This window comes from Candidatus Poribacteria bacterium (assembly GCA_009839745.1).
Lineage (GTDB): Bacteria > Poribacteria > WGA-4E > WGA-4E > WGA-3G > WGA-3G.
Genome location: VXPE01000080.1, coordinates 1 through 46,098, shown reverse-complemented (window position 1 = coordinate 46,098; position 46,098 = coordinate 1). Strand labels below are relative to the sequence as shown.

The following is a 46,098-nucleotide window of genomic DNA, read 5'->3' as shown; positions in this document are numbered from 1 at the left end:
GAACGCAGTCGCAACGAAACCGAAGCCCACGCCTTTAGGCGTTGGGTGCTATCACAAATGCCGTATTATTTTGACGATGGTTGTGAAGGGATTCATCGTTTTTTTTTTTGATGAACCCGTATCCCGGTGAGATAATGAGGAGCAATAGACATGAGAAGGTTCGGTACACAGGGACCCGTGAACCCTGAACAGCACTATGTTGTCGCTCGGACTGAGGAACTCACCGAGTTCATCAAGCGCGTCAAAGAGGGACGTTATATTGTCATCTTCGCGCCGCGGCAGACAGGTAAAACGACTTTTTTCCAACGTGCCGTTGCAGCACTCGCTGCTGAAGACCTAACCTATTTCCCTATTCAACTGAATTTTGAAATATATGTAGACTGCAGCCGTTCCGAATTTTACGACTCTCTCACCAAACAGATTCACAAAGAAATTGAACGCGTTTTCCAAAGTCGCGGAGAGGAACTTGACGAAGCCCTAAAGCGTTTTCTTGACAATGCCCAGATGACCAACCATTTGTCAATGCTGGAGTTTTTTGAACAGGTTCAGCGTTTCTTGAAGGATGGAGAACATTGGCAGAAAGTCGTCCTCATTATAGACGAGTTTGATGGCATCCCCACATCTGCCCTGAAGGGTTTTCTGCACGCCTTTCGACATACTTACGTCACTCATACTACGCTTCAATGTCCCCACAGCCTTGGCATTGTGGGGGTCAAAAGTATCGCGCAACTTGACTATGATCGCTCTGTCTCCCCCTTCAATATCCATGACGATTTTGCTTTGCCCAATTTTACGCTGGCTCAGGTGCAAGAACTCCTTTGGCAATACACCGACGATACCGGGCAAGCCTTCGTCTCAGAAGTGATTGAGTCCGTTCACAGACAGACAGGGGGACAGCCTTTCCTTGTTAATCGGTTCGCACAGATACTTACCGAGGAGATGGACATCGCCAAAACTGAAACGCTGACAATGACCCACTTTGCAGAGGCACACAGTCAACTCTTAGATGAACGGAACACCAACATTGAACATCTCCTGACCAATATCCGCAAAGACCCGCGCTTTCAAACCATACTGATGCGAATCGTTTCTTATGAGAACAGCGTGCCATTTAACCCTGATAATGACATTATCAATGAACTCGCCACGTATGGGGTCATCACGAAAGGCACTGACAGAAAGTGTGAAATTACTAACCCGATTTATCTCTACCGAATCATACAAGCATTCAAGCCGATAGTCAACGGGTTGGAACGCGACTATTTCCCTGAAGATACCGATGGATTTCAGTATCTCACGTCCACTGGGGAGATTCAGATGGAACGGCTCTTAGACAACTTCCGTGACTTTATTGCTCGCGCTGGGTTTAGGATCCTACAAGTCCCCGAAACCCCTCAAGAATTCATCGGACAGCATCTCCTCTTTGCCTACCTTGATCAGTTCGTTAACAGCGTGAACGGGGCGATGTATATGGAAGTCCCAACCGGTCGCGGCAGGATGGACCTGCTCATTCTTCACAACGAAAAAAAATACATCGTTGAAACAAAGATTTGGAGAAGCGAAAGAGGTTATACCGAAGGGAAGCAACAACTCGCGGCGTATCTGTCAACGGAAGATGTAACAGAAGGCTACTACGTGGTGTTCGATCACCGCGAGGTGCCGAAACCGCACACTGAGACAGAGACGATAGATGGATTGACGATTCGGAGTTACGTGATACCTGTGGTGCAAGAACGTCCTTCACGGGAAAATTTTAGATAGGGACCCCTTAAATAGGGGGTCCCGCCTCCGAATTATCAGGTTCAATCCGCACGGCGCAGAATTTTAATTCCGGTTGCTTGGATACCGGATCAAACGCAGGGTTCGTTACATAATTTGAATTGGTTTCTGGGTGGAAGAGATCCCCCCAATGGAACGGCGTGAAAAGCAATCCGCGTCGAATTGTCTCTGTGACACGTGCCTTCGCATAACACCGTCCGCGTCGCCCGACGAGATACACCCATTCACCGTCCTGTACATCGTTCTCTATCGCATCATCTGGATGGATTTCCACAAAGGGGTCCGGGTCTTTGCGCACCAGCTGCGGCACCTTGCCCGTTCGAGTGCGGGTATGCCACTGGCTCTCAACCCGCCCTGTCGTTAAACCGAGGGGGAACTCCTCATCGGTGTTTTCATCGGGAGGTTGATAGACAGGCGTATGGAATTGTGCCTTCTCGGACTCGGTTAAAAACTTCCTACGCGTATACCGGCGGGGGGTCCCAGGGTGTCGCGGGTAAGGACAGGGCCAGCGAAGTGAAGTTTTCGCGAGTCGTTCATTCGTCATCCCCATCTGATCGCACGGTGTGCCTGCTGTCAAAAGCCGATATTCATCCCATACCTCTTCGGGGGTGTAGAAGTCGAAATTCCGCTTAAATCCCATCGCTTTTGCGACTTGCGTGAATATCCACCAATCCGGTTTTGCTTCACCGGGAGGCGTGAGGAACTGCTCACTTCGGACGACAAGCCGTTCACTGTTCGTCATGGTGCCTTGCTTTTCACCCCACTGCGCTGCGGGAAGTATCACATCGGCGTATTCCGATGTCTCTGTGGGGTAATAACAATCCTGAACGATAACCAAATCGGCACGGCGGAGTCCTGCTTGTGACACCTTTGTGTCGGGCATACTCACCGCCGGGTTCGTGCAAGCGATCCAAAGTGCGCGAACTTTACCCTCAGCCGCCGCCTCAAACATCGGGACCGCTGTTAGACCGGGATTCGGGTCGAGGCTGCCGGGTGGAACACGCCATGACCCTTCCAGATACGCACGATGCATCTCGTTCGTGACGACGCGGTAGCCGGGCAGCTGGTGTGATAGATAGCCGACCTCTCTACCCCCCATCGCGTTCGGTTGTCCTGTGAGTGAAAACGGACCGGCACCTCTAATACCGACTTCACCTAACTGGAGGTGTAGGTTGATGATAGCGACATTTTTGTCAACACCGCTTGTGCTTTGATTGGTGCCTTGGCAGTAGAAACTGAGCAAACGGCTCGGTTTAGAGAGGTATTCGACGATCTCATCAATACGTGCTGGGTGAATATCGCAGGCAGTGAGAAGTGCGTCTTCGTCTAAGCTATCCAAATGGTTTTCGTAAGCGCTGAAGTTTTCGGTGCTCCTTCGGACGAACCGTCGATTGACCCGTCCTATCGCGAGGAGGCGCTTGGCGATGAGTTGGAGGAAGGCGACATCGCTTCCGGGAGCGAGCGGCACATGGATGTCTGAAAATTCGGCTGTCTTGCTGCGTCTCGGATCTACAGTAATAATTCGGGTATTCGGTTCAACTGCCCGCCGTTTCCGAATCATCTGGAAGAGGACGGGATGGTTTACCGCCATATTCGCGCCGATAATCAGAAAAACATCGGCATGCTGAATATCGTCGTAACAGGTCGGGGGTCCATCGGAACCGAACGACTGCATGTAACCGACTACCGCCGAAGACATACAGAGCCGACTGTTCGTGTCTACGTTATTTGTCCGGAGGAAGCCTTTGAACAGTTTATTGAAAACGTAGGACGCCTCTGTGTCCAATTGTCCGGAGCCGTAGAGACCGATAGAATCTTTGCCGTGTTCCAATTGGATTTCGTGAAGTCGATTTGCTGTGAAGGCGATGGCTTCGTCCCACGAAACCCGATGTGGCGGTTCATTCCGGCGATCACGAATCATGGGATACGCGAGTCTGCCATCGTGGTGTTGAAAGACTTGTTTGAGGTGGGCACCTTTTGGACAGAGCATTCCGTGGTTCGGCGCGATGTCGTCGTCCGCTGAAATTCTCGTGATTTTGTTATCACGCACGGTTGCGCGGATGACGCAACCGACTCCGCAATACGGACACACCGCTTTTCCTGTTTTAATTTTTCCTTGCGGTTCGGTGAGGTGGGTTTGATACATGAAGTGCCTCTCCGTAGAGTTGCCTGCGCCGTTGTTGCAGGCTACAGTTTCGTTTTTCCAATTATTAAGTTTCTACCCTGCTTTCCATTTCATTACAGGCAGGTTTTCAGTGTATCCTGTATTCCTTTTTAGAGACGAGCATGAATTTTAACAAAAACCCGCTCGCAACGAAGTGGAGAGCGGCCCAGGGACCCATAAATTAAAAAGCTTCCGCTTTCAGGCGTTGTCTCTCAGCAAGTGCGGCATCAAATGCTTTCTTCTCCGCGTTTTGGACTGCGGGTGAGAATCTCACCAACGCTGTCGCAACGGAGGCGACTGCGACCGTTATGCCGAGATATAACAAACCTTGCTGCATCGTGATGCTCTCAGAACGGAACAGGAAACCCGCGGCGACTGCGCCAGCGTTTCCACCCGCACCCACAATACCGGCAACCGCTCCTAACGCCTTTCGATTGATGAAGGGAACGATTCCGTATGTTGCCCCCTCGGACATCTGCACAAAGAGACTGAAAACAATCATCGCTCCGACAGCGAGCACAAGGACTGCCATCTGCGAGAACACCATCAGCATGATCCCTTCGCCTAACAGGACAACGAAGAGGAACATGACGCGTCCGCGAAGTCCCATCTTTTTCGCAAAGAAATCGGAAAAAGCACCACCGACTGTCCGCGCAAAGATGTTCATCAGACCGAACAACCCCGCGATGAGTCCAGCAGTTTTGACATCTAACTGGAACTGGTCGTGATAATAGAGGGCAGCGACGTTGTTGATGGTGAGTTCTATCCCGAAACAGGCAGCGTAAATGACAAAGAGTGCCCAGACGCGATAGTCTTTAATCGCCAGCATGAAAGACTCCATGCCCTTGCCTTTTGCGGGTTCGAGGTCACCTCGGTCACGGAGCTCTTTATAGTTTCCATCGGGTGCGTCTTGGGTAAGAAAGTAATACGCGAAACCCGTGATAAACAGAGCGATCCCAGGAATAATCATTGCCAACCGCCATCCGAGGAATTTGTCCACACCGACACTGAGCACGGCGGTAAAGATGAGAGGCATCACCATCTGCGTAACACCGCCGCCGAGGTTCCCCCAGCCTGCCGTTGTCGCATTCGCTGTCCCGACACAGTTCGGGGCGAACATCGTTGATGTATGATACTGTGTGATGACGAACGCAGCACCGATGGCACCGATCGCCAAGCGGAATAGCAGAAACGTTTCGTAGCTCTGAGCGAGACCGATACCCATGACCGGCAGTGAGCCGAGGATCAACAGCCACGTGTATGCCTTTCGAGAGCCGATCCGGTCGCACAGCGGTCCGATTAAGATTCGCACGATAACTGTGATTGCAACGGAGGCGATAATCGTGTTCCCAATTTCTGCTTTTGTTAGCATCAGGTCTTCACGCACAATCGCCATTAGCGGTGCAATGCCAAACCACCCAAAAAAGGCGAGAAAGAATGCAAACCATGTTGTATGGAACGTGCGCATCTGAACGGTTTTTAAACTGAAAAGTTTTATCTGTGTTGCTTTGTTTTTTATGTCCATTTTTTAAATTTTCCTTTTTTAAATTTTCCTTGCGGTTCGGTCAGGTGGATTGGAGGTTTCTATCTCCTTTCCGTATATCCGCCTGCATGTTTTTGCGAATCAACGCTGGATGTCGTCTGGGAATAGACGACATCCGTTCCTTGTATTACATTTGCGCGTGTGGCATTCAGCAGGGGGCTTTGCTTGGGTATTTCTGTGTATTTCTGCGTATTGTTGCAGGCTACAATTTTGGTTTGAGAAAAGAAATATCAAAATTCACAAATATAGTCGAAACTTGTCAAAAACCTGCGCGTAATGTAATGGAGCGCAGCCCAGGGGCCCATAATTAAAAAGATCTACGTGAAAGGTAAGGAATGAGTCCCTCAAGCACTTGCGGTAGTTCATCGCAAGGCACGTTTTCTAATAACTTCGGCGCGATTTTCGGATTCGCCCCGGCATCTCCTTTAAGAAATACGTCCACTGCATCCGTGACGACCCCGTCAATTTTGGTTTTCTTACCGAGGAGTCCGATGTCTGCAGCGGCGTGGTTGCCGCATCCGTTTGGACATCCTGACCAATGTATCGTAAGCGGTTTCGTATTGCCGAGTTTCGCCTCCAGATGCCGGATCGCTTCCATGGCGCGTTCTTTGGTTTCAATCAGCGAGAAGTGGCAGTAGTCAATGCCTGTGCAACTTACCATGCCGCGCATGACTTCCGAAGGATCATAGCGGAGTTCTTGTAGGAGCGGTTCTGCGGTGAGGTCTCCGATTTTTGCATCTGGCACGTTGGTGATAATTAAATTCTGTCCTTGTGTGAGACGGATGTTGCCGTTGCCGTATTTATCTGCGATCCGTGCGACCTCAAAAAGGGGCGTTGTTGTAATCCGTCCGACTGGGACAACAAGCCCGACGTAGTTGAGCCCCGGCTGTTTCTGTGAGAAGATACCGGTGTGATCCGTCTTTTTCTTACCGCGTGCGTCTTTCCCCGCAGTCAGGAGCGGCTGCTTTCTGTGCCGACGTCTTTCTAATTCTTCTCGGAATTTTCCTGCCCCCCAATCTGCAATCAGAAAAGCAAGGCGGGATTTATTGCGAGCTATCCGAGGTCCGTGCTCTCGAAAAATTAACGTAATATCCGCACACAAAACTGAGGCTTCTTTCGGCGTAATAAACACGTCAAGGGGTTGCGCTGGCGTGTAGCCACCGGAGCCCATCTTTCCACCGACTGCGACATTAAAGCCGTTTGTTTTTTCACCGTCAATCTCTTTGACCGCGGGTGTGAGGGCGATATCCTGTGAGGCGGTATGCGTGCAGTTATCCAAGCAGCCTGTGATACCGACGTTAAACTTCCGCGGAATATCGGTGAATTCCTTATTCCCGACAAAGAGTTTTGTGAATTCCCTGCCGACCTGCGATGCATCAAAGAGTTCGTTCGGTGTCAATCCCGCAACGGGACATCCGATGACACCGCGAATATTATCGAAACCCGTTTGGAGTGAACCTAAACCGACCTCTTCAAGCCGATTCCAGATATGTTGGACATTCTTGATCGTGAAACCTCGAAGTTGGATCTGCTGGCGCGTCGTGAGATCGACAAACCCGGGTCCGTGTGCTTCACTGATTTCAGCAATAGCGCGAAGTTGATCGGAATTGCTGAAACCACTTGACATACGGAGACGCATCATGAATTCGCCGGGGGTTTGCTTTCGGAAAAAGACACCTACCCACTTAAGCCGATCCCGTTCGTTCGGGGGAATAGATTCCCAACCCTCCCGAATGTAGTTGGGAATGTCATTAATGACCTCAAGTCCGTTTTTGTCTCGCTTCAGGGTTTCCGCAGCGTTTATCTTGGACCTTGCTTTTTTGGAAACCCTCTCGCTTTTCAAACTCGGTGCTGAACGCACCCCTCGACTTCTCGAAATCGTTTTCTTTTTCAATTGGTTCACTTTTGAATCTCCTTCAAAACCGATCTTTTAATTTTACCTTGTGGAGGAATAACATGGACTTGACTTTGAAGTGCTTTTTCTTCTATCCGTCCTCCACTTCGTTACGGACTACACTTCAAAAAAGGAAATAATCAATATCAGCAGCCTGCAACAACGGCGCAGGCGGGTATACGGAAAACCACGTGAAGTTGCTAATTCCCCTTACCGAACCGCCAGGTATAATTAAAAATTAAAAAAGGCATCCATCAGCCGTAGGGGCGAGGTCACCTCGTCCGTAAAACTGAATGGACACCTGTGTCCAGACCTAAATTGTGCCGTCGCGGCGCAATTTGTCTTTATTTTATATGCCACCTTCGGTTAGGTTTATCGTTATCATCACAGTAGTGCGGAACACATCGGTCGTATGCTGATGTGAATACTTTGTTCACCTTTGAACAGGCACTACTCTACAATTTGTTCGTCAATACATCCGCGACAGATAGCACGTCTTGTGAAATTTCTGCGAGCCGTTTTCTACGATTCATCGCCATCTTCCGCAAAATTTGATACGCTTGTGATTCGTTGCAGCCACGTTGCTGTGCGACCACTTCCTTTGCACGTTCAATGATTTTACGTTCGGCAAGGTTTATTTTCGTTTTTTCAAGTTCTTCTTGCAATGCCCGATACTCATAGAACCGGGCGACAGCTGCCTCAATAATGGTTTTTACTCGGGCACCCGTAAGTTTCCCGACAGCATACGCGGAAACACCCGCACGCGTTGCCGCTTGAATTGTTTCCGATCGTTCATCACGTGAAAACATGACTGTCGGACACGGATAACTTTCATGGAGGGATGCAACCCAACCGAGAACCGTTTGCCCTGGGAAGTCAACGCCGATCAATATGATGTCTGGTTTTATCCGTGTAACCTGCCCAGTCAAACCTTCCTGTAGACGCACAGGGACAGCGACTTTGTAAAGGCTCGCTTCCAGTATCTGGATTAACGCGTGTGCGCGCTCTGGATTGTTATCAATGATTAAGATTCGTCCCTTTGTAGAGGACGGATTACCCGTCCCGTACGCAGGTGGGGTCCCCGGCGTTGAGGTAGCTGCTTCCATCCTCGACCCTTTCCCAATTTTTTAAATTTACCTTGCGGATAAACGACAGGGTTTGTGCTTTGACGTTTTTCGTGCTCGAGTCGCTTTCCACTTCGTTTCAAGCTTGGGGTTCGCGATCTGCTATGCTGAGACAACGAGGAATATTAACCTCAATACACCATTAGCAAAAACCTTGCCAAAAGATCGGATTCCTGATTTCTTTAGGGTTCATAAGGCTCCTTCAAAACGGAAACTGCACAGAAAGTCCATGGGACGCGAATTTTTGCCTATTTTTTTAGCAGAGGACTCGCCTTTTTTCCTGTTTTTTGGGCAATATGGAAAAAGAAGATTGGAAGGCTGGAAGAAGGGAAGATTGGAAGAGATATTACAAGGACAACGCCATTCATGCGCTCGCGCGTCGGACAGTATAGATAGAAACTTGAGAGGTTTGTCCGTCTAATGTGACAGGGTAGGAGGTTTTTTGATAGACAAAGCCGTTGTCGGTGAGCCGTTTGAAAAAACCGGACGCGTTGCTACGATTCGGTTCAGAAAAGAGGGCGACCCCGTTGTGGGCGAGATACGCTTGGAGTAGCGTCACGATCGGTATCCAATGCGGTTCTTCATAAATGACATCGGCGGCGAGAATGAACAGAAATTTGCGATTGAAACAGGGGGTGTTCCAATCCATTTGGACGAAATCGGCACGTTGGCTCACACCGTTCTGCTCGGCGTTGTGGCATGCGAAGCGGAGTGCCTCTTGTTCCGCATCCGTGAAAATCACGCGCCCCCCCATCTGGCAGGCGACAATTCCTGCCAACCCGAATCCGCATCCGATTTCTAAGATATGTGCATCTTTTAGGCGAGTGCCGATTTTTTCTATATGGCGGGCGAGACCGATCGAAGACTCCCAGAGATAGGTCCAATAGGGGAGGTAGAGCTTGCCTTGGGCGTCCTCTCGACTGAGTTGTTCGAGAAACCAATCGGGGTCCTTTACGATTGTGAGTTGGACCCGACCGGTTTTTAACTTAATGATGCTGCTTGTCAGCGGATAGTCTCGCAATTCGGTGTTCATTGCTTGTATAATACCCTAAAATTAGGTGGTATTCAAGGGACGCGTCATGGTGTTAGAAAACATCACGAAGGGACATATCCATTTGGCCCGTGGTTGGCGTGGATCCTTGCTGAAGAGTCGGTAAGCTTCTCTTGCTTGCTGTCGAATGTCACGCGATAATCTCGAGAGCATCTGACGGAAGCGTTTCGTCGTTTTTGAATTCATAGTCGGTCTGGATCTAATTCCTGTGTTTGACCACTACGATGTTCGCTGAGTGCTTCAGAAGCCAGTTTAGATAATACCTTTTGAGAACTGGCGAATAATTGATCCCATTTTTTTTCAGACCGGAGTTCAGCAAGTACCCAATCTGCCAGGGCATCTTGTTCCTTCGGTGAGAGTTTTGATGCTTCTGTAAAAGCTTGTTCAAGTCGCGTTGTCATTGAAATACCTCCATACAAAGAGTGATTTGTTAAGTTCTATTAAATATAACTATAGTTTGGACAGTTTCTATCGGTTTTGTGTCGTGTTTTCAAAGGTGTTCTGTTTTTCTATGAGTTTTGGATGTCGGAAACCTTGCTCCAGCGGAGCAATATGTCTATAGGAACCAATCATAGCGATCCCGCACTCCAGCGGAGTGCTATGTCTAAAAATTGTCCAAACTATTGTGTAAATAGTCCTGGGTTATCGAGACTTCCGTAAAAACATAGAGTAAAAAACAACAGCCACGAATCCGAGCAGATGGGTGATATCAGCAATAGAGTTTGGATCATGTATCATCAATGTAAGTGCACCGGTACCAAACATCAGTAGTGTTGTCCCTCCTGTCCATATCCTTATGTCCTCTCGAGATTCCTGGGATTCGCCTGTTTTCAGATTTATCAAGTGGGTATTTCATAATTACACCCTTCCCACTATGTTGTCAAAATTGCAAATGTGAAACTTTGTAAGTATCCGTTTGTGCTGTTTAGCATCGCAGGGTTGTTCCAACATTAATCAGGAAATATGATGCGTTCATAGATTTCCTGCAAAGGCAATTCGCATTGGATGGAGGCGAGTGGTAGGCTTTCCTCAATATCTTGGAATTCGGTGAAGATCCACTGTTTTTTTTGGCGGCGGTAATGCTCCACACAAACCTCATCTTGCGCGACGAGGAGATATTCCTGCAACGATGAGAGGTGTCGGTAGTGCGCGAATTTTTCACCGCGGTCATACGCTTTGGTTGAGGGTGAAAGCACTTCTACCAAAAGGATAGGGTTAAGGAGTGTATCGAAAACATCATCTTCAAAGCGGGGTTCTTCACAAACGACAACGACATCTGGATAGAAATAGGATGTTGTCGTAGGCGTGCTCACGCGCATATCGTTCGCGTAGGTCTCACATCTGCTGCCTCTCAAACGGGTATGGAGGGCAGTAGATACATTGATAGTAATGAGATTATGCTCGCGGCTCGCCCCGGACATCGCGATCAACTCACCGTTTAAGTACTCATGCCTGATTATTTCCGAATCTGGAAGGAATTTGCGTTCAAAAGCGATGTATTCTTCAGGGGTGAGGTATGTTTGTGCTGCGGGGGTTGCCATGCTTTATTTCCTCCGGTAATCGGTAATAGACTGATAGTTTGCATTATAGCGTAATTCCGAGGGGATGTCAAGGGGGACAGGAGCATTTTCAGAACTATGCAGTTTTCGATTTTTTGCCGATTCTTGGGAAACCTTGCCGACTCGGAGGTCAATCCTACAGCGAAAAGCCTACTACCTGTAATGTGCGTGGATAGGGATGTGGTGTTTAAGGGGTATTGCTACTAAAAAGTTTGGCGATTTCGTCCGTCTCAAAAATAGGGAGTCGTTGTTGTGTGCCGGTGGCATCTTCCAACCACAATCCGTGCTCAGGTGGCGAAAACTTTCCGATAATGTCCGCGTTGATACCGGCCATACGGAGGGCTTGACAAATTGTTTCGCCTTTTTCAGGTTCCGAGGCGATTAACATGGCACCAGATGAAATGACACCGAGTGGGTTGAGTCCAAACAACTCACACAGTGTCCGTGTTATGTTTCCGTATAGGATGGAGGAGCCGAGCAGTTTATCCGAATAGACGGTCACCCCTAACCCAGCCGCAGTTGCCAATTCATAAACGGCAGTCGTGACACCCCCCTCTGTGACATCGTGCATGGCGTGCACGCCGCCTGTAGCGATTGCAATTTGGGCATCTTTTAGCACTGAAATTCCGGGATCCGTGAGATAGTTCTTCGCCTGCTCCAGGAATTGGGCATCGTATCTTTCACGCAACTGCTCTTCACGCTCGCGTGCGATGATTGCCATCGCTTCAATACCGAGGCCTTTTGTGAGAATCAGGACATCCCCTGCGCGGGCATCCGCCGAAGTGAACAGGGTATTTTTGTCGGTAACCCCCATCATCTGCCCGATGACAACGGGTTGTGTTACGGCTGGTGTGACTTCGGTATGTCCACCGCAGAGCGAGATGTCAAACGCCGCACATGCCCGCGTGATTTGCGACATGATGTCGCGAACCGTTGTCGGTGTCGTTGTATCTTCGGGTAACAACAGGGTTACCAGCAACCATTTCGGCACCGCACCCATCGCAGCGATGTCATTGCTATTGACGCATACCACGTACCATCCAATATCTTCAGTCGCAAAGGTAATCGGATCGCTGGTGGCAACGAGATAGGTGTCCCCTAACGCCATCACTGCAGCATCTTCACCGAGTTGTGGACCGACGACCACGCTTGTATCTCTATCGGGCGTGGGCAGCAGTTCTTTTAAAAAATCGGGTTTCAGTTTCCCGAGGGGTAGGTTCATGTCTTTCGCTCTCAAATAAAAATTTTATAGGTCCGCAAACCGAATGAGGGTCCGATAATTGCCCAGATGCTACCGATGACGTAATCGCCTAAGATGAGTCCTAAAAAGAGCGGTGCGACTTTGCGGTGCAACCGTAAACCCCCGTGCCGTAAAATCATCAACTTCAGGAACCACGCCACGAAGAAGGCGAACCAGAAGTAATCCATTGCGAAACTAATCGCAAGGGCATAGCCCGCGGGGTGGAAGGGCCACCACAAGAAATGCATCCGCATATACATCATCACGAACGTCAGGAGCGCGCCGATGCCCATGAAACCGATGCCGATTACATTCGGTTCTGTCGGATTATGTAACCAGCGTTGCAGTCTACTGAACGATTCTCTACCGACCCATCCTTTGAAACCGCCTGCTTTTGCAACCGCACCGTTACGGAAGGTGATGTCAAGGTTTGCCCAGAAGGTCACCAGAATACCGACGACAATCGCGATTAGCATCGCCATCCACAAACGTCGGTTACCCATTCCCGTTGATTCTGCAAGTTTAAACGCCTCAATCTGATTCGGCATCGGGTGATTGCGGTAGCCGCGATTGAACCAGTAGAAAAGGGACATGATGGTGAGGCTGCTTGTGTCAAACTGCCGAGTGCCGCCGACTGTCGCCAGCATGTCGTGTGGATTGACGTAGTAAATTTCATGAGGGGTCCCGAGTTCTGCGCGCACACGGGTAATCGCAAAGGAGAGCAGAAAATAGATACCAAAGAAGATGCCTGCCACCCATAAAGACATTCCGGCTATAGAGGAAAAGATACCGAGAGCGATGAGCGAGCCGAGTATGCCGAGGAAAGCGGCGCGGTAAGGCATCGGTTCGTCGGAATCATCGAGGCGCGAGTTAAACCCAAACACCTTTTTCATGACCTCAGTCAAGTGACGCCGCGTGACCCAGACAGCGAGTAGGAAAAGCGAGATCCAGGCACCATACGCCTGCTCATTGAGCGCAGGGAAATAGCGGGTGCCGAGTGCGGCACCGATAACAAATTCCGCTAAGCGAACAACAAAGAAAAACCAGCACGAAAACGAGAGATCCAGTGGTAGAAAAAACGCCAATCCTACTGCGAAGGGGTAAACGGAGATTCGAGTGCCGCGAATAACGTTCCATGGACGGTCGGTGAAGATGTCTCGGAAGACGGCTGTCCGTTTGATATAAGGGATCTCTGGGAACTGTGGAAAGAGATAGTGAATCCCGTTAATCACGCCGATGACGACGGCGATGCTGAATCCAATCCACATCATCCGATTTTTGAGGAGGCTGATGCCCCCATCTTCCGAAAGCCCGAGCGGGAGTTGGATAATCGGATACGCCAACTTTTCCTGCTCTGCCCACCGCTTCCGAACGAGTGTGTTGATGCAGAGCATCATGAACATCATAATCAGGAAAAAGAGTCCCCAGAAGAGCAACGGTTTGGTCCAAACGGTAAAGTTGTGGTTTGTATAGAAGGTGGCTTCTCCTTCGTAAAACCCTTGCAAACTTTGCGCGTCGGAAACGGTGAGCCACGCGGGTAGATACCGAAAAAAGAGCGTCTGCCACTCGTTTTCTTCAGTCGCAAATCGAAACGGATGCGCGATGCTGCCGAACATATTTTGCATCGTGTCGTGCCCCGCAAACGTGCAGGAAATCGCGACCATAATGTAGATAGCAAGCAGTTCTCCTTGCTGCAGCATCTGACGCGGTGCGATGCGTTTCAACACAAGGTTGGCGACAACACAGACGAACATGATGAAAACGGGTTGGATAAATAGCGGGAGGCACGAACCGTCGAGGGAGTAATACTTCACCTCCACAAGCGTCATCCAATAGACATTGACTGGGATGAGGAGGACGCCTAAGAGAAGCGAGCGCCCTGTAATGCGTGTTTTGATTTTTCCTTGCGGTTCGGTGAGATGGGTTAGGGGTTTCAAATGTCTCTCCGGGTATCCGCTCTCCAAATGTAAAGCAGAGACAAATCATGCCATTTAAGGAGGACCTAATTTCATTACGAGCTACGGTTTCGGGAACTGTTTAATCTTCAACCCCGTAGGGGGGCATCTCTATAGGTTTTAACGATTTCTGAGATGACCCTGGCTCTATTTTTCCAATTCATGCGAGCAGGCGGGATCAGGTAGATACCGTCGATTGCGGTGTCATCTTGGTTACGGATTTCCTGAACCAATTCTAAGCTCAGTTGCATACCGAGTTCATGTCCAGCGGTGTCTCCGAGGTCTCGGAATTTGTCGACAATAAACTGCGGGATGTAAAGTCCCAAATTGTCGCGTAGATAGGACGCGCTTCGGAAACTCGTGAGAGGTAGGATACCGTAGAGAATCTTTATATCGAGATGTTCCGTTGCCTGCTGCGCGCGGATAATATCCTGGTATGTCCAAACCGGTTGTGTGTAAGCAAACTTCGCCCCTTGTGCGATTTTATTGGCGAGATGCTTGACGTGTGGTTGTAGATTCTCAGCGATTGTGAAGCCGCCGCCGTAGTAGAAACCGCACGGTTTACCGATTGACGAGCCGTCGGCGAGTTCCCCGTGATTGAGTCGGTTGATGAGTCGCATCAATTGAACTGCCCCGCGAACGTCCGGCACGAGACTGGCGGTCTCATAGGGACCGGCTTTCGGATGGTCGCCGGATAAGGCGACAATGCCTCGGATCCCCAATGTCTCCGCTTCCAGTAAATGTGATTGCATACTGATGAGATTACGGGATCGGGTCGTCCAATGGATAAGCGTCGGAATCTGGGTCGCCTGCTGGAGTTGATAGGCTGTCGCGATAGCCCCGATGTTCACGGCGGCACCGGAATTGTCGGTTACATCAAATAGGTCTACACCGATTGCAGCGAGGTTTTTTGCTTCGCTCAGCATCGCTCGCAATTGCGGAAAAGTATTGGCGCGCATCTCTACACTTACGATGCGTTCGCGCGTTTCAAAGACTTGCTGGATAGGATTATCGGTTGGTGATTTGGACGTTGATGTCGTCTGTGGAAGCACGAAAATACGCTGCTCTCGTTGGACAGGTTTTCGCCCTGTGACAGCCTGTCGGATTTTTGCCGTGTAGGTCGGGGTTGTGCCGCAACAGCCGCCGATCATGTTCGCGCCAAGATCGATTAACTTACTAACGTAGTCCCTGAAAACCTCAGCCTCGACTGTGTAAGAGACGGCAATTTCACCCTGTTCTACTCTCGGATTACCAGCGTTCGGTTGCACGACAATAGGGGCTTTGATGACAGGCGCGAGTAACTCCATTGCCTCAACGAGATCGTGGGGGCCTCTACAATTGATGCCGACTGCATGCGCGCCGAGTTGTTCCAGCTCTTGCGCAAAGACGCGAACATCTAACCCAGTGCCTACAGTTCCACCTGAAACGCCACTGATTTCAACGATGACAGGAACATTGTATGTGAGGGCTTGCTTTGTAGCGATTTCTGCCTGTTTGGGAGAGGCAAAGGTTTCGAGGACGAGAAGGTCTATCCCCGCATCCACAAGAGCGTCCATCTGTTCCTTGAAAAGCCGTCGGATCGTCTTCTTGGATGGGACCGCCGTATCTAAGGTTTGAAGCGGAATTTGACCGACAGAGCCAGCAACATAGGCGTGCTCCTGTGCTGCTGCTCGTGCCAGAGATACACCTGTTCTGTTAATTTCTTCAACCTGTTCAGCTAAGCCGTGGACTGCTAATGCTTGCTTGTTTGCTTGATAGGTGTTCGTCTGAATAACGTCAGCACCCGCGTCGACATAGGCCCGATGAACCGCTACAATTTTCTCGGCATGTTCTGTAGAAATATTGCAGGCATCGATGCACTGTAAATATGAAGGAATCCGTTTGCGGAGTTCGGTTCCGATAGCACCGTCGCACACCAAAATTTGGTGTGCGAGGGCTTCGATGAAGTTATTTTTTCTTGCCATTAACTATTCAATTATATCTCCCGCACTTTCGGTCGGGATGTAGTAATAGCCGAAGATAATGCACATCTCGTCTTCAGATGTGAGTCCGAAAATGAGAGGTTCGTCCGTGTCGTAGTTGTTATGGACACACCGAAAGTGAAGACCATCATTTGGATCTAAGAGAAGAACCGGATTAAACAGGTCGATAGGCGCATCGTCGTAAGCGACGCTCCGGTGCAGCAAATCGTCAGTTGATTCCTGAAAAATTTCAAACAATTCACCGTGCCGATGCATGTGAGATGTCAGCAAAAAGACATTCAATGATGTCTCCGAATCGTGCCCTCGTTTAAAAAGTTCATCTTCAACAAGCCACGTCATTTTAGAGACGCGAGTTGTTCCGGGTGGGACGTTAATAGACCGATTGTTGACGAAAATTTCAACAGCTTCGTACTCAACTTCCTCTTCCGGAATCGTGTAGATATTAACGTAGGTTTCGCCAATCAATGTATCGTCACCGAGCAGATTGATGTAGTGCGAATTCAGGTCGTAAATGGTATCCCCAGGCATTCGCAAGCCAACCCCCTCAGGAAACTGAAACAGCGTATCATCGGTTTGCGTTCCGACGACAAAGAGTCTATCAGCACCGAAAACGCCGAATACCGGATCTGGGTTGTCCGTGTCAAGTTCCCGGAAAGTGTCTTCAGGATTAACCGCAATATCGGGTATGATCCCATTCTCTAAGAGACCTTTTGCCATCCCATCCTCTGTGATCCGATATATGATGAAGTGATGGCTCCCAGCAGGATAGAAAATCTCCACTCTATTAATGAAGATGTCTCTGTCTACTGAATTTCCGTTTTCATCACTGATTTGGGTAGCGTAGTAAATTTCCCGTTCAGTGCCGGGTTCAATTTTGAACGGTGGCAAACGGAGTTGATACCCTTCACCGGGGGCAGGCGGCGCAGGTGCTTCAAATTTCTCGTCAGGATCGCGCAGCACGCCGAGGTCCCCGATACCTGCTATTTTACCGGTCTGTGGTGCCCCTGCCTCAATCCACATCCGAACCGCATCTATTTTACCCGTGTGAAGCATGCCACCAAGGAACGGCATCCGTGCGCCCTGTTCCGGGACTGTCGGTCCCATCAGTTTCGTTAAAAGGAAACTGTTCTCTGGATTCCCCGGATCAACGAGTTTCATACCGGCTGCTGCCGCCGCAGGATTCTGTGGCACAGCACCAACTAAATTTTCGTAGGAGAATCCGTAGCTAAGATTCAAATTAAAAGCATTCGCGGGCGCAGCGTGGCAAGCACTGTTCGCACAACTCTTGTCAAAGACATATTCCTGAATGTCGTGATACGCCGAGTTTTCATCCGGGGCGGTTTGTCCGAAACTGCTGCTCACGCGAACGAGGTCTAAAACATTGACAATCCCGTCGCGATTGACATCAGGATCCTGTTCCGCATTGCGATCCCTGGGTTGTCCGAAGGAACCCGCGACAAGTACCAGGTCTTGGATGTTCACGACACCGTCTTTGTTAACATCTTCTAACAAGGTAGGGAGATTACTGTGTCCAAATACCAAGAGGGACACGCCGCCTATCAGTAAGAAGATGAGTATGGGATAAACTATTTTTTTAAACATAATTAGCAATTTAACCTCCAGATGTTTTGAAAATTTCTGTTTCTGAAATGAAACGGTATTTTAAGAGTGTCCATACGGCAAAAAGTCCATCCAACCAGAATCGGAGTTTCTTTCCCTGCTTTTTTGTGCGCGGAACATAGGAGACCGGCACCTCATGGATACGATAGCCTGCCCGTAAAATCTTCGCTGTGACCTCCGGACAGAATTCAAATCCCTCACAGGTTAACTCTAAACGTGTGATCAATTCTGTTGAGAAGGCTTTGTAGCCTGTCGATTCATCGGTAATGCGGCATCCGTAAAGGAGATTTGTATAGGTAGCAAGAATACGGTTCGCGATGAAGTTCTGGAGACTGGCGTTTCCGCGTCCGTTCAGAAACCGTGATCCGTAAACTACTTGAACGTTCTCCTTTTCAAGCGGTTTCACAAGTTCAGGGATATCCGCTGGATCCAATTCCATATCTGCATCTTGAATAACGACCACTTCCCCTTTCACATGCGGGAGTCCACTCTGAATTGCGAATCCTTTACCTCTGTTCTCTTGGCAATGCACGACGGTCAGTTCATGAGTCGCTCGCAATTCCTCAAGTACCGTGTAAGTTCCGTCGGTGGAGCCGTCGTTGACAACAATAATCTGTTTCTCAAGGGGCAGGGCACAGAGGACCGCCAGCACCTGTCCGATTGTCTGATCTTCGTTGAACGCAGGAATGATTACGGATATTAACATCGTTCATCATGCCTCCGTTCAAGTGTATTAGAGTAATGATTTTACCATGCCGCCGTCTACCTGAATTGTCGTTCCGGTGATGTAACTTGCGCGTTCTGATGCAAGAAAAACGACTAAGGTTGCAAATTCGTCTGGGTCCCCGATTCTACCGATCGGGATATCGGCGGTCATATTTTCGAGTGCCTCATCAAATGTAATACCCCCCTCTTCGGCACGGACGGTCGCCAGTTGTCGAATGCGATCTGTAAAGATGATACCGGGGCAGACATTGTTAACAAGGATTTTATCGGGTGCTAACTCCGTCGCGAGGGTTTTTGCGAATCCAATGACCCCTGTCCGTGCCATATTGGATAGCATCAGTCCATCGACGGGTTGCTTGACAGAGACAGAAGTGAGGTTGATAATCCGTCCCCCACCACGTGCCCGCATTGTCGGAACAACGGCGCGGCAAAGGTTTATCGTGCTCATTAGGTTCAAATGGACGGCATCTTGATAATCCTGGGCTCCCAAGTCATCAAACCGTCCGGCTCTGGGACCACCTGCGTTGTTAACCAGAATATCGATACCACCGAAGTGCCCAATCGCTGTCCGAATGAGATTTTCAACCTGATCGGGTTGACTGACATCGGTTGGTACCGCTAAAACTTCGGTGTCGGTCTGATTGCGAATGTCATCTGCCGTTGCTTCCAGAGCAGCTCTGTCTCTCGCGCAAATAGTGACCTTCGCTCCCTCGTGTGCTAAACCGAGTGCAATTGCGCGCCCAAGTCCTTTGCTTGAGGCACCTACGACTGCAATTTTGTCTATAAGTCCAAGATCCATTTTTTAAACTATGGGCCCCTGGGACCGCTCTCCAAATGTAAAGCAAAGACAAATTATGCCATTTGAGGCATAATTTCATTACGAGCGGGTTTCCGGTTAATTCACGGCAGGGATTGAGGATTTGTACCTAACGTATCTTCGTTAATATCGCACGTCTTCGCTGAATCCGACGCATCCTAATTTTAGCCACCGCTACAAGGCCCTACATCCTTTCAGAAAGTGGGTTGACTTTACGAGGTTAAGTATAACACTCTCGGCGTACGATGTCAAGCACAATTGCCTACTTCCTGATGAACATCTTCCGTGTCGCTGTAAAATCCCCTGCTGACAGTGTATAGAAATAGACACCGCTCGCCACGCGTTCTCCGTGTTCATTTCTTCCATCCCAATACGCCGCACGGCTTTTGCTGTGATATGTTCCCGCAGCTCGATGTCCCAACGCTAACGTCCGCACCAGTGTCCCATCCACACAAGAGAGGTGCAACGTCACTTCCGCAGGTTCAGATAACTGATAGGGTATCCACGTCTCTGGGTTAAACGGGTTCGGGTAGTTTGCGAAGATACGGGTTTCTGTTGGAATCGCTATGGTTGCGAGAAGTTGTTCAGGCGCGGCAATTCCATCTCTGTTAACATCGGCGCTGCCAGACACTAAGGCGTTCACGGCTCTGAGTGTGTAATCCCGCCGTGTAATATTTCCGCGGATGTCAATCACTTGAAGAACGACATTGTTGATGTGCTGTACCGTTAAGGTCGGCGTGCTGAATTCAAGGAGACTGCTTTGCGTGTGTAAGTCCTTACAGCTGTGTAACTTGATACCGGGCGCTGGGTCCAACACGGTCGTCGGCACCAGTAACTGCGCTTGGTGGATACCGTCTACGTCACTGACGGCAAATTGGAGCGTAAAATTTCTCGCGTTTCGGGAGTACCGTGAAGGCGTGAGCATCTGAATCGTTGTCGGTTCGTTGAAGGCGGTTTGATCGGTGTTAAAAAAGCGATTGGCATTCAGCCAACTGGCGGCACACTTCGACAATCGGTCGGGTGCTGCGCCATAGGACATAAGATACGCCGGATTGCGAAAGTCGTGCTCTAAGCCGAACGCGTGTCCAAGTTCGTGCGCTGTTACAACGACCCCATACGCCCCCTCGAAACACACCCCCGAGGCAGGGATCACCGCGCGCCCCCCTCGAGCCCTGACCAAGAGTTCATTTTCAAACCAATTGCCGCCACCAACCCCGCATTTGTCTTTTCCCCCAATGAACTCACTACTGATGTCTGCGACGATGAGATAAACGTGTTTTTCCGTGTCAAACAGAGCCGCGACTTCATCGTAGACCTTATTTGCCGTATCCGTATGGTAATATTGGTCTCTAAACTGCCCCTCAACTCGGTATGCAAGCATCCGACCATTTGCATCGGTTTCAAACGTGAAGGTTTTCCGACCGAATCCGTTAAGGGCCATCTGGTCTGCATAAAAGCGTTGGACGCGCCTTATGAGTGTATCCATCTTCGTCCAGATGTTGGGTTGCAGGCTCCGATCGCGCGGGAGGAAATAGAGAATCCGCACCATATCTGGCGTTGTGGAGCGGTAGGACGTGACATCCCAGAGTCGGAGCGTGGTGTCCGTGCCACCGCTGATCAGCGAACTTCCGTCCGGAGAAAAGGCAGTACCCCTGACCCAATCTGTGTGTCCCGTGAGCGTGCCCATATTCTCGCCGATGTTAACCCCCCACAGATTGACAGATGTGTAGCCTGTGGTGGCAAGTGTGCTGCTATCAGGTGAGAAACTCATGTTGGAGATTGTGCCGTTGGTGGTAAGCGTGCCATACGGTATCCAATTCGGTGCTTTCCATAACTTCACTTTCCCTTCGTATCCCGCACCCGCAAGGATTTGGGCATCCGGAGAAAACTGAACAGTATAGACAGCATTCGAATCAGCAAGGATCCGTGTAACAGACCGTTGTGTTTGAAGGTCCCAGACAGTCACCTGGCCGCTATTATCTCCCGTGGCGAGTAGCCTGCCATCGTTGGAAAACGCAACCGCCCAGACCCAGTCGGTATGCCTGAACGTAACGATCTCGTTGTAGGTGCGTGCATCCCAGAGTTTCGCATGTCTACCGCCAGTTGCTATCGTGCTGCCGTTTGGAGAGAAGGTAACCGCCTTGACTTGTGAACGGGTCCGGTCGGTAATCTGCTCACAGGTTGCGATGTGGTGTTTATGGTGAACATTCCACACTTTGAGGACGTAATCGTCACCCCCACTGGCGAGAAAATTACCATCTGGGGAGAAGGCGACGGAGTTAACGGTATCCGCATGGCGGCCCAACGTTGTCACGGTATCATTGTGCAGGTTCCATACCTTAATCGCACCCCTATCCCCCGCACTCGCAAACAGAGAAGCATTCACGGGGGAGTATGCAACCGTTTCAACGCTACCACCGTGCCTAAATACGGTGTGTTCTGTTTGGGCGATGGCAGTAAGTGGCAGCGTTAGCAACGCAGTGATGATGAGAAACAGATGCTTGAGTTGCATATTTCTAACGATTGACCTCTCGGCACCGCTCCATCACGAGCTGAAACTACCGGGTTTGTACCATCGGAACATCCCATTTTTCGGCACATTCTCGGAGTTGCTGATAGATGGTATCGGGTATATCAATGCCGTTTGCGAGACGATGTGCTCGAGTATTCGCTTCAAAGTCCCCCGGGACGAATACCTCATCGAAACCGGATGCAGGCGGTGTCGCCTTGATTGTATCTAAAAACGCACGCACCCCTTTTTGATATTCTTCAAGGGGTGTAAACGCGTTGACATCAATCACTTGCATGTAAAGACCCCCCATCTGTCCGGCTTCAGTATTGAACACGCCTCCCAATCCCCCGAGCAGTGCCACAAAAAGAGAAAGGGCATACCCTTTATGTCTCCCAAAAGCGAGGAGATGTCCACCATCGCGGTATTCATCGGTTTTGATGGTAGGATTTCCGTGTTTGTCAACAACGCATCCTTCCGGGAGATCCCGGTTTTCGCTGTCAGCAACGTAGGTTTTACCGTTTGCGATCATGCTGGTTGCGAAGTCGATCAGGAAGGGGACATCATCCCCTGTAGGGACACCGATGGCGATCGGGTTCGTGCCGAGCGCGCCAACCGCGCCACCGAAAGGGAGAATGCGTCCGCCACCTTTTGAACCGCCACCGACAGTGACGATTCCAATATATCCGGCTTCAGCGGCTTCTTGTGCGTATTCCCCGACTCTACCGATATGTCCCGTCCGGGTGAGCGTCGCAAAACAGGTCCGACCGATTTTCGCTTTTTCGATTGCGCGTCGGATCGCAGAACGAGCAGTATAGTGTCCGAAGCCGTTCCTACCGTCAATATGGAGTGTATTGTCGGTTTCCTGTAACACATCTGGCTCAGCATCGGGACGGATCCCGCCGCCCTCAATCCCGTCGAGATAGGAGGGAATCCGAAGCACGCCGTGTGAATCGTGTCCAGCGAGATTCGCTTTTATCAGAATCTCGGCAACGTTATCAGCGATGTGCTGTGGTGCGCCTGCCGCTACAAATAGGTTGCTTGTGAATGCCTGAAGGTGTGCGACTTCAAATATATGTCTTTGCATATTTTACATTTTCCTTTGCGCTCTTTAAACAAACCCGTAGCCTGCAACAATACGCAGAAATACCCCGGGGAATGCCACACGGCATTCATACCCGGGGAAGCCCACACGGGCTTCATACCGTTGATTCTGATTCGCAAAAACACGCAGGCGGATTTGAGAAACGCCCGTCAAAGTCCAAACGTCCCTCGTTACTCCGCAAGGTATAATTAAAAACCGTAGTGTGCCTTGTCGTCTTCCTCAACAGTGTCCTCGCCGATGGAAACGCCGAGTTTGTCTGCACACGCTTGAAGTTGGTTGTAGATGGTATCGGGTATTTCAACCCCTTCTACTAACCGCTGTGTGCGGAATCGGTGTTCAAAATCACCGGGGACGAGGACTTCATCGAAACCTTGTGCTGGGGGGGTAGACTTAATGCTATCTAAGAAGGCGCGCACGCCTTTCTGGTATTCCGCAACCGGTGTGAAGGCGTTGACATCTATGGCTTGCATGAAAATGCCGCCCATCCTGCCGCTTTCTGTGTCATAAGTCCCCGCCAATCCCCCGAGGAGGCAGGTGAACATCGCGAGGGCGTAGCCTTTGTGTTTTCCGAATGCGAGAAGTGCGCCACCATCGTAGAAGTCAGCAGGTTTGACACTCGGCATCCCGTTTTTGTCGAGAATACACCCCTCCGGTAAGTCGATGCCTTTGCTCCGGGCGACCTGTATCTTTCCCTCGGCAATCACGCTTGTTGCGTAGTCAACGATAAAGGGACCGTCATCGCCGGTTGGCACCCCTAAAGCGATAGGATTTGTGCTGAAAGTGCCTTGTGCACCGCCGTAAGGGACTGTCGGACCTCCGCCTTTGCCGCCTGAGCCAACGCTGATGAGTCCGATGCATCCGGCTTTTGCCGCCGCTTCTGCATACTCACCCAAGCGTCCGATATGCCCAGTATTGCTGATGCTGACAGAGCAGGAGACAGCGGTTTTTGCCTTCTCTATCGCTTTGCTAATTGACCAGCGTGAGACGTAGTGTCCGAAGCTGCGTTGCCCATCAACACGTAAGGTATTCGGAGTCTCTGCGAGGACTTCGGGTTCCGCAGTGGGGTCCAATTGTCCGGCATCAATGCCACGTAGATACGCCGGAACGCGGAGCACGCCGTGTGAGTCGTGACCCGCGAGGTTGGCGTTGACGAGGATTTCGGAGACATCCTCTGCAATGTGTCGCGATGCACCGGCGGCGACGAAGAGGTTGCGTGCGATTGCGTGCAGGTGTGGTGCCTGAAGTAGATGCGTTTTTTCCATGTTTTTAATTTTCCTTGCGGTTCGTTGAGATGGGTTGGTCGTTCAGGTTGATCTCCGTAGAGTCGCCCTCCATTTCATTACGGGCTTGCGATTTCTGGCTTTTTTATTTTTTGCATTTTATACGATCCGCTTTTTTTTGTCAATTGAATTATGCCTCCAATCCGTAGCCTGCAACAATACGCAGAAATACCCTATCAAAAACACGCAGGGTTTTTTGCTTGGGTGTTTCCCCTAGGTCTACGCAAAGGCACTTCCAACACACAACCCACTTGACCGAACCGCAAGGTAAAATTAAAAAGCAACGAGGGTGCCCAGTCCTTTGGCTTCTGCTTCTGCAAGGATTACGGATCCTGCGACTGCATCTTGCACCGCCACACCTACCGATTTGAAAAACGTGATTTCGTCGTCTGATTGGCGTCCCCACTTGTTGCCGTTGACGATTTCACCGATTTCCGCGTCAATTGTAGCGTTCGGAATAATCAGGTCTCCCGCCTCTTCCAAACAGGCTTCCCGCGAATCGACGACGATTCGGTTTGACCTCCTTAGGGTCGTTGTATCAACCTCCCGTTTTTCTGGCACAAACGTGCCAACGGCTGTGATGTGTGTCCCCGGTCGCAGGGCATTGCCGTCAAAAAGTGGGGTTGCCGAGGTCGTCGCACAAATAACGATGTCAGCGTCCTCTACGACCTGTTGAGGATTTGATACGCGGTTGACTTTCGGGGCATCCTTCCACGCTGTGATTTCAGTGGCGAGTTGTTGCGCGGCGGCTTCTGTTCGACTGATGAGATTGACGCTCGCGATGTCTCTGACCGCCATCACTGCCTGCAATTGCGCCCGCGCTTGGACACCTGCTCCGAATAAGCCAACCGTTTTCGCGTCCGGTCGAGCAAGCAGGTCCGCTGCTACGCCACCCCCAGCTCCCGTTCGGATAGCGGTGAGACTGCTACCGTCCATGAATGCTTTTGGGAGTCCTGTCGCTGGGTCAAGCACTAAGACTGTCGCCGTGATACGGGGCAAGTCGAGGTTCGGATTGTCGTCGTAAACCGAGACAACTTTGATGCCGAACTCACGGCGTTCGGGGAGATGGGCAGGCATTAAGAGGGTAACGCCTTTGTCAGTGGAGATGTGCTGTCGTGGGGGCGCGGTCACTTTGCCTGCTGAAAGTTGACCGTAGGCGTGCCGCATCGCATCAATTGCTTTGGGCATCGGCAAGGCTGTTCGGACATCTGCGGCGGATAAAATTCTGATCTGCATACAATTTTTTAATTATTCCTTGCGGTTAAACAACGTGCGTTAAGACTTTTGCGTGCGTTTCTTAGACCCGCACTCCATTACATTACGTGCTATCCTTTCCGTAGGAACGAGATAATCACGCGCTGCTGTCTGATAAGGGCGGATATGGAGCTACGAAAACCCTCCTTTACTCTGTGTGAACCACCGCTTCGCCTAATATATCCATATCAGGAATAATGCCTAAGCCGGGTTGTGTTGAGGCTGCCATCCTGCCGTTGGTGCGTTGCGGTGCACCTTCCGCCGTACTGACGGTGACGTAACTGTTGAAATCTGTCGCCGTGAAGAGAAACGCTGTCGGTGTACTGTGTGCAAGATGTGCAATGGCGGCGGTTGTAATGTCGCCCCCCCAGCTATCCTCAATTGTCATCGCAATGCCGAGTTCAACGCATAGGTCTCTGGCGAGTTTCGCTTTGGTCAGTCCGCCGAATTTGCTAATCTTAATGTTGACGACATCCATCCCCCGATCGGCATGACCGCGTAACAGGGCGTGAATACTGTCTATCGTCTCGTCAAGCACAAAGGGGTGACCTGTCCGCTGACGGATAGCAAGGCATTCTTCGTAGGAGAGACAGGGTTGTTCGATATAGACATCTACATCGCGCACGCCTTGGACGACACGAGCGGCTTCGTGCATCAACCAACCCGTATTCGCATCCGCGATGAGGACATCTCCGGGTTGCATCAGTTCGGCAACCGCTCGGATACGTTCGATATCGGTGTTCGGATCGCTGCCGACTTTCAACTGGAATTTGCGGTATCCTTCCGCACGATAGGTGGCGACCTTTGCCGCCATCTCGTCGGGAGATTGTTGCGAAATCGCGCGATACAGCATGAAATCTGACCCATACCGTCCGCCGAGAAGGGTGCAGACCGATTGGTTTGAAACCTTGCCGAGAATATCCCAACACGCCATGTCGATTGCTGATTTCACATACGGATGCCCCTTGAGTGCGGTGTCCATGCGGTGGTTGAGTGGGAGCAGTTGTGTTGGATCTTCACCGATGAGATGCGGTGCGAGTTCGGCGATTCCAGTGCGGGTCCCCGACGCATAGGCGGGGAGATAAAAGGGTCCAAGTGGACACACCTCGCCGTAGCCGGTGATGCTTTCGTCCGTTTCAATTGAGACGATGGTGCTGTCAAATACGGATACAGATTTCCCGCCTGACCAATTGTAGCTCCCTTCATAGAGTGGAAGGTCAACTTGATAGGCATTAATACATCGAATTTTCATGTTTTTAATTGTCCGCCAAGCGCGAAATAACGCGGTTGATGACTTAATGGTTATTGCTTAAGGTCCGCAAGCGCCGTTGTTGCTTGCTCACGGCATCCCACTAAGTTTTCTATAGATTGAATATTGATAATAACATGATTGACAAAAACCGTCAAGGGAAGATACTACTCGAAACCACCGACCTTCGCAGCGGCAGGTGGACGCGTCGGAAGCTCTTTTTCAGTGAGCACGGACTCAGGAACATAACCCGAGTAATCGGAAATCGAGCCGTGTGTCAGCGCATACACCACAACGTTCGTCATAAACCGGTAGACCCCTGGGGAATAGTGGACACTCCGCGTCGGATAGCTGACGGTCTCCATCGCGCACATGTAATCACGACGGACAACGATAACCGATAGTTTCTCACCGACAGAGATACCTTCAAGGAAGTTCCGTTTCGGGGGACGTGTGCCCCACCAGAAGATGTCGTATCCGACAGGCGGACCCCCCATCGCATAGAAGTTGTTGTAGATTTCGTGATTGTTAGAGATCCGCTCGACGTGATATTCAGGCATGACGTAGCGCATCTGTGAGAGGAAGAGACGAACCATCGCCTGGGCAGGCGCGTTCACGCCGCAGTCATCAAAGACGAGGAAGCCACCTTTCTCGACGAGATAGCGACGCATGCCAGCGGCTTCAGACTGGCTGAGGCGACCATCTATTCTACCGGTTCCGTGTTTCCATCCAAATATTTCCCGAGAACGGACGAGTCCTGGGTCGTGTCCTGTCATAAAGGCGAGCGGTGTTTTGAAAAGGTTGGCATCGTTAAGTTTCACCGCACCTCCCTCAACGCTCATATCGGTTTTGATTTTGGTCCGCTCGTTGAGCCATTGGGTCAATGCGTTGAGCGCGGAGGCATCCGCCCACCAGTCAGAAAGATCGTGCCGGACGCGTGCAAAACGGAGGACACCTCGGATGTCCTTGCCTTTACCGATGACGCGCCCACCCGGTTCACCTTTCGGAAGGGGCGGGACGACGTAACTGGAAAGTGTGATGTTTTCGACGACATCGCTGAGGGCATCGCGTGCGGCACCGACGTTTTCAACCATTGAAAGCCCCGGTGAGCGTTCAAGCGTGACTTTCAACCGTCCTGCGATACCGCGACTGACGTTTCTCACTTGAGCGGACGGAACTTTTACTATAGGGGCAGAGAATGCCAGAGCATCAGGAGCATCTGATACCAACAAATCACCGTGTATCACATCTGTCTGCACTGTTGGATTTAGGACGATCGCTGTGCGGACATTCGGATCTGTTGGCGGTTGGACTTTAACAGTTTGGATTGAAAATTCGAGGACTGTCTGCGGTTGGAAATTTGACTCACGAGGAAATATAGTCGTTACGCGGGGTTGCACTTGAATCTGTCCGACAACAATGTTTTGTCTTGGAACCGTTGGCTTAATAATAGGTTTCACGACGAATTTTCTTTCCACTTTAGGTTTCGGTGGTTCTTTGGGATAGAGAATTTCGATGCCCATCAAATCTTTAAACTGATCGGTTTGTGCGATCAGATAGAGTCCAGCAACAATCGTGATGACGATGTGAAGCACCAATGAACTCATAAGAGCGGACGATGTTATTTTTCCGCGCATGCGTCCTTACCTCCAAACAACTAAAATTACTGATATGGAGGTAGAAGCAATTCCTGTGCCAATATAAAGAAGTGCTGAATTTGCGGTAAGTCGTGTCGTTATACGGGGTGAGCTGCACGAAAAAGGACACTTGTCATTTTAAGTTGCACAAAAACGGGCTATTTTCAGGGTTTCTGCAGATATACTATCGTTATGGATGGACCGAAGGGCGAAGATACTGGTAGATGGGATTCAGTGCGGTTGGAAACCGCACCTACCTCGGTTGGGTGAACATGGAGAGTCTATCCTCTATACAGAGTGCGCATTTGCTGGATAACTTTCGGTAATTTGGCAATGACATCATCGATCTCGGTTTCGGTTGTGTTCCTACCCAAGGAAAAACGGACGGTGCCTTGTGCCAAACGCGGGGGTAAACCGAGCGCGGCGAGGACGTGCGAGGGTTCCATAGAGCCGGAGGTACACGCGGAACCCGTCGAGACACAGATACCCTCCATGTCCAAGCGTAAGATAAGACTTTCACCCTCCACCGATTCAAACGAAACGTTGAGTGTACCGGGCGCACAGTGGTCGGGGTGTCCGTTGTAGTGCAGGCGATCGATGTGGGCATCCAGACCTTCGCGGAGTCTTTGGGTTAAAGCGTCGAGGTGCTGCGCATAGGTGTGCTGCTCCTGTTTCGCAAGGTCGGCAGCGGCACCTAAGCCGACAATGGCGGGGACGTTTTCAGAACCGGCGCGTCGGTTGCGTTCATGCGATCCCCCGTGAACGAGGGTTGCCAGTCGTGTACCACGGCGGATGTAGAGGACACCAATGCCTTTGGGGGCGTAAATCTTATGTCCAGAAAACGCCAGGAGGTTCACACCGAGGTCTTGAACGTTCATTTCCAGTTTACCGACCGATTGCACGGCATCGGTATGGAGCGGTATCTCGTGTTCCTGTGCGATCTCGCATATCTCTTCAAGCGGTTGGACGGTGCCGTTCTCGTTGTTAACGTGCATGATGGAGATTAAGACTGTTGTGTCGCGGATTGCCTCACAAAGTTGCTCAATACGAATCCGTCCGTATCTGTCTACGGGGAGATAGGTTACCTCGAAACCGCGTTGCTCCAGATATTGACAGGTATGCAAGACGGCGTGATGCTCCACAGAGGAGGTGATGATATGGTTTCCCTTACCGCGGCTCTTTTGTAGTTCGGTCAGCCCTTTAATGGCGTGGTTATCTGCTTCAGTGCCGCTGCCGGTGAAAACGATCTCACTCGGACTTTTGGCACCGATGAGATCGGCGACCTGCTCACGGGCGGTGTCGATAGCAGTGCGTGCTTCACGTCCATACGCGTGAATGCTGGAACCGTTACCGAATGCCTCGGTGAGATACGGCATCATTGCGTCCATGACTTCCGAACGGAGGGGTGTTGTGGCGTTGTAATCTAAATAGATGCGTTTTTTTAATTTTACCTTGCGGTTCGGTGAGGTGGATTTGTGCATTTACGGTTACCTCCGTATATCCGCCTGCGTGTTTTTGCTTGGGCATTTCTGCGTATTGTTGCAGGCTAACGGTTTCGTTGGAATTGGGCAATCTCACAGATTTTTTAATTTACCTTATAGTTGATTCAAAGGAAACAGCAGGGCAGTGCTTGCGATCCTTTACCAAAACCATAGCCCGTAACGAAGTGGAGGGGGTTTTTGCTTGGGCGTTTCCTCAGATTTAAGCAAGCCACTTCATACATGAAACCCACGTCGTTTCTCCGCAAGGTAAAATTAAAAATAAGTTCGGTGATTCCAAAAAGTTATCCGATTCGGGTTGATCTTAATATTTGGTGCTGAATCGCGTCCTCGGACTTGCCCGTTCTCATCTAAAAATGAGAGATTGAGTGTATGCGTGCCTGCAGGGAGTGGCATTCGCACCATAAAAATCTGATTCGGAAGTGTTTGCCAAGAACGTGTATCCGCCTGTTCCGTCACAGCACCAGCAAGATTTACAAGCAGCCCTAAAGCTTCATTTTCTTTGTTTGCTTTTCGATACGCCAAGTATTTCAGCAAGACGCGTCCTAAGGTCCGGAAGAGAATGATAGGGCGTTGTGTATTAAAAGTTTCTATGGCGATGTTCTCGACATCTTCTACAAGCACACCGCGCGTTTTCATATCTCCAACAGCAACTTCGATTCCTGAGAGGAGTGGGCGGCGGGAGTCAAGTGTCGGAATTGCAACGCGTAGGAGATATTCCAACTCAATCTCTTTATACACCCTTCCCTCACGCCCCATAAGCGTCGGCACAAACTTTTCATCGTCCACATCGTCTGTTTTGAGGATCGGGAAGGTCAAAGCGTCCTCACCTTTCGCGGGGACGTAACCGCTTTCATAAAAAAGAATCAGTTCGCCGGTGTTTTCAGGACGCGGCGAAAACTTCCCATACTGTTCCTGATAACGCTCCAGTTCGTCAGCGAAACCGAGTTTACGCGCCAACCCGACCAGTAAACGACCGATGTCCGCTGGCATCTCTACACCGGTTTTTTCCGCTGCGTTTCTATAGTATTCTGCAGCTTGTTTGTAAGAGATGTAGGCATCATTCCATTCACCAGTGGCTTCAAAGAGGACACCGGAGAGGTGCGCGAGAAGTCCTGCTCCGAAGAAATCGTAATCCTCGTTCTCACCCTTGAAATAGTTGATGAGAGCCGTGGCACGGCGACATTCTACTAAGGCACCGTCTAACTGATTCAGATAGACGTAGTTGAGTGCCCGGTAATAGTGGCTCAAAAGCCTTTCATAACGACTGCCCGGATATGGACGCATCTGCTCAGAGGTGACGAGCGAAACAGCCTCTTTTGAAACGCTTTTGGTATAACGGTCCTCAGCGATATCCCCCGCCTGATCGAACGCCGCGTTGCTTTCTTGGAAGTGGTTGGCATAATGGGCAACCAACCCTAATTCAAAGAGAAAAGGGATATCAGACTTTTTCGGTGCATTTTTCTGAAGGTAGGTATAAGCATTTTCTGGTTGTCCGCTTTCCAGTGATTCTATGACTTCTTGAAACTTATAGCCACCACACCCTATCATCAGGGAGATAGCAAGCAGAAAAGTGAGTATTTTGATCATCAGTTTTCGTAGATTTTAAAATATTGTGGTGGACGGGCACGGGACCCGCTCAAACAGAGGCCTCGCGAACTTCTTACATTTTAAACTTGTCGCGTCCGACAAACTTTTTGATTTTCTTATTGCCGATCCAAATCTTTTCGTTAGTCTCAATGTTCGTCAACGTCAGATCTGTTTGATAGAAGATGACTTGGTCTCCCCCTTCACGGTCTTCGATGGTATTGATTTCACCAGTCATCATGTAATCAGCGCCGAGTTCGCGTCCCATCCTTTTAACGGTTTCGATTGCAGAGAATTCGCCTTGATCGGCGCGCTCTTCGCGAATTTCACCCCGTTCACTTGCGCTTGAGACAGTCCGCACTTTTCCGGAGTTGATGAAAGCCCGCTCAATATCGGTTATAAACGTAGCGACAGGGATGTGTTCCATGCTCTTGTTGCGGATACCCCCAACAATTACAACCGGTTTCGCACCGCTGTTTATACCGTGATCATTAATCCAAGGGTGTGTTAAGCAGTCCTGAATGATGTCATCGGCGACCATACGCGAATCGGTATCGTTCCAGCGTCCAGAGAGATCGATTGTGGTATCGGCATCAACACGAGTGACCTGTTTGGATGTGCTACAGCTGCTGAAAATTGTGATCCCAGCGAAAAGCGTAAAAATTATAAGGCTATATCTGAAAGGTTTGACTGTCAAAATTTTAGGCATTTGGTTTGCTCCTGTTTTAATAGGTGTCGGTTATTGGTTAAAGAGGAAACTCTTGTAACCGATAACCGACAACCATTTAAAAATCAAGGTCGGCTTCTTTAACAATTTTATCGACGAAAGTATCAAGTGCCATTGCACCGATGTTGCCTTCCTCTCGGCTGCGGACGCTGACCGTGCGGTTTTCCTGTTCACGTCCACCGATAATTAACATGTAAGGCACACGTTGCAAGCGGGCTTGACGGATCTTCGCGCCAATCTTATCATCGCTATTGTCCAATACGACACGACAGCCTTTTTGTGACAGAAGTTGTTCGACCTCTGTGCCGTAATCAACGAAGCGTTGACTGATTGTCATCACAACACACTGGACAGGGGAGAGCCATGTCGGAAATGCGCCGGCGTAATGCTCAATCAGCATCGCGATAAAGCGTTCAAAACTCCCACAAATTGCGCGATGGATGACCACAGGACGCTTTTCAGACCCATCTGGTGCGATATAGGTGAGGTCAAATCGTTCAGGTAGTTGGAAATCGAGTTGCACAGTAGCGCACTGGACATCTCGGTTGAGTGAATCCCGGACCTGAAAATCGAGTTTAGGACCGTAGAATGCCGCTTCCCCAGGATCGAGACTATACTCGATCTGGTTGTTTTTCAACACATCTTCAAGTAGGGTTTCGGCGCGATTCCAGACCTCTATATCGCCCATGAATTTCTCAGGGTTACGTGTACTAAAATCGCATCGGAACGGCAGATCGAAAGTGCCGTAGATACGTTGGAAGAGCCCGAGGATCCGCTCGTATTCATTAGCGATGTCCTTCTCCTCAACGAAGATGTGTCCGTCATCTTGACAGAGTTGACGAACCCGCGACAAGCCGGTCAACGTCCCGGTGGCTTCGTTGCGATGCAGCACCCCTTGATCGAACAGGCGATAAGGTAGATCGCGATAACTGTGGCGGACACTTTTATAGATTAACATGTGTGCCGGACAGTTCATCGGTTTGAGCGCGCTTGTTGCCTCACCCTCTTCATTTTCGACGAGGAACATATCTTCTTTAAAATGTTCCCAATGTCCAGAGGTTTGCCAGAGACTGCTATCGTAGATGAGCGGTGTCCGCACCTCCTGATAGCCTTCACTGAGATAGAGTTTCCGCACCTTTTCCGAGAGGATATTATAAATGAGCGCGCCTTTGGGAAGCCAAAACGCACTGCCCGGGGCTTCGGGATGCATTTGGAAAAGTTCCAGTTCGCGTCCGAGTTTACGATGGTCGCGTTTAGCGGCTTCTTCGCGTTGTGTCAAGTATGCCTGAAGGTCGGCTTTGGTCTCCCATGCAGTGCCGTAAATTCGTTGCAACTGCTCACGGTTGCTATCACCGCGCCAATAGGCTCCTGAAACACGGAGCAGTTTGAAATACCGGCATTCGCTTGTTTTTTCAACATGTGGACCCTTGCAAAGGTCTGTGAAATCACCGTTGTGGTAAATGGAAACGCCTGCTTCATCAACACCCTCATCGGTAGCGCTCACTTCACGATCCGAAATCCCGTCGATTAATTCGAGTTTGAATTTCTGATCGCGTTCGCCGAACCACTGGCGGGCATCGTCATAAGCCCACGTCTCTTGCTGGAACGGCACATTGGATTTAATCATCGCCTTCATGTGCTTTTCGATTTCGGGGAAATCTTCGGGTGTGATGGGGCGCGGCACCTCCATATCGTAATAGAACTCGTTCTCTATCGGGGGTCCGATTGCGAGTTTAACGGTCCGTTCGCCATCAGGGAATAGTTGTTGGACAGCATACGCCATGATGTGCGCGGTCGAATGACGTAAGCGTTGTAGATAATCTTCAGGTTGATTGGGTTCACGCATTGCGGTTCACTCTCAATATGTGGATTTGTGTAGATTTCAAAATTGTTCTCAATAGACTTAACGTCTTTTTTCATAACCTGTTTACCAAATAATTTTACACGATTTGAACGGGGAATGCCAACAAAAAACGTGAGGATGGAAGTGTTCCGTTTTAGGAGGGTATTATTTCGGGAAAATATTGTCCACATTCAGATGCGTCGATATAAAGGTTTTGGAAGGATGGGCGATGCTGGACTTGAACCAGCGACCTCTTGCATGTCAAGCAAACGCTCTAGCCACCTGAGCTAATCGCCCGTTTGAAAAAAGAATGGAGGTGGCGGTCGGAATCGAACCGACGAATAAGAGTTTTGCAGACTCTGGCCTTACCACTTGGCTACGCCACCTTAAGATGGAGCGGGAGACGAGATTTGAACTCGCGACCTCCACCTTGGCAAGGTGGAGCTCTACCACTGAGCTACTCCCGCATCATTTTGGCAATTCGCGCAGAAGAAGTTTGCGCGTCCCGAAAGCATATATAGTTTAATATATTTGTTTTTGAATGTCAAGTTAATTTTTGATTAAAGTAGCAAAAGTGTGGATTTTTGTCAAAAAATTCGCCGCAACATTGAAACGTCCCAAGTTTTGTGTTCGGGTTTCTGTTCAGAGTTGTTCTTCAATCCAATCATCACCGTGGGCAGGATTGTAGATGAGTCCTCTTTTCATATCAACGCAAAGGTCAAGTTCTTCCAAGAGCATGTGTCCGATGAGTACTGGTGAACCTTCAGGTAAATCGGTTACTCGAATGGTGCTGCTTCGTTCTAACAGGGTATATTCAACCTCGGAATAGAGCGTCCGATCCACAATACCAGTAGCTGTTCGGGCACTCCGCGTGTCGACAGGTGTGAGACCGAGGTGCTCTACGCGATGCCCATTGTCCCGTAAATCCATACGCGACGTGCGCTACTACAAACCCGACGACTTTTGAAAAATCTGTGTCCTGTCAAGGTATATCTGTTCGTAGTGATGCGATTTATCGCATTTCTGCGTAAGTCCTACTTATGTCCGATAATCGGCGTTGATTCGGATATAGTCGTAGGAATAATCGCACGTCCACATGGTTATCTCTGTATCACCGGCACGGAGATCAATCGTGATACGCACGGGGTCTTGTGCGAATAGAGCCGTGGCTTTGTCTTCATCGTAGCCAGCGTCCATCCCATTTTTGACGAGTCGATAATCCGCAAGATAGACATCCACCTGATACGGGTCGAATTCCGCACCCGATTTCCCGATCGCCATCATAATCCGTCCCCAATTTGCGTCGTTGGCGAAAACCGCGGTCTTGACAAGCGGTGATTCCGCAACGGCACGCGCCGCTTTTTCAGCGTCGTCCCGATTTTTGGCGTGTTTGACGATCACTTCAACGAGTTTCGTCGCACCCTCACCATCACGGGCGAGCATCTTCACCAATTCAGTGCAGACGAACAGGAGTCCTTCACAAAACGCTTCGTAATCTTTCCCATCTGCTTTAACAATCTCGGCGTTTTCAGCGTGTCCGGTCGCGAGGATCAGCACCGTATCGTTTGTGCTGCGATCGGTGTCAACGGTTAAGAGGTTGTAGGTGTCGTCTACGACACGATTTAAGGCGGTTTGGAGCGTTTCGGTGTTGATTCGGGCATCTGTTGTCAGATAGGAGAGCATCGTCGCCATATTGGGCGCAATCATCCCAGAACCTTTTGCAATCCCGCCGATCCTCACGGGTGTATCGCCGACTTCGATCTCCACGGCGACAGATTTCGGATGTGTATCCGTTGTCATAATCGCTTCAGCGGCATCAGCACCGCCTTCACTACTCAGTGCGCTTGCAACGGCTTGGATGCCGTTTTCGATTGTGTCCATCGGCAATTGCTGTCCAATAACACCTGTAGAAGAGACGAGAACAAGGTTTGCATCTATACCGAGTTGTTCAGCGGTTGCAGTCGCCATCCGTCGTGCGTTTGCCATGCCAACTTCGCCGGTGCAGGCGTTGGCGTTGCCGCTATTGACAATAACGGCTTGTGCGCACCCGTCGCTGAGATGCTCGCGGCAGACAATCACGGGGGCTGCGGTGACGCTATTTTTTGTGAAGACGCCAGCGGCAGGCGCGGGTGCATCGGTAACGATGAGTGCCACGTCCTTTGCGTCTGCGGCTTTAATGCCTGCATGAAGACCTGCTGCGCGAATCCCAGCAACTGCGGTGATTCCGCCATCTATCTGTTTCATGAACTGCTCCTTGGGGAATAATGTAGAGGAAATATTATACTATGTCTTGAAGGAAATGTCAAAAGGTAAAATTAAATAAGAAAATAAAAACGAAAACCAAGCCCGCAACAACGGCGCGGGCGACCTGAACACGAAAATCGTAAAAGGACGAAGACACTTACTTCTCCGCAAGGTAAAATTAAAAGGCAAATAAAATGGGTATATGATATAATTATTCGCAAACACCGAAAAAAGCGAGGCGAAAAAGATGCACACTATTTTAGAACGCTACCAAAAAACTTTTGCAAAAGATCGAGAAATGTCCGATGCCGCAAATCATCTGTTCCCGGATGGTGTAACGCACGATGGACGTTATATGTCGCCCTTTCCGGTTTATATCACGCGTGCCGATGGCTCGAAAAAATGGGGACTTGAAGACAAACAGTTTATTGATTATTGGGCGGGACACGGTGCCCTACTCCTTGGACATAATCCACCGGAAGTTGTGGAAGCAGTGACGACACAGATGCATCGCGGAACCCACTACGGCGCATGCCATCCGCTGGAGATGGAATGGGGTTCGCTCGTCACACAACTGATACCTTCAGCGGAACGCGTCCGGTTCGTTAGTTCCGGGACGGAGGCGACGCTGATGGCGATCCGACTTGCACGCACGTATACCGGTAAGAATAAGGTGCTGAAATTTGCCGGACATTTCCACGGTTGGCACGACAGTGTCATCTTAGGGGCATACCCGCCTTTCGATATGAACGTCCCGGGTATCCCAGAAGAGGTGCGTAATACAACGCTATTATGTCCACCGAACGACATTGATGCTGTTGAGACGCTGTTAAAAACGGACAAAGACATCGCCTGTATCATCCTTGAACCAACAGGGGCATCCTTCGGTATTGTCCCTACGAACGGCACATTTTTGAAGCAACTTCGTGAGGTGACAGAGGCACACGGTGTGCTGCTGATTTTCGACGAGGTTATCACAGGATTTCGGGTCGCACCCGGTGGTGCACAGGCACATTACAACGTCACGCCGGATATGACAACACTCGCAAAGATTTTGGCGGGTGGGCTCCCCGGTGGCGCGCTTGCCGGTAAAACCGAAGTTCTTGAACTCATTTCGATGAAGTCGGAACGCGACGGCTTGAAAATGCCGCATCCTGGCACCTTTAATGCAAATCCGCTCTCCGCCGCCGCGGGCATTGCTATGCTCAACATTATCAAGACAGGCGAACCGCATAAACAGGCGAATCACACCGCAGCTCGTCTCCGAACCGAACTGAACGGTGTCATTGATGACTATGAACTCGACTGGGTGGTTTACGGCGAATTTTCGGGAATTAAACTGCTCGTTGGACACGGTGAAAAGGGGATGCGCACGTCAGATTTCGATCCATACACCTGGGAGTATCGGAAACTGAAAGGGAGTAGCGACGCCGACCTGCTGATCCGTCTCCGGTGTGGTCTACTGCTCAACGGGATTGATCTCGCCAGTAACGGTGGAATGACGACCGCAGCACACACAGAGGAAGACGTTACAGAAACGGTTGCGGCGTTTGCGCAGACGCTTGAATGGCTGAAGGCGGAGAAAGCGTTGTAAGATACGTCTACAACCGGATTTCTAACGCTGGTAGGTGCAGTTTCATTTAATTCGATGGTTTCCGAACGTGCGATAAATCGCACTACTACGATCAGTCTCGTTTGTAGTAGGGCAATTCATTGCCCGTCGATCACTATATTTTACACATAGGAGTATGAATGAGGACAATTACGTATCGCGACGCGCTCAAGGAAGCACTCGTAGAGGAGATGGAACGCGATGATGCCGTCTTTTTGATGGGTGAGGATATCGCTGAATACGGCGGTGCCTACAAAGTGACGGACGGACTGTTCCAAGACTTTGGGAAAGACCGAATCCGAAACACACCGATCTCGGAAGCCGCTATCATCGGAACTGCACTCGGTGCCGCGGTTACAGGAATGCGTCCCGTTGCGGAGTTGATGTATATCGACTTCACAGCGGTAGGCATGGACCAGATCGTGAACCAAGTGGCAAAAATCCGTTATATGGTGGGCGGTCAGTTAGATGTGCCGCTCGTGATTCGGACGCAGGGCGGTGCGGGGCGATCCTCCGCAGCGCAACACGCCCAGAGTCTTGAAGCGTGGTTCGTGCATATTCCCGGACTACTCGTCGTCATGCCCTCTACACCCTACGATGCGAAAGGTTTGCTGAAAACAGCCATCCGAGACGACAATCCGATTATGTTTATTGAGCACAAACTCCTCTATACAGAGGAGGGGGAGATCCCTGACGAGGAATACACAATTCCGTTGGGTGTCGCGGATGTCAAACGTGAGGGTGAAGATATTACGATTCTTGCGACATCACGGATGGTCTTGAACGCACTTATTGCCGCCGATACACTTGCTGCTGAGGGTATCTCTGCTGAAATCATCGATCCGAGGACGTTGATGCCACTTGACAAGGACAGTATTCTGGACTCTGTGAAGAAAACGAATCGGTTGCTTATCGCACACGAAGCGGTCGGTAGAGCAGGATTCGGGGCAGAGATCGCCGCGCTGGTCGTGCGGGAGGCGTTTGACTATCTCGATGCGCCGATTGAGCGGGTCGCGGCGGTCCCGGTACCTGTCCCCTTCGCACCGGTCATGGAAAATTTCGTCATCCCGAATGCAGAGCAGATTGCGGATGCAGCACGGAAACTTGTGCGTTATGAAATCTAAACCACAACAAGGAGGACACAGATGACAAGGTCTGAAAATCGGGGGAGCCTCGGTTCCGCACCGACCCAAGAAAGTCAACTGTATCCAGATACGGATGGCAAACCTATGGCAGTAAGTGACGATCACAGACGCGTCCTGACGCGGATCCTTCAGTTACTTGAGCAGTTTTTTCGTGAGACTCCAGAAGTGTATGTCTCTGGGGATCTACTGATGTATTATCTTCAGGACGACCCCCGCAAAGTCGTTGCCCCCGATGTTCTCGTCTCTTTCGGCATTGGACAGAAGCGGCGGCGGACGTATCTCGTCTGGGAGGAGGGGAAAACGCCCGATTTTGTGATGGAGATGGCGAGTGAAACGACTTATCAGAATGACTTGACAGCGAAGATGTCACTTTATGCCGATTTAGGGATACCGGAGTATTTCTTGTGTGATATAGAGGGTTTATACTTACCGTCCCCGCTGATGGGTTTTACGTTAGTAGATGGCGTTTATCAACCGATTCGTGCCTCGTCAGGTGGGAGTGTTCATTCTTCTATTCTCGGTTTGGATTTTCACCTGCATCTTGACGATTTACGACTTTATAATCCTGTCACACAGCAATGGGTTCTGACACCTGAAGCGGCCGCTGAAGCGCGTGCCGACCAAGAAGCGAGTGCCCGCCAACAGGCATCCGCACGGGCGGACCGGGAGTCCGCACGGGCGGACCAGGAATCTGCACGAGCCGACCAGGAATCTGCACGAGCCGACCGAGAAGCGGTCACACGCCAGCAAGCGTCTGCGCGCGCCGAGGCAGCCGAGGCGGAAGTCGCAGCGCTGCGCGCCGAACTCGCCCGCCTACGGGACACCTCCTAATGTGCATAGAGGGTAAGTAGCGGGAGGCGTTTGATAATCTCGATGCACCGATTGAGCGGGTCGCGGCGGTCCCGGTACCTGTCCCCTTCGCACCAGTGATGGAAAATTTCGTTATTCCCGATGCAGAACAGATTGCAGATGCAGCACGAAAACTTGTGCGTTATGAAATTTAAATAATTTCAATTTAGGGAGTTCGTAGGTTGGATTGAGCGGTAAAAGACAAGCATCTATCTCGTTTACATGGAGGATTCCGCTTTTCCATGTCCCGTTGGTATGGATGGACTATAGCGAAACCCAACAATTTAAACTATAGGTGTAAGAATGCGTTGGGTTTCACTCTGTGCTTGCGTGTATATGATGGTGTATTGGATTTGACATGTATCTGGGATATTAACATTGGGATTGTCAGTTCCGTTCAACCCAACCTACAGTGTTTCGGACGTTGTGCCTCCTGATTTTTCAACCTTCTCCAACTTCTGATACATCCGCGTCAAACCGAAAGCGATCGGTCCCCACAACATCGCTACCACCATAGCCGTGATGGAATAGGCAACACCCGCAATCGCTCCAACGCCGAATCTCACCAATTCAAGCACACCTGCACTCCCACCTTTCGAGAAACGGTATCCAAACGAATCGATAACCTGCTTCGCACGATAGCGAGAATCGTAAGAGAGCGGCATATAGAACAATTCCTTACCCGCCCGAAAAAGCGAGTAGTCTAAGGCTTTAAACGTCACGTATGCCGCTGTCCCGGTTCGGAGTGAGGGAGAAACCGTCAATATGAGACTACTGACGAAGTGGACTATCGGAATCGTGAGATGAATATAACGGAGTGCGATGAATCTGAGGGCGAGTGGCACAGCCACCAGTTGCAAAATACCCGCCGCCAATCCGAGGTTGCCATAGACCGACCCGAAAAAGGCAGTCCGCATATCCGTATCAGGTCTCTCCATTTCCGCCAATGCATTGAACCGCAGATCCAACACGGTGGACACTATCTGTGTGCTAATGATTAATACCCCAATGAAAATCAGGTATCTGGAACGGAGAAGTGTTCTTATGCCGATGTGTCCGAGTCTGCCACCCGTTTCTTCTGCACTGGGTTTGGGTTCACCGCCAAATTTGTAGGCAAGCACCCCAAGAGCCGCCGTGGGGACAAGGGAACCTGCTGTGAACAGCAGTAACGCTTCAGTACCTAACACAGTTGCCAATTTGCTCACAAGTGTGCCACCGAGAAATGAGCCAACGGAGGCAACGGCACAGAAGGGTCCATTAATGCGCTTCGCCTGTTCAGTTGTCAGCACACTGTTCACAAACGACCAGAACTGTTCGATGACTATCACGATATACGCTTCACGGAACACGTAGATGATCGCTGCAGCGAAACTCATACCGCGGGAAAGCGCAGCGTAACATCCGAGAATTAGAATGGCAGAAAAGAGTGAGGTTATTGCCAAAGCACGGGTCGCTCCCAACCACGAGAGCAGGCGACCGTAGCAGTATAGCATCACGATCATACTCGGTGGGATCGCTACCATACCCCGCGGAAGGTTCTCGGCACCATACGCTTCAATAAACAGGGAGGAGGACACGGAACGGATAAATTCATAACCGAATAGCACAAAACAGGCGGCACCACTGATTGAAACCGCAGCATAGATAAGTCGTCGTGGAAACATTATATAGGGGTGTCCTTCAAAAAATTTTTACCGCTCTGGGATACTATCCTCAGCTGGACGCGGATTATGGACCCAATGCCCGCTCGGATCGTTACCTCTGGCGACAATCGCGCGTTGATTCCAGTCGTTTGCGGCGCGGACTTCAGGCGGCACGAACCGCATCGTCAGTCCACAACGCCTTCGATCTGAGGTGTTCGGTTCGGAGCCGTGCAATAGCAGGTCCGAATGCAACGACATCTGCCCGGCTTTCATCTCGAATGGAAAAGGCGAGTCGCCGTATTGTGTTGCCCCATGCACCGTCTGACCTAACACATTTTTTTCCTCAACAGTGCTCGGCTCGAATGCGATCTGCCCGTGCAGGTGCGATTTTGGGATAACGGTCATTGCACCGTTCTCGATTGAGGCATCGTCAATCGCGAGCCATACGGTGACGGTTTTGCTTGGGGAGAGGGGCCAATAGGAAGCATCCTGATGCCAACTCACCTGCTTTACATCGCCCGGTAGCTTGCAGAAGTAGTGCGTTCCCCAACAGATGAGCGTTTCACCGAGTAGATCTTGCACGTAATCGAGAATTCTGCCTTCAGTAATCAGATCGTGGATACCGGGGCAGGTGGTATGCCATCCGTTGATGGAATAACTATTCATTCCTGCCGCCAATGCCTTCTCCATGAGCTGATCGAAATAGGCACGGTGATCCTCCATCTCCGCCTCAGAAAAGACATCCAACGGAGAGATGAAACCTCGTTCATTAAAGTGTTCGATTTGGGCTTGCGTTAGGGTCGATGGATTCTCGTTTTCAACGGAAAAAAACTGAAGTGTTCGATTGAGTTCCGGCATTGCATCCGTAATTGGCATCGAAGCGTCCTTTCTTCTCCACATAGGTTAGAAGTTTGTAGTGTGTGCTATATATCTGTTTTCAACTGTCCCCAATGAGTGGCGAGTTTGCCATTCGGATCCACAGCGAAGGCGGGGATCTCTTCTCCGTCGATAATCAGATTGTCGTAATGGGCGTTTGCCTCGTATGTAATGAAGCCTATGCGTCCGCTGTCACGAAATTTCGCATCGTCGTCGCCCTCAAATAGGAGCTCATCATCGACATAACATTCGTAATTCTGTCCCTCTGAAATGACCTTAAGACGATAGGTCTCGCCAACTTCTGGTTCAAGGGGTAGAGGGGTAGCAATGTGATCCCATTGATTCTCTCTCCATCGGGAAAATTGGCATTTGTGCTGATCGGTGCGAATCCAGAAGCGCATGCCGTTATCGCCATCTGCATCCGCGCGGATTAACAAACCCGCGGCGTTCACGCCAACATCTTTCACCAGTGTTAAATCTACCTCAACCGTGTAATCCGTCCAATCTTCATCACCGAACATCGTCTTGGCGTATTGTGCGCCGGAGGTCTCGGCATAGGCATCCTTCACAATTTTCCATTTGCCACTGACATCGTTCCAGCCATCAGGGAGTCCATTATCGAAATTTTCCTGCCATACCCCTGCCGGAGCCGTAGCAGTTAATATGGTGACCATGAATATCACGAATACGATATATGAATAGCGCATCGGTTCCTCCAGTCTGTGGGATCGTAATCCTGCAAATCCTGATTCAGACAACTAAACGCGACCACCTATAATTATATCTATGTTAACGAATAGGTCAAGTTAAACCTGTGGAAAAGTGAAGTCATTTAGTTTTTCTGTAGGAGGGCTCTCCGAATTCCGACGTTCCATCCGCAAACCAAGGAAAACATCAAAAACTAAATTCCGTGCCCAAGTTCCTAAAAACTTGACATAAAAGGGAATTTATGATAGCATGCAACACTAAACTTTGTGATGTTATCCTATATTCACCTAAACTTTTAAGAAAAGAACAAACATTCCTACAAAGACCTACCTATTAGAAAAACACGATGAAAATGGACGAAAAACGAGCGAGTGGACGCTACTACACACGCGGAAATCCGTTTCAGTTGGAACCGTTCCAGACGTGGGCAATTGCCTCCAATTTAGAACAACAGTCAGTCTTAGAACCCTTTGCGGGTGCTAAAGACATTCCACGGTTGATTGATGCAGCGCGTCTGCAGTGCCGAGATTGGGCATTTTTTGACATTGAACCCGGAGCGAAAGGAATTGTGCAACGCGACACACTCGCCGATTTCCCTGAAGGGTTCGATGTCTGCATTACCAATCCACCGTGGCTGGCGCGCAACTCGGCAACAAGACGCGGCCTACCTTTTCCGGAGGCGACCCGTTACGATGACCTCTACAAATACGCACTTGAGCAGTGTCTGACACATTGTCGGTGGGTCGCGGCAATTATCCCAGAGGCGTTCATTCGGAGCGGTCTGTTCCTGAAAAGGTTACACGATTTCATCTCTTTAGTCCCACAAAAGCAAGATACGACAAATTACCCCTCTGATAAGGGGGGCAGGGGGGTTGATGAGACAAATTACCCCTCTGATAAAGGGGACAGGGGGGTTTCGGTTATGTTCGAGGACACGGAGCACCCTGTCGGGCTCGCACTGTTTGCACCCGATGCGACATCGGACGTTAGAATCTGGCAAAACAATCGGTTTCTGGGCACCATGCGTGAACTACGTGAACATCTTCCGCAACCCTCTTCCAATCGTAGTATTGTGTTCAACGACCCAAAGGGAAATCTCGGACTCATCGCTATAGACAATACTGTTTCCGCCTCGATCCGCTTCTGTCCACCGGAGGAACTCAAAGACTATCCGATTCGCGTCCAGTGCCGTTCCATTACGAAAATTGGCGTGCCGTGGCGTGTGGACATTGATATGCTCAACACCCGTCTGGCAACAATCCGAGAGAAAACCCACGATGTTTTTCTGACGGCGTTCAAGGGCATGCGCCGCGATGGACACTACCGGCGCCGGTTAGATTGGGCATTGACGCGGGCAATAGTTGACACACAGCGTCTACAACCTGCAATAAACGTAGAGTAGAAAAATGAACATCCCTAAATTAATCTGCATACTTCTATTGATAACACTCATCACCCTCGCGGGATGTATACCCGGCGATGGAAAACACACCGTCGAGAAGCCCGCAGGATTCTTCTGGGGTATCTGGCATGGGTGGATCGCGCCAATCTCACTGATATGGGGATTGCTGTTTAACCCGGAAATCCGTCTCTATGAATCCAATAACACAGGATGGGCTTACGATTTCGGGTTTTATATCGCCATTATCAGTGGTTTCGGGGGTATCTCCTTTTCGCGGCGGAAACGTAACAAGACCGTGGCGCAGACAAATGGTAATTCTGGATAGCAACCACCAGAAACAATTTGAAGGATGTTCCTGTAGCATATTGAAGATACGCGCTATCGGAGAAAAAAATGAAAACTTTTGAGACTCGAGGCCCTGTAAATGCCGCGCGAAACTATGTTGTCAAGCGGACAGCGGAACTCGCTGATTTCGTCGCTCGCGTCAAACAGGGGCGCTACATTGTTATCTTTGCACCTCGACAGACAGGAAAAACAACCTTCTTCCAATGGGCATTAGATGCCCTTGCCGCCGAAGGTATCACGTACTTCCTTATCCAACTGGATTTTGAAGCATATAAAAACCTGACCGTCTCCGTTTTTTACGGTGAACTCTACCATGATATTCGTGAACAAATTGAAAAGATTTTCCAAAAACGCGGACACGTGCCATCGGAAGCACTCCATCAATATCTTCAAGGGGCCCAGGTAACCGATCATCTGTCAATGCTACGGTTCTTTACAGGACTCGCAAACCTGCTAAGCCCTCAGCGGGTTGTCATTATTATTGACGAGTTTGATGGTATCCCGGAATCTGCCGTCAGTGATTTTCTATATTCGCTCCGCCGCATCTATCTCTCTGGTGTAGACGCACGCTGCCCTTACAGCCTTGGCATCGTCGGTGTTAAAAGTATAACGCAACTTAACTATGACCGCTCTATCTCACCTTTCAATATTCAGGACGAGTTCGCCTTACCTAACTTTACACTTGAACAGGTGCAGGAACTTCTCGGACAGTATACCGATGCGGTCGGTCAACCCTTTGCTCCTGAAGTCATCAAAGCACTCCACACACAGACAGCCGGTCAACCCTTTCTTGTCAATCGGTTTGCACAGATTCTCACTGAGGAACTGAATATTCTAAAAACCGAGACAATTGCCATGTCACAATTTTCAGAGGCACACACACGGCTATTGAGAGAACGGAACGTTAACATTCAACATCTCATAACAAATATCCGAAGGAATCCACGTTTTGAAACCCTTCTGATGGGGATTGTTTCCCGGGATAGAGGCGTGGATTTTAATCTGGATAACGAATTTATTTCGGAGCTCGCTACTTACGGTATCCTCGCGGAAGGTACCGACGGGATGTGTGAGGTTGTCAACCCAATTTATCAGTATCGCATCATGAAAGCGTTCCAACCCCTGATAAA

At 50.1% G+C, this 46,098-nt stretch carries 35 protein-coding genes and 3 tRNA genes; 7 read left to right on the top strand and 31 right to left on the bottom strand.

Going from position 1 to position 46,098, the window contains the following annotated elements; genetic code table 11:
* The first annotated feature begins 150 nt into the window (after window positions 1-150).
* The gene (locus F4X88_13525; GenBank protein MYA57308.1) at window positions 151-1,761 is read left to right on the top strand and encodes an AAA family ATPase; all 1,611 of its coding nucleotides are present in this window, start codon (window positions 151-153) and stop codon (window positions 1,759-1,761) included.
* 7 nt (window positions 1,762-1,768) lie between these two features.
* Here the strand turns inward: F4X88_13525 and F4X88_13520 are convergent, their stop codons facing one another.
* From F4X88_13520 to argJ, 28 genes are all read right to left on the bottom strand, one after another.
* Complete coding sequence (locus tag F4X88_13520; GenBank protein MYA57307.1) at window positions 1,769-3,925, bottom strand: nitrate reductase; 2,157 nt, start codon at window positions 3,923-3,925, stop codon at window positions 1,769-1,771.
* 199 nt (window positions 3,926-4,124) lie between these two features.
* Window positions 4,125-5,468, bottom strand: a complete 1,344-nt coding sequence (locus F4X88_13515; GenBank protein ID MYA57306.1) for an MFS transporter — start codon at window positions 5,466-5,468, stop codon at window positions 4,125-4,127.
* Window positions 5,469-5,793: 325 nt separating this feature from the next.
* A complete protein-coding gene (locus F4X88_13510) occupies window positions 5,794-7,389 on the bottom strand; it encodes a ferredoxin--nitrite reductase (GenBank protein ID MYA57305.1) in 1,596 nt (531 codons plus the stop codon).
* 446 nt (window positions 7,390-7,835) lie between these two features.
* Window positions 7,836-8,486 carry an ANTAR domain-containing protein gene (locus tag F4X88_13505; GenBank protein ID MYA57304.1) on the bottom strand — a complete coding sequence of 217 codons (651 nt, stop codon included), beginning with the start codon at window positions 8,484-8,486 and terminating at the stop codon, window positions 7,836-7,838.
* Window positions 8,487-8,868: 382 nt separating this feature from the next.
* Window positions 8,869-9,537 carry a methyltransferase domain-containing protein gene (locus F4X88_13500; GenBank protein ID MYA57303.1) on the bottom strand — a complete coding sequence of 223 codons (669 nt, stop codon included), beginning with the start codon at window positions 9,535-9,537 and terminating at the stop codon, window positions 8,869-8,871.
* Window positions 9,538-9,737: 200 nt separating this feature from the next.
* A complete protein-coding gene (locus tag F4X88_13495) occupies window positions 9,738-9,956 on the bottom strand; it encodes a hypothetical protein (GenBank protein ID MYA57302.1) in 219 nt (72 codons plus the stop codon).
* 549 nt (window positions 9,957-10,505) lie between these two features.
* On the bottom strand, window positions 10,506-11,096 hold the full coding sequence (locus F4X88_13490) for a Uma2 family endonuclease (protein ID MYA57301.1): 591 nt from the start codon (window positions 11,094-11,096) through the stop codon (window positions 10,506-10,508).
* A 205-nt stretch (window positions 11,097-11,301) separates the two neighbouring features.
* Window positions 11,302-12,336 carry a hydrogenase expression/formation protein gene (locus tag F4X88_13485; protein ID MYA57300.1) on the bottom strand — a complete coding sequence of 345 codons (1,035 nt, stop codon included), beginning with the start codon at window positions 12,334-12,336 and terminating at the stop codon, window positions 11,302-11,304.
* 11 nt (window positions 12,337-12,347) lie between these two features.
* Window positions 12,348-14,291 (bottom strand): hypothetical protein, encoded by a 1,944-nt coding sequence (locus F4X88_13480; protein MYA57299.1) that lies wholly within the window; start codon window positions 14,289-14,291, stop codon window positions 12,348-12,350.
* Window positions 14,292-14,398: 107 nt separating this feature from the next.
* Window positions 14,399-16,273 (bottom strand): bifunctional homocysteine S-methyltransferase/methylenetetrahydrofolate reductase, encoded by a 1,875-nt coding sequence (locus tag F4X88_13475; protein ID MYA57298.1) that lies wholly within the window; start codon window positions 16,271-16,273, stop codon window positions 14,399-14,401.
* A 3-nt stretch (window positions 16,274-16,276) separates the two neighbouring features.
* A complete protein-coding gene (locus F4X88_13470) occupies window positions 16,277-17,893 on the bottom strand; it encodes a hypothetical protein (GenBank protein ID MYA57297.1) in 1,617 nt (538 codons plus the stop codon).
* Window positions 17,894-17,903: 10 nt separating this feature from the next.
* Complete coding sequence (locus F4X88_13465) at window positions 17,904-18,617, bottom strand: glycosyltransferase family 2 protein (protein ID MYA57296.1); 714 nt, start codon at window positions 18,615-18,617, stop codon at window positions 17,904-17,906.
* Between the two features lie 27 nt (window positions 18,618-18,644).
* Window positions 18,645-19,436 (bottom strand): SDR family oxidoreductase, encoded by a 792-nt coding sequence (locus F4X88_13460; GenBank protein ID MYA57295.1) that lies wholly within the window; start codon window positions 19,434-19,436, stop codon window positions 18,645-18,647.
* 280 nt (window positions 19,437-19,716) lie between these two features.
* Window positions 19,717-21,966: a hypothetical protein gene (locus F4X88_13455; GenBank protein MYA57294.1), complete on the bottom strand. Its 2,250-nt coding sequence runs from the start codon at window positions 21,964-21,966 to the stop codon at window positions 19,717-19,719.
* Between the two features lie 46 nt (window positions 21,967-22,012).
* Complete coding sequence (locus tag F4X88_13450; protein MYA57293.1) at window positions 22,013-23,050, bottom strand: Ldh family oxidoreductase; 1,038 nt, start codon at window positions 23,048-23,050, stop codon at window positions 22,013-22,015.
* 206 nt (window positions 23,051-23,256) lie between these two features.
* Window positions 23,257-24,330: an Ldh family oxidoreductase gene (locus F4X88_13445; protein ID MYA57292.1), complete on the bottom strand. Its 1,074-nt coding sequence runs from the start codon at window positions 24,328-24,330 to the stop codon at window positions 23,257-23,259.
* Between the two features lie 291 nt (window positions 24,331-24,621).
* Window positions 24,622-25,584 (bottom strand): ornithine cyclodeaminase family protein, encoded by a 963-nt coding sequence (locus F4X88_13440; GenBank protein MYA57291.1) that lies wholly within the window; start codon window positions 25,582-25,584, stop codon window positions 24,622-24,624.
* Window positions 25,585-25,750: 166 nt separating this feature from the next.
* Window positions 25,751-26,854, bottom strand: a complete 1,104-nt coding sequence (locus tag F4X88_13435) for a mandelate racemase (GenBank protein MYA57290.1) — start codon at window positions 26,852-26,854, stop codon at window positions 25,751-25,753.
* Window positions 26,855-27,018: 164 nt separating this feature from the next.
* Window positions 27,019-28,488 (bottom strand): DUF4159 domain-containing protein, encoded by a 1,470-nt coding sequence (locus F4X88_13430; protein MYA57289.1) that lies wholly within the window; start codon window positions 28,486-28,488, stop codon window positions 27,019-27,021.
* Between the two features lie 281 nt (window positions 28,489-28,769).
* Entirely contained in the window at window positions 28,770-29,969 is a 1,200-nt protein-coding gene (gene nifS / locus F4X88_13425) for a cysteine desulfurase NifS (GenBank protein MYA57288.1), read from the bottom strand.
* Window positions 29,970-30,242: 273 nt separating this feature from the next.
* A complete protein-coding gene (locus F4X88_13420) occupies window positions 30,243-31,577 on the bottom strand; it encodes a hypothetical protein (GenBank protein MYA57287.1) in 1,335 nt (444 codons plus the stop codon).
* Window positions 31,578-31,650: 73 nt separating this feature from the next.
* Window positions 31,651-32,283 (bottom strand): penicillin-binding protein activator LpoB, encoded by a 633-nt coding sequence (locus tag F4X88_13415; protein ID MYA57286.1) that lies wholly within the window; start codon window positions 32,281-32,283, stop codon window positions 31,651-31,653.
* A gap of 76 nt (window positions 32,284-32,359) precedes the next feature.
* Window positions 32,360-34,147: a threonine--tRNA ligase gene (gene thrS, locus F4X88_13410; GenBank protein MYA57285.1), complete on the bottom strand. Its 1,788-nt coding sequence runs from the start codon at window positions 34,145-34,147 to the stop codon at window positions 32,360-32,362.
* A 220-nt stretch (window positions 34,148-34,367) separates the two neighbouring features.
* Window positions 34,368-34,441: transfer RNA gene (locus F4X88_13405), tRNA-Val, on the bottom strand.
* Between the two features lie 14 nt (window positions 34,442-34,455).
* Window positions 34,456-34,530 (bottom strand) — tRNA-Cys (locus F4X88_13400).
* Between the two features lie 6 nt (window positions 34,531-34,536).
* Window positions 34,537-34,611: transfer RNA gene (locus F4X88_13395), tRNA-Gly, on the bottom strand.
* 175 nt (window positions 34,612-34,786) lie between these two features.
* Entirely contained in the window at window positions 34,787-35,074 is a 288-nt protein-coding gene (locus F4X88_13390; GenBank protein MYA57284.1) for a hypothetical protein, read from the bottom strand.
* A 108-nt stretch (window positions 35,075-35,182) separates the two neighbouring features.
* Window positions 35,183-36,388: a bifunctional glutamate N-acetyltransferase/amino-acid acetyltransferase ArgJ gene (gene argJ / locus F4X88_13385; protein MYA57283.1), complete on the bottom strand. Its 1,206-nt coding sequence runs from the start codon at window positions 36,386-36,388 to the stop codon at window positions 35,183-35,185.
* 247 nt (window positions 36,389-36,635) lie between these two features.
* Here argJ and F4X88_13380 point away from each other — a divergent pair, with 247 nt between their 5' ends.
* The 3 genes from F4X88_13380 (at window position 36,636) to F4X88_13370 (ending at window position 39,976) form a co-directional block, all read left to right on the top strand.
* Window positions 36,636-37,982 carry an aminotransferase class III-fold pyridoxal phosphate-dependent enzyme gene (locus tag F4X88_13380; protein ID MYA57282.1) on the top strand — a complete coding sequence of 449 codons (1,347 nt, stop codon included), beginning with the start codon at window positions 36,636-36,638 and terminating at the stop codon, window positions 37,980-37,982.
* Between the two features lie 158 nt (window positions 37,983-38,140).
* Window positions 38,141-39,124, top strand: a complete 984-nt coding sequence (locus F4X88_13375; GenBank protein ID MYA57281.1) for an alpha-ketoacid dehydrogenase subunit beta — start codon at window positions 38,141-38,143, stop codon at window positions 39,122-39,124.
* 21 nt (window positions 39,125-39,145) lie between these two features.
* Window positions 39,146-39,976 (top strand): Uma2 family endonuclease, encoded by an 831-nt coding sequence (locus F4X88_13370; GenBank protein ID MYA57280.1) that lies wholly within the window; start codon window positions 39,146-39,148, stop codon window positions 39,974-39,976.
* Between the two features lie 425 nt (window positions 39,977-40,401).
* On the opposite strand, the gene F4X88_13365 is transcribed toward F4X88_13370, so the two are convergent.
* Genes F4X88_13365 through F4X88_13355 form a run of 3 tightly spaced genes read right to left on the bottom strand, consistent with a single transcriptional unit; the run spans window position 40,402 to window position 43,220 of the window.
* Window positions 40,402-41,658 (bottom strand): hypothetical protein, encoded by a 1,257-nt coding sequence (locus F4X88_13365; protein MYA57279.1) that lies wholly within the window; start codon window positions 41,656-41,658, stop codon window positions 40,402-40,404.
* A 27-nt stretch (window positions 41,659-41,685) separates the two neighbouring features.
* Window positions 41,686-42,537 carry a phytanoyl-CoA dioxygenase family protein gene (locus F4X88_13360; protein ID MYA57278.1) on the bottom strand — a complete coding sequence of 284 codons (852 nt, stop codon included), beginning with the start codon at window positions 42,535-42,537 and terminating at the stop codon, window positions 41,686-41,688.
* 23 nt (window positions 42,538-42,560) lie between these two features.
* Window positions 42,561-43,220: a hypothetical protein gene (locus tag F4X88_13355; protein MYA57277.1), complete on the bottom strand. Its 660-nt coding sequence runs from the start codon at window positions 43,218-43,220 to the stop codon at window positions 42,561-42,563.
* Window positions 43,221-43,573: 353 nt separating this feature from the next.
* Between F4X88_13355 and F4X88_13350 the strand changes: the two genes are divergently transcribed.
* The 3 genes from F4X88_13350 to F4X88_13340 form a co-directional block, all read left to right on the top strand.
* Complete coding sequence (locus F4X88_13350; protein ID MYA57276.1) at window positions 43,574-44,623, top strand: hypothetical protein; 1,050 nt, start codon at window positions 43,574-43,576, stop codon at window positions 44,621-44,623.
* Window positions 44,624-44,627: 4 nt separating this feature from the next.
* Window positions 44,628-44,948, top strand: a complete 321-nt coding sequence (locus F4X88_13345) for a hypothetical protein (protein MYA57275.1) — start codon at window positions 44,628-44,630, stop codon at window positions 44,946-44,948.
* Window positions 44,949-45,016: 68 nt separating this feature from the next.
* Window positions 45,017-46,098, top strand: a 1,082-nt coding sequence (locus F4X88_13340) for an AAA family ATPase (GenBank protein ID MYA57274.1), incomplete at its 3' end; no start/stop codon positions are given.

Bases quoted from the DNA above. Each gene is read 5' to 3' on its own strand.
- F4X88_13525 (MYA57308.1), top strand. From the start codon at position 151: ATGAGAAGGTTCGGTACACAGGGACCCGTGAACCCTGAACAGCACTAT.
- F4X88_13520 (MYA57307.1), bottom strand. From the start codon at position 3,925: ATGTATCAAACCCACCTCACCGAACCGCAAGGAAAAATTAAAACAGGA.
- F4X88_13515 (MYA57306.1), bottom strand. From the start codon at position 5,468: ATGGACATAAAAAACAAAGCAACACAGATAAAACTTTTCAGTTTAAAA.
- F4X88_13505 (MYA57304.1), bottom strand. From the start codon at position 8,486: ATGGAAGCAGCTACCTCAACGCCGGGGACCCCACCTGCGTACGGGACG.
- F4X88_13500 (MYA57303.1), bottom strand. From the start codon at position 9,537: ATGAACACCGAATTGCGAGACTATCCGCTGACAAGCAGCATCATTAAG.
- F4X88_13495 (MYA57302.1), bottom strand. From the start codon at position 9,956: ATGACAACGCGACTTGAACAAGCTTTTACAGAAGCATCAAAACTCTCA.
- F4X88_13490 (MYA57301.1), bottom strand. From the start codon at position 11,096: ATGGCAACCCCCGCAGCACAAACATACCTCACCCCTGAAGAATACATC.
- F4X88_13485 (MYA57300.1), bottom strand. From the start codon at position 12,336: ATGAACCTACCCCTCGGGAAACTGAAACCCGATTTTTTAAAAGAACTG.
- F4X88_13475 (MYA57298.1), bottom strand. From the start codon at position 16,273: ATGGCAAGAAAAAATAACTTCATCGAAGCCCTCGCACACCAAATTTTG.
- F4X88_13470 (MYA57297.1), bottom strand. From the start codon at position 17,893: ATGTTTAAAAAAATAGTTTATCCCATACTCATCTTCTTACTGATAGGC.
- F4X88_13465 (MYA57296.1), bottom strand. From the start codon at position 18,617: ATGTTAATATCCGTAATCATTCCTGCGTTCAACGAAGATCAGACAATC.
- F4X88_13460 (MYA57295.1), bottom strand. From the start codon at position 19,436: ATGGATCTTGGACTTATAGACAAAATTGCAGTCGTAGGTGCCTCAAGC.
- F4X88_13455 (MYA57294.1), bottom strand. From the start codon at position 21,966: ATGCAACTCAAGCATCTGTTTCTCATCATCACTGCGTTGCTAACGCTG.
- F4X88_13450 (MYA57293.1), bottom strand. From the start codon at position 23,050: ATGCAAAGACATATATTTGAAGTCGCACACCTTCAGGCATTCACAAGC.
- F4X88_13445 (MYA57292.1), bottom strand. From the start codon at position 24,330: ATGGAAAAAACGCATCTACTTCAGGCACCACACCTGCACGCAATCGCA.
- F4X88_13440 (MYA57291.1), bottom strand. From the start codon at position 25,584: ATGCAGATCAGAATTTTATCCGCCGCAGATGTCCGAACAGCCTTGCCG.
- F4X88_13435 (MYA57290.1), bottom strand. From the start codon at position 26,854: ATGAAAATTCGATGTATTAATGCCTATCAAGTTGACCTTCCACTCTAT.
- F4X88_13430 (MYA57289.1), bottom strand. From the start codon at position 28,488: ATGCGCGGAAAAATAACATCGTCCGCTCTTATGAGTTCATTGGTGCTT.
- nifS (MYA57288.1), bottom strand. From the start codon at position 29,969: ATGCACAAATCCACCTCACCGAACCGCAAGGTAAAATTAAAAAAACGC.
- F4X88_13420 (MYA57287.1), bottom strand. From the start codon at position 31,577: ATGATCAAAATACTCACTTTTCTGCTTGCTATCTCCCTGATGATAGGG.
- F4X88_13415 (MYA57286.1), bottom strand. From the start codon at position 32,283: ATGCCTAAAATTTTGACAGTCAAACCTTTCAGATATAGCCTTATAATT.
- thrS (MYA57285.1), bottom strand. From the start codon at position 34,147: ATGCGTGAACCCAATCAACCTGAAGATTATCTACAACGCTTACGTCAT.
- F4X88_13390 (MYA57284.1), bottom strand. From the start codon at position 35,074: ATGGATTTACGGGACAATGGGCATCGCGTAGAGCACCTCGGTCTCACA.
- argJ (MYA57283.1), bottom strand. From the start codon at position 36,388: ATGAAACAGATAGATGGCGGAATCACCGCAGTTGCTGGGATTCGCGCA.
- F4X88_13380 (MYA57282.1), top strand. From the start codon at position 36,636: ATGCACACTATTTTAGAACGCTACCAAAAAACTTTTGCAAAAGATCGA.
- F4X88_13375 (MYA57281.1), top strand. From the start codon at position 38,141: ATGAGGACAATTACGTATCGCGACGCGCTCAAGGAAGCACTCGTAGAG.
- F4X88_13370 (MYA57280.1), top strand. From the start codon at position 39,146: ATGACAAGGTCTGAAAATCGGGGGAGCCTCGGTTCCGCACCGACCCAA.
- F4X88_13365 (MYA57279.1), bottom strand. From the start codon at position 41,658: ATGTTTCCACGACGACTTATCTATGCTGCGGTTTCAATCAGTGGTGCC.
- F4X88_13360 (MYA57278.1), bottom strand. From the start codon at position 42,537: ATGTGGAGAAGAAAGGACGCTTCGATGCCAATTACGGATGCAATGCCG.
- F4X88_13355 (MYA57277.1), bottom strand. From the start codon at position 43,220: ATGCGCTATTCATATATCGTATTCGTGATATTCATGGTCACCATATTA.
- F4X88_13350 (MYA57276.1), top strand. From the start codon at position 43,574: ATGGACGAAAAACGAGCGAGTGGACGCTACTACACACGCGGAAATCCG.
- F4X88_13345 (MYA57275.1), top strand. From the start codon at position 44,628: ATGAACATCCCTAAATTAATCTGCATACTTCTATTGATAACACTCATC.